A 56632-nucleotide genomic window follows, 5' to 3' on the forward strand; every position below is an offset into this window, starting at 1 on the left:
TCCGGTGCCCAAGGACGGGGTCGAAGTGCTGTGGAATCACATCACCCGCTATCGCGGCATCTACGTGGTCCGCCGCGCCTCCGAAGCACCTGTGCAGCGCAACGGCAGCTTCGCGCTGGTGACCTCGCAGCAAGAGGGCTTCTTCAATTACTACCGCCCGGGCGGCCAGTTCGCCGACCTGAAAAACATCCTGTTCTACTACCTCGCCTTCGTGAAAAGCCCGGCACGCCTCGCCGGTGGTGCAGCGTTGGTGCACGAGACACTGGACCAGCTCAAAGACGCCCGCCAGGCCTGGATCTATGACGCCGGCCAACGCCGCGTCCGCCGCGCACCGAACCTCGCCTACGACACGCCGATCGCCTCATCCGATGGCCTGCGCACCGCAGACGACACCGACCTGTTCAACGGCTCGCCGGACCGCTTCGACTGGAAGCTCAAGGGCAAGCAGGAAATCTACATCCCCTACAACAACTACAAAGTCGGCAGCCCCGACGTGAAATACGCCCAACTGCTCACCCCCGGCCACCTCAACCCGCAATACACCCGCTACGAGCTGCACCGGGTCTGGGTGGTGGAAGGCACACTCAAACCAGGTGCACGGCATATCTACTCCAAACGCGTGCTGTTCCTCGACGAAGACAGCTGGGGCGCCGCCCTGGTGGATCAATACGACGGGCGAGGGGAGCTGTGGCGCGTGTCGATGGCCTACCTGAAAAACTTCTACGACCTGCCCACCACCTGGAGCGCACTCGACGTGTTCCACGACTTGCAGGCCCGCCGTTACTACGTGCAGAACCTGGATAACGAAGAGGCCTCGACCGTCGACTTCTCGCAACCGGTGCCGGAGGATTCGTATTTCATGCCGTCGGCGTTGCGGCAGCGGGGGACGCGGTGAGTGGGCAAGACGCGATCTCCATCCCTTCGTTACAACCTGAAACCTTGCATCAAACGCTGCGTGCTAGCCTCGATGCTTCAGGGGCCAATACGTTGGAGGGATTGTGGCGAGTTTAATCATCAGGAATGTTGACTATCAGCTCTATAAAAAGCTGGAGGCCACGGCAAGATTCAATGGTCGTTCGATTGAGGAACAGGCGTGTGTGATGTTGCGCAATGCGCTGGAGCAGAATCAATCTACCGGTGGCTTGGGAACTCGAATCCACGAACGGTTTAGACGTTTTGACGGGGTTGAATTGGAGTTGCCTTTACGCTGATACGGCACGGTTTTTTTTGCAGGACCTATCTTCATAGGCAGTTACATCGCAATCGCGGGCAAGCCCGCTCCCACAGGTAAAGAGTCGAACACAGTATCTGTGCACGCCTCAGAACCTTGTGGGAGCGGGCTTGCCCGCGATTGAATTTCGCTTCAGCGCTGACTGTAGGTCAGACGCGGAAGTGGCTCACCATCTGCTGCAACTGCCCACCCAACCGCGCCAGTTCAACACTGGATTTAGCCGTCTCATCACTCGCCGCAGCAGTCTGTTCTGACACGTCGCGGACGTTGATGATGCTGCGGCTGATTTCTTCGGCCACGGCGCTTTGCTGTTCGGCGGCTGCGGCGATCTGCTGGTTCATCGACTGGATATTCGATACCGTGCGGGTGATGTTTTCCAGGGACGAACCGGCCTTGCGGGTCAGGGCGACGCTGCTGTCGGTCAGGGCGCGGCTGTTGTTCATCACGGCCGAAACTTGCTGAGTGCCGTTTTGCAGACCGGCTACCAGGCCTTCGATTTCCTCGGTGGATTTCTGTGTGCGCTGGGCCAGGCCACGGACTTCGTCGGCGACCACGGCAAAACCACGACCGGCTTCACCGGCACGGGCGGCTTCGATGGCGGCGTTGAGGGCCAGCAGGTTGGTCTGTTCGGCCACGGCCTTGATCACGTCCATGACGCTGCCGATCTTGTCGCTTTCCTGTTGCAGCACGCTCATGGCTTCGGTGGAACGCACCACTTCGCTGGCCAGACGCTCGATCTGGGCGATGGCTTCGTTCACCACCTTGTCGCCTTCGCGGGCTTCGCCGTCAGCGGCGGCTGCGGCTTGCGAAGCTTCTTCGGCGTTGCGCGCGACTTCCTGCACGGTGGCAGTCATCTCGTGCATGGCGGTGGCGACCTGATCGGTCTCGATCTTCTGGCTGTTGACGCCGGCGCTGGTTTGCTCGGTGACGGCCGACAGTTCTTCGGCGGCGCTGGCAATCTGGGTCACGCCGTCGCGGATGCCGCTGATCAGGTCGCGCAGGGTCACGCCCATGCGCGCGATGCCTTGTTGCAGCACGCCGAGTTCGTCGCGGCGGGTGACGATCACGTTGTGGCTCAGGTCGCCGCTGGCGATGCGCTCGACCACGGCCATGGTTTCCTGCAACGGACGGGTGATCTGACGGGTGATGATGAAGGCAGCGATGACGCCCACCAGCAACGCCAGCAGGGTACTGATCAGTTGCAGGGTGCGGGCCTGAGCGCTTTCCATGTCACGACGGTCGAGCTGGATCTGATACATCTGCTCGCTCAGGGTCACGATGGTAGCGCCCTGATCGGTCATTTCCTTGCGTGCCTGCACCGCATCGGTGTTGGCATTCTTGTAAGCCTGCAACGCGCTGCGGTAGTTGGTCAGTGCGGTTTCCAGCTGACGCAGGGCGTCTTGCTGGGTGTCGGCGAAATGCGCGTTCAGTTGCTTGAGGCTGGCGATGGCCACGTCCAGCTGACCGACGGCTTTCTGCTCGGTCTCGGCGTTGGTGGTGGCGGTGTAGCCGCGCACTTCGTAGCGCGCCAGGATGAAGGCTTCCTTGGCGGCGGTAATGGCCTGGAACTGCTCGAAACGCTGTTCGCTCATGGCCATCTGCTGGACGCGGGTGCTGATCGATTCGATCAGGTTGTACGCGGTCTCGGCATTGGCGCTCATGGTGTCGCGCGCCGTGTTGCCGGTGCGGTAGGCGTTGCGCATCTTGTTCAGGGACGTCTGGTATTCGGCGATGGTCGCCGCCTGCGCCTTGAGCAACTTGACGTTTTCCGGGCTCTTGAACTTGCCGATCAACGCTTGCTGTTGCGCAGCGAAACCGTCGAGGGTGGTCTGCACGTTCTGCGCGGCGGTTTCATCGCCGTTGGTCAGCATGTATTGCAGGCGCACCACGCGCAGCTTGGTCAGGCCAGAGTTGAGCTGGGTGATGTCGCTCATCCAGTTGCTGCGGTCAATCAGGCCGCCCAGGCTGGTCCAGCCCGTCAGGGCCAGAATGCAGGTCAGGGCCAGGACGAGACCGAATCCCAGCCCCAGTTTGAGGTTCACGCTGATGTTGCCGAACCAGCTATTCATCACAATTCCTCCAGAAACGTTGTGCTTCTTGATCGTCGGTTAGGCTGGAAGATTGTTGTTTTTTTGAGCCAGCAAGGGTGTTAGCAGGACTGTATCGGCCGCAAATCCTGGAGCTGAAAGGATTTTGTCCGACGGAATTTGTAACAAAGGATCCCAAGACTTTTTTCACATGACTTTCACTGGCTGCCCACGGGGGCGTCTGTACCTTCGCCGCATCAAATGACAGTGATATAGGCTGGCGAGGCGAATTTTTGTGGAATTGAGACTGAGTCTGTTCGGCGTCAAGCGCTCGATCGATCTGAGCGGTTTGGCCCGCTTTCGAAACGCCGGTGTTGTTCTGGCCGTGTCGGCACTGGTAATTCCGCTGACCCTGTGGCTGCTCGCCCCGGCGGCGGTGCCTGACCTCGCCCACGGCAATGTCGCTGGCGCCCAGGCGTTGGCGACCGGTTGGGCCAAGGGCGACATGATTGTGCTGGTGCGCCATGTCGAACGCTGCGATCACTCCCCGGCGCCGTGCCTGAGCGGCAATGACGGCATCACCGATCGCTCGCGCAGTGTTGCGGTCGCCGTCGGTGCGCAATTCGAGCAGTTGGGCCTGACCAATGCCGACATCTACAACAGCCCGATGACCCGCACCGTGCAGACCGCCGGTTACATGTTCAACCGGGCGACGACCGGTGAGGACTGGTTAATCAGCTGCAAGGGCCGCATGTTGCAGGACGCGCTGGCGCACAAGGTCCCGGGGCGTAACCTGATCCTGGTCACCCACAGCGAATGCATGGCGCAGCTGGAAAAAGACCTCAGGGTGCCGGCCTCGACCCTCGGTTATGGTTCTTCGCTGTTCGTTTCCGCTGCCAGCCTGGCGGCTCCAAAGATGCTCGGCTTCATCGAGGCCTCTGACTGGCGTACGGTGACCACCCGATGACTTCTCGCTTTTACGCTTACAACTTCGGCATCCCGCTGTTTTGTGCGGCGGTGGTGTTCCTGATGTTCGACATGACGAACATCGACATCGCCTTCAGCAACCTGCTGTTCGATCCGCTGACGAACACCTTCCCGCTCGACAAGATTCACTTCTTTGAAAAGCTGACCCACAAGTGGGCGCGGATCATCCCGAACTGGACCGCTGAAATCGCCCTGATCGGCGCGATGCTGTCGGTGGTTTGGCCGTTGGTCAATCCGCAGAAGCGCCCTGGCCTTGCCGGGTTTCTGGAGCGCAGCAAAGTGGCTCCGGTGCTGCGTTTTACCGCTGACCATCGCCGGGACTTTCTGTTTGTGGTGGTGGCTTTTGCGGTGTGTACCGGGGTGATTCACTTCCTCAAGGCCCACACCAGCGTTTACTGCCCGATCGAGACGACGCTGTACGGCGGCAAAATGGCTCACATCGAGTGGTACAGCAATTTCCAGCTGTTCCATGAGGCCGGTGACGGTCGTTGCTGGCCGGGCGGACATGCTTCCGGTGGGTTCACCATGCTGGCGCTGTATTTTGTCGCGCGTCGTTATCAGTGGCGCTTCTCCAGCGCCTTGTTGTGGGGATCGCTGTTGCTCGGTTTCGTCTACGGCACCACACGCGTCCTGCAAGGCTGGCACTACATGTCCCACACGTTCTGGGCCGGGATCTTCGTCTGGCTGGCGTGTATGCTGACGGCGCTGGCGTTTTATGGACGGGCTCGTCTGGAGTTGCCGGTGTTGAGCAAGCGTGAGCGACAGGCATTCAGTGTGCAGCCTGAGACTGCTCTCTGAAGCGTCGCCACTGAAATGAAAAACCCGCCATCACCGGCGGGTTTTTCGTTTGTGCGTCAGTGCATCAATAGCCGACGAAGTAGTACGCCTGGCGCCCGACCATCATGATCTTGAGCACTTTCAGCGGGGCGGCGGGCTCGCTGTCCCCTGACATCACCGCGATGTTAGAAGGCGAGGCGCTGAGGAAATCCTTCAATTGCGCATCGGTATCCAGCCCCTTGAGGACGCTCTGGGTGTAGAACACGCTGGCGCCGCCGACCCGTTCGTTGGCCTGGAACAGCGCGACCTGATGGCCGCTGGCTTGCAGGCTCTGGATATGTTCGGTCAGTGGCAGGAACGACAATTCCTTGTCCGCCTTCGGCAGTGCCCATTGCGCGGCACCGAGGTAGCTGGCAATCACCACGGTCAGGATACCGGCCGCCAATGCCTGACGATGACGGGCGATCCATCCGACGAACCCGCTGTCACGTTCCTTCAACCTCTCGAACAGAACGCCTGCATATTCCGCCGCAATCACTGCCGCTGCTGGCGTCATCGACATCAGGTACACCGTGCGCTTGCTCGACGCCAGGGTCAGCATGATGAACTGCGCAACGATCCACAGGCTGAAGAACAGCAGGTAACGATTGGCCTTCAATTGTTTACGGAAGTGCCACAGCCCCAGGTACACCAGAATGTTCCAGGGCAGGAACGCTTCGGGCAGTTTGGCGATGTAGTAGTAAAACGGCTCATAGTGCCCGGCTTCGACGAAGGAACCGCTGAAACGTCCAACGCTGTTGGTTAGCAAGACCTCTCTGACTGCCTGAACGCCGCCGTGCTGATAGAGCACCGCGAGCCAGATCAGCAGCGGAATCAGCCCGAGCGCTGTCAGCAAACCGGGACGCAACCACTCGGTCAGTTTGAAGCGCTTGTCCATCAGGTTGTCGGCCAGCAGATAAGCGAATATCACCACCCCCGGCATCGCCAGGCCGAGTACGCCTTTACTGAGCGTGGCGATGGCAATCCCGACGGCAAACAGCAACGAATTGCCTATCGTCGATGCTCGTTGCGCCTGGAAGAACGCCAGCAGCGCCGTGGTCACGCCGAGTGCGAGCAACGCATCCTCGCCGACCCCGCGCACGTTGCTCCAGTAACTGGCCATGGTCGCCAGCAGAATGCCCGCTGTCCACGCGATCGCTTTCGGCCGTTCGAAGCGCCGCAGCATGCCGTACAACAGCATCACGCTGAGCAGGCCAGCCACCGCCGATGCCAGTCGCACCGCCCACGGAGAAACACCGAACACGCGCATGGCGCCGGCGTCCAGCCACAGACTCAGCGGTGGTTTTTCCAGAAACGGTTCGCCGAACAGACGGGGCGTCACCCAGTCATCGTCGAGGTGCATCTCCATGGCGATGCCGGCGACGCGGGCCTCAGTGGAGCCTTGCAATTGATGGTTACCCAGCGCGAAGAAAAACAGCAGGGCGGCAAGCAGGAACAGTGAAATGGCGGCACGCGACGACATAGGTTTCAGATAACCGGAAGGGGCGAGAGGCGTGAGCATACTTCGCCAATGCTTAACAAATTGTGAAACTCACGCAAGACGCCGCGACCAGCGCTGATCCGGTGCTTCGAATGCCGGATTGACCAGCGCCGTCAGCACATGATCCTGCCAGCGCCCGGCAATGTTCAGGTAAGCCTTGGCATAACCCTCGCGCTCGAAACCCAGCCGTTCCAGCAACCGTGCACTGCGTTCGTTGCCGGGAATGTAATTGGCCATGATCCGGTGCAGGTTCTGGGCCTCGAACATGTAGGCAATGGCGGACTCCAGCGCTTCCTGCATCAGGCCCTGGCCTTGATGGGCTGCATCGATGTGATAACCCAGATAACACGCCTGGAACGCACCACGAATGATCCCGTTGAAATTGCACGCCCCGATCATTTGCTGGCCGTCCGGGGTCAGCAACGCCATATGCACCGCCAGCCCGGCTTCGAAGGCGCTGGCCTGTATCTCCAGGCGTCGGCGGATCTGTTCAGTGGAGAAATAGTCGGTGGTACGAATCGGTGACCACGGTGCGAGATGGCGCAGGTTGCGTTGGTAGAAATCGCTTTCCAGGGGCGCCTGATCCGGGTCGAGCACCGCGAGCGTCAGGCGTTGGCAGGGCAGGGTCAACAGCGGCATCGGACGCTCCGGGTCTCGGGATTGATCAACAGAATTGCGCGGTGGGCAGGAAAATACAAATCGCGGGTGGTTTGATTCGTTCTATAAATTTGCGCCGTTCGCCGCACAGTCAGGCATTGGCTTGTCTTGCGCGAAGGCGTTTTCAAGGAGGATGCGATGGAGTTTGCGTTAATGGTGGGGGGCGAGTCACTGCGTGTCAGATCCCCGGATCCGGCGTTGTACCTTGCGTTTCAGCGAGCGTTGAACGTCAGTTACCCGGAGCATTCAGAGTTTCTGTCCTGGGCCCGTGCGAACACGACCGAGGCGCAGGCGCTGGAGTTCTTGCACAAGGCCCGTGATGAGTTCAACAGTGAAACCGGCGAGCGTAGGTTTTTCATCGTTACCGGCGATGGGACGGCGATCATCGGTTGTATCGGCTTGAAACCGCGGGGGCGTAATCGTTACGTCGTTGGTTATTGGGCTAACAGCGAACATTCGGGTAAAGGTTATATGTCTGCCGCGCTCACTCAAGTGCTGGGGCGATTTCCCGATGCCACGTTTTACCTGACCACGTCTTCCGCCAACCTGCGTAGTCAGCATTTGGCAGTAGCGGCTGGCTTCGTGTTGATCAGGGTTCATTCTCAAGCCCGGCAATCGCTGCTACACGGCGTGCAAGACACGTATGTGTATCGCTTCGCCGCCAAATCCCGGGCAAAAAAAAGCCCGCAGGAGAGCGGGCGAACCGTAGTTTCTTGAATGAGCGAGCGGACTGTACAGCTTTGGTGGAAAGGGAGCTGTGAAGAAAAATTCATGTCCCGACTCACCCCCGGACAAGGCTGCAACAGAAAACGGCAGCAAGCGTTTATCGTGGGTTGATGCGCCCGCGTTGTGATGTCAGTGGCAGCGAATCTGATTCGTTTCGGCGGGCAAATACTGCGGGCCAAGCTTGCTCAAGGCGCTGTCGACCAGCATTTCCGCCAACCCGGCCAGCTGATGCATCGCGACGGCACGGGCGCGCTGTGCTTCATCCGGACGGTGGATGAAATCCTGGGCAATGGCGTTGAGCGAGGCAAGATTCTGGCTGGCGTGGGTCAACAGGGTGAGCAAGTCGACATCAGGACGAACGCTGAAGATCTGGTTGACCGGTACGAGCCGGGAACTGCGTCTGCTGGTGTTGTCCGTGCGAACGGCAGTGTCTGATCGATCGGTAATCGTCGGGCTCTCGACAGAATTCGGGGTGTCTTTTTTCATGACCGGGCTCCATGTGATGGGTGATCCTTGCGCTTCGGCGGGTCTGTGCCGTTCACCTGAGTGCAGCGAAGAGCGGAGGGTAACCGGGTGGAGCGGGGGGGACTAGTTCATGAAAGTCGACGCGTGTTGAGGGAAATTTCCTATGACGCCTGCAGGCAGGCGCGAAGTTCACTCGACGTCAGCGTGTGCTTGAAGTGATGTTCCCATAACTTCACGCCCAATCTACCCGAACGATCCAGTGATGAACCCACGGTGAGATCGGTCAGCAACGTCGGCTGCAACCCTGCATCGAACAAAGCGAATCCGGCAGCGAGGCAACAGGTCTCAGTCTGTAAACCACAAACCAGCACACGATCCAGATTCAAGCTTTTCAGATAATCGATCGTGTCCGGAGACGGCGCATAACCGTATTTGATGAAAATGCGATCCGCCTCGATCAGGCTGTCATCGTCCGGCGCAGGGTGCCAGCCGAGTTGTCGCTGGAAAGGGGTGCGGCTTTCGTCGTGACGTTCGACCGTGGCGACGCTGGGCAGCGTGCCGATGAGCGACCGGATGCCATCGACCAGCCATGGCGGCGGGGAAAAGCAGGGTTGTACGTCGATGATCAGCAGTGCCTGGCGCATGAGCTCTCCGGATAAAAATCCCCAGATGCAACAAGGCCCGCACTTGGCGGGCCTTGTCGTTGAGAGTTGGTGGAGCCGGGGGGATTTGAACCCCCGTCCGCCAGTACTCCGCTGTCGGTACTACATGCGTAGCCGTGTCTATTAAGTTAACCCTCAGCGACCCGACGGGCAGGGTGCTTTGGGCGAGTTGTGTAAGTTTTAGCCGCTTCGTCCACAACGTACTGCACGGCGATTCTGTTCTATATGACAATCATTTTGGGTTTACAGACATCCCCTGATGATTGCTGGACCCGAAGGTACCAGGAGTGCATGTCAGCTGCAATTAAGCAGCGAGAGCAGCACCGTATTGGTCGTCATTGGCAACTATAAGTAGTTGCAACAGTGGATTTACGACTTCTGTTACCAAGTCGGCATGCACCTAAAGTTTCGCAACCGGCGTCGAATCCTAAACGGCCCCGAGCCTGGTGCTCTGTACATCTCGAAGAGCAGCAAGCCTGTGCAGTGTACGCCAATCGACCGTCAAGGCCAACCCGAAGGTTGGCCGCGGCTTCGATCAATTGTTGGTGCCGGTGGATTTGCGCAGTTCCAGAATGGTTTGCTGGGTTTCTGCAACGCAATCGTCGATCTTGCCCTGGGCCTTGAGGGCCTGTGCCTTCTGCACACTGGCCTCGGCACGCTGACTCAATTCGGGTGACGATGACAGCTGCCCCTTGGCATTGTTGATGGTCTGGATATTGGTATCGCAAAGGCTGGCAGGCTTGTCAGCGGCAAACGAAGCAGACGCCATCATCGAGGCAGTAACGAACAGACCTAACAGTACAGAACGTTTCATATGAATCTCCTTGAACTGAGGATCCAGACTTCGCTGGCCGTCAGGACGGGCAACCGAATGGAGGAAAAGCCCCGTCAGCGGGGCTTGTTCTGTGGACTGCGGTCGCTCGCAAGGGTTCTATTTTTCTTCAGATGATGGTTTCTCGGGGTTTGGCCCGGGTCACTCGATCCACCAGATACACCAGGCCGTGGTAGTCGATGCCGCCATGTTGTGTCAGACCGATCTCACAGGTGCGGCTGGTGGAAATCCCTTCGCTGCAATGCTGCACCGCATCCTTGAGGGTGCGAAGGGAATGGCTGTTGAGTTCCGGTGTGGTGAAGCCCTTGTCGCCGGCAAAACCACAGCAATGAATGCCTTCCGGGATCACCACGTTCTTGCTGCACTTGCGCGCCAGATCGATCAGCGCCTGGCTTTCCCCCAGATGTTGCGTGCTGCACGTCACATGAACGGCAATCGGTGCTTCCTGCGGAGTGAAATCCAGACGATCCATCAGATGCGTACGGATGAATCGCACAGGGTCATACAGATCAAGGCGAACATTTCCCACATCCTGCACCAGTCGCAATGTGCAGGGGCTGGTGTCGCAATAGATCGGGTCGAGTCCGCCGCGGCTGGCGTGGAGCAAGGCGCCGATCAGTTCCTGACGCTTGTGCTCGGCCTGTTCGGCATAGCCTTTGGAAGCGAACGGCTGGCCACAGCAGAGGTTGTCCAGATTGTCCGGGAGCACCACCTGATAACCGGCCTTTTCCAGCAGGCCACGGGTTTTGTCGTACAGCGACATCTGCTCCTTGTCGCCCACTGCGGGGCCCATCACCCGCGACACGCAGGCCGCCAGATACACCACGCGCGGGCGTTCGTCCGACACCGTTGTACTGAGGCGAATGGCTTTTTCCGGTTGCGGCATCGCGTTGGTCCACTGCGGCACCTGGCCTTTGGACAAGCGTGTCAGCGTCGCTGAAAACTTCGCCAGACGCGGTGCTCCCAGCAACATCCGCGCACCGTTGGCCACGTGCAGGGTGAAGCGCGCTCCTTGCAGGGTGGTGGCGAAATTTCCTTCGATCCAGTTGGCCGTTTTCGTGTGCGTGGCGTGACGGCTGCGCAGCTTTTTCACCAGCTCACCGGTATTGATGCCTACAGGGCAACGCTGCGCACACAAACCGGTCGCAGCGCAGGTTTCGATGCCCTGGTACTCGTAGGCTTTTTCCAGTTCGGTGGTGTCGATCCCAGCGCGTTTTCGCGCCTGAATGTCGCGCCAGATCACGATGCGCTGGCGGGGGCTCAGGGTCAGGCCCTTCGATGGGCAAACCGGCTCACAGAAACCGCATTCGATGCACTTATCCACAATCTCATCGGCGGCAGGCAGCGGCTTCAGGTGCTTGAGGTGGATCTGTGGATCTTCGCTGAGCACTACGTCCGGGTTGAGAATGCCTTGGGGATCGAGCAGGCGCTTGAGCTGCCACATCAATTGATAGGCATCGCTGCCCCATTCCAGTTCGACAAACGGCGCCATGTTGCGCCCGGTGCCGTGTTCGGCCTTCAGCGAACCGCCGAACTCCACGGCCACCAGTTGCGCCACGTCGTCCATGAACGCCTGATAGCGTGCGACTTCTTCCGGGTTGTTGAAGCCTTGGGTGAAGACGAAGTGCAGATTGCCTTCCAGCGCGTGTCCGAAAAGGATCGCTTCGTCGTAGTGATGTTTGTCGAACAGCTCGATCAGGCGATTCACGCCGATGGCCAGTTGTTCCACCGGGAAGGTCACGTCTTCGATGATCACCGTGGTGCCGGTCTTGCGCACGGCGCCGACGGCGGGGAAGGTGTCCTTGCGAATTGCCCAGAGGCGGGCGTTTTCGACCGGGTCTTCGGTGAAGTCGACCTGTTTTTCCACCGGAAAGGCGCTGAGCGACGCCATGATTTGCGTCAGTTGCTCCTGCAGCAACGTGGAAGAGGCGGCGCGGGATTCGATCAACAGCGCGCAGGCATTGTTCGACAGCTGCTGTACGAAATCCGGCATGCCGGGTTTGTCCTGCACCGAGCGCAGACTGCGGCGGTCGAGCAGTTCCACGGCTGATACCGGTTGGCTTTTCAGTACGGTGACGGCGTTGCAGCAGGTTTCCACGTCGGGGAACACGATCAGCGCCGAGGCCTTGTTCGGGTGGTCGATCACTGTGTCGTACGTTACCGCGCTGATGAAGCCAAGTGTGCCTTCGGAGCCGACCAGCAAGTGGCTCAAGATATCCACAGGCTCATCGAAATCCACCAGGGCATTAAGCGACAGGCCGGTGGTATTTTTCAGACGGTATTTGTGGCGGATTCGCGCAGCCAGTTCGGCATTGGCGCGGGTCTCGCGGCCCAGTGTTGCCAAGCGTTCCAGCAATTCACCGTGGCTCGTTCGAAACGCCGCGACACTGGAAGCGTCCTCGGTGTCGAGTCGGGTTCCGTCGGCCAAAACCAGACGAATGCCCGCCAGCGTGTGATAGGTATTTTGTGCAGTGCCGCAGCACATGCCGCTGGCGTTGTTGGCGACGATGCCGCCGATCTTGCAGGCATTGATCGACGCCGGATCGGGGCCAATCTTGCGCCCGAATGGCGCGAGCCACGCGTTGGCCTGGGCGCCGATCACGCCCGGTTGCAGGTGGATCTGCATACCCTGGCCACGAATCTCCCGGGCATTCCAGTTATCCCCCAGCACGATCAGCACCGAATCACTGATCGCCTGGCCCGACAGACTGGTGCCGGCGGCGCGGAAGGTCACCGGGACCTGATCACGCTGGGCCAGTTTCAGCAGCGCCACCACTTCATCTTCGGATTCGACGCGGATCACCAGTTGCGGAATCAGTCGGTAGAAGCTGGCATCGGTGCCGAATGCCAGAGTCGACAATGGATCATCGAAGCGGCGCTCGGCAGGGATCAGTTGCTGCGCATCACGCAGGAAAGTCGCCGGTAAAGTCATTGGTCCTCCAGGATCAACACCACCAGGTCTTTCGGGCCGTGGGCACCGTAGGCCAGCACTTGTTCGATGTCGGCGGTTTTCGATGGGCCGGACACCAGCAACGCGTTGGTCGGCATGCCCTGTGCCCACTCGAATTCCTGTTGCACCTGATAGAAGTTGTCGCGGATCTGACTGGCCTTGAGCAGGGCGAAATGCACCGGCGGTACCAGGCTCATCAGCCGTGGCTCTTCGCGGGTCGGCCACAGAATCAGGCTGCCGGTAGCAGCGATGGCGCCGAGGGTGCCGGTGAGGCTGGCCGGGGTGTCGTTGAACAGCTCGGCTTTCCAGTCTTCCATTGGCCGGTCGTAGGATTTCAGAGTCGGTAGATCAGGATTGTTCGCCCAGTGCTGTGTGATGCGCTGCCCGTGAGGCGTAGTCGGCGCGATCAGCAGGCTCGGCAACTGACGGTCGCGCAGCAATTGCGCCAGCAGCGCCGGCCACGCTTCAGCAGACGTCAGGTGGATTTCGGTGTGCACCGCTTCCATCAGTTTGCGCAACTGCGGGATGCGTTGTTCGGTGCTGTAGGTGTAAGGCTGGGTCACCAGATCGACATCGAAGTTGTCGGCAATCGGTGTGGTGCCGGTCAGACTTTTGCGTAACTTGCCGAGGATGTTTTGCTTGGCGCTCATCAACGGTCTCCTTGTTTGGCCAGATGCTCGCGAGCCATGTCATGCAGTGAGCGGGCGGCGGGTTTCGGAGCGCTGTGATTCTGCGTCCACGGGCCGACGTTGTTCGGCGCCAGGGCGCGCAGGCGCGTGGCGAAAAACGCAAACAGCCGATACAAAGTCGGCGAACTGTTGAGCTTCGCCCAGGCGTTCCAGATGAAGCGTTCCTTGCGCGAATACTTGCTGCCCTGGCCGCGCATCACTTGGTGAGGACTGTCGGGGGCTTTGACGTTCTCTTCGCGCAGGCGGCGCAGCAGTGCGGGGATAGGGATTTTTACCGGACACACTTCACCGCAGGCGCCGCACAACGAAGACGCGCTCGGGTGATCCGGGACTTTCGCCAGGCCGACCATGTGCGGAGTGATGATTTTGCCGATCGGGCCGGGGTAAACCTCGCCGTAGGTATGGCCACCGACACGGGTGTAGACCGGGCAATGATTCATGCAGGCGCCGCAGCGGATGCAGTTCAGGGTCTGGCGCAGTTCGCTGTCGGCGAAGGCCTGGCTGCGGCCGTTGTCGAGCAACACCAGGTGCACTTCCTGCGGGCCGTCGAGTTCGTGTTCCTTGCGCGGGCCGGAGATCATGTTGACGTAGGTGGTGATCGGAATGCCCAGCGCCGAGCGGGTCAGCAATGACAGCAGCGGCACCACGTCGCGCAGGTTTTCCACGACCTTTTCGATGCCGGTGACGGCGATGTGCACCGGCGGCACAGTGGTGGTCATGCGCCCGTTGCCTTCGTTTTCCACCAGCAGCAAGGTGCCGGTTTCGGCCACGGCGAAGTTGACGCCGGAGACGCCGATGTCCGCTTCGAAGAATTTCTGCCGCAGGACCCTGCGACCGATCTGAATGAGTTGGTCAACGTCCTTGGTGTATTCCACGCCAAGTTTGTCGTGGAACAAGGACGCGACCTGACCGGCATTCTTGTGGATTGCCGGCATGATTATGTGTGAAGGCTTCTCGTGGTCGAGCTGGACGATGTACTCCCCCATGTCGGACTCCAGACATTCAATGTCCCGAGCCTCGAGGAAATGGTTCATCTCCATCTCTTCGCTGACCATCGATTTGCCCTTGATCACTTGCCGCGCCTCGTGAGCACGGATGATCGAAAGGACGATGCCATTGGCCTCGTCCACCGTTTCCGCCCAGTGCACTGTCACACCGTTGCGGGTCAGGTTCTGTTCCAGTTGCTCGAGCAGGTCGGGCAACTTGGAGAGTGCGCGGGCACGGATTGCATTGCCCAGTTCACGCAGGTGTTCTCTTTCGTGGGCATCGCTGAAAGCCGCGGCCCGCTTGGTCATCAGTGAATCCATCGCGGTGCGGAAGTTGTTCCGTAACTGCGAATCGCCCAGAGCGTTGTGTGCCCGGGTGCGGAAGTCTTCTTCTACGGCAACCGTAGGAATAATCGTGGAAGTGCTCATCGGGCACCTCCGGTTCGTTGCCAGAGGAAGCTCGCCAGGTGTTGCCCGCGCAGCGCTTCCTTCTGTTTTTCCAGCGAGCCGTTGATGTTCATCAAGCAGCCACAGTCGGCACTGAGTACCTGATGCGCGCCGGATTCCTTCAACGCTCGGGTCTTGTCAGCCACCATCGCGCCGGAAATGTCTGGCATACGGACGCTGAATGTCCCACCGAAGCCACAGCATTCGCTTTCGTGATCGTGATTGACCCGTTCCACGTTGCTCAACTGCGCCAACAACTCGCGGCCGTGCAGGTGGGTGTTCATTTCCCGTCGCGCCGAACACGAGGTATGCAGCGCCACTTTGACCGGCTCGCCGCTGTCCTTTAGCTGCACCTTGCAGACGAACAGCAGGAACTCGGCCAATTCATAGGTGCGGGCCGCGAGGGCCTGAACCTGTTTCAACGTTTCCGGCTCGTCCTTGAACAAGTCGGCGTAATGCTCGCGGATCATCCCGGCGCACGAACCCGACGGCACCACCACCGGATAATCGCCGGCAAACAGCGCCAGTTGCGAGCGCGCCACCGTCCGCGCCTGCTCGGTGTAACCCGAGGTGTAGGCCGGTTGTCCGCAGCAGCTCTGCCCTTGCGGGTAGTCGACCCGGATGCCCTCGCGCTCCAGCAAGTGGATCGCGTCCATCCCGGCTTCGGGATAAAACAGGTCCACCACGCAGGTGCCGAACAGGTAGACCCGCGACGGTTTCTTGCTCGGGTATTGCCGGGGCTCGGGCAGTGGCGGTGCAACGCGAGTGGCGTTGGGCACAGCGTTGTAAAAAAGCTCGCTCATCAGGCGTGTCTCCGGGTGGGCCCGGTTATCCGTCTATTGAGGCTGCCGAATATAAAGCGCGTTGCTTTCAGCAGCCTTACAGACCGGGTTGTGAATTGCTGACGCCGGAATCACGAACCGGCGTCGGTTATTTCCATGTCGCTTGTGGTCTTAATGCACCAGCATGCCGGTGAACCAGTAGGCCTGGGCCAGGGTGATCAGGCCGACAATCGTTGCAAAGAATAGGCTGTGCTTGAGGGTGAAGCGGAACAGATCGGATTCCTTGCCCACCAGCCCGGTCGCGGCGCAGGCCACGGCAATCGACTGTGGCGAAATCATCTTGCCGGTCACGCCGCCGCTGGTATTGGCCGCTACCAGCAAGGTGTCGTTGACCCCGATCTGGTGCGCGGTGGTCGCTTGCAGCGAACTGAACAGCGCGTTGGACGAGGTATCGGAACCGGTGAGGAACACGCCCAGCCAACCCAGGAACGGCGAGAAGAACGGGAACGCCGCGCCGGTCGCTGCCAGCACCAGGGCCATGGTCGAAGACATGCCGGAATAGTTGGTGACGAAGGCGAATGCCAGCACCATGCCGATCGACAGAATTGGCCAGCGCAGTTCGTAGAAAGTTTCTTTCAGAGTGGTAAGACCAATTTTGAAATTGATCTTCAGGATGATCATCGAGATCAGCGCCGAGAAGAAAATCGCCGTGCCGGTAGCGGAAATCGGGTCAAGTTTGAACACGGCCGGAATAGCTGTCGGCGTCGCGACGATCGGTGCGGTCTTGATCACCAGTTGATCCAGGTGCGGGATCGCGAAGTTGAACACCCAGGCGTACATCGAGCCGCCAGCGGCGAACATGGCCTTGAACGGTTTGAGCGTCCAGATGGTGACCAGCACGGTGAGGATCAGGAATGGCGACCAGGCCTTGAAAATTTCCCCGAGGCTGTAGGGCGAAGCGATGGTGGTGCGTTTCTGGCCGAAACCGCCGACGCTGGCAGTGACCGCCACGTTCGGGGTGGCACCGGCGATCTGTGCGCCCGCAGTGCGTTTTGGCTGCCAGACTTTCAGGAACAGGGTCAGCGAGATCAGGCTGGCCAGGGCCGAGGTGATGTCCGGCAGTTCCGGGCCGATGAAGTTCGAGGTGAAGTACTGGGTCACGGCAAAGCTCAGGCCGGCAACCAGCGCCGCTGGCCAGGTTTCACGCACGCCGCGCAGGCCGTCCATCATGAACACCAGCCAGAACGGCACGAACAGGGACAGCAGCGGCAGTTGGCGGCCGGTCATGGCGCCAATCTTGAACGCATCGATACCGGTGACCTGCCCGGCGACGATGATCGGAATCCCCAAGGCACCGAACGCGACCGGCGCGGTGTTGGCAATCAGGCACAGGCCAGCGGCGTACAGCGGGTTGAAGCCCAGTCCTACGAGCAGCGCAGCGGTAATCGCCACCGGCGCGCCGAAACCGGCTGCGCCTTCGAGGAAGGCACCGAAGCAGAAACCGATCAGCAGCACCTGCAAGCGCTGGTCATCGGTGATCGACAGCACCGAACTGCGGATGACTTCGAACTGACCGCTCTTGACCGTCAGTTTGTACAGGAACACCGCCGCGACAATGATCCAGGCAATTGGCCACAGACCATAGGCGAAACCATAACCAGCGGCGGCGAGCGCCATGTCGACCGGCATCTGGAACGCAAAGATCGCCACAAGGATCGCCAGGGCCAGCGTGATGCTGCCGGCGACATGACCTTTGAGGCGGAACACCGCCAGGGCGAGGAAGAAGAACACGATGGGGATGACGGCCGCGAGTGCGGACACACCGAGACTGCCGAGCGGGCTGTAGAGCTGTTGCCAGGTTTGCATATGGGGTGGCCCCTAATTGTTGTTGGTCAGGCACTGTCAGCGTTCTTGGTTAATTGGTAAGACCAATTTACAATCGCTGTTGGCTAGGGTAAAAGCCTTGATGTCGGTGTGTCAATTTGCCGCCCTAAAACTTTTGTCGAATGACCGGTGCAGGCTCGATCTGATCCGGTCCGGGGCGTTTCATCTGGCAGGTGTCGGCAAGGCGCCGATAGGCCAGAATAGAGAGCCCGGCGAGTGGTCGGGATCGTGGAGAATTGAGTGATGGGGTTTGATCAGATACGTCAGCGCCGTTTGTCTGACGATATTGTCGAGCGGCTTGAGGGGATGATCCTCGAGGGGACATTGAAGTCCGGCGAGCGCCTGCCGGCCGAGCGCACATTGGCCGAGCAGTTCGGTGTGTCCCGGCCTTCGTTGCGCGAAGCAATCCAGAAGCTGGCGGCCAAGGGGCTGCTGGTCAGCAAGCAGGGCGGCGGCAATTACGTGGTGGAAAGCCTGGGCTCGACCTTCAGCGACCCATTGCTGCAACTGCTGGAAAGTAATCCCGAGGCCCAGCGCGATCTGCTGGAATTTCGCCACACGCTGGAGGCATCGTGTGCCTATTACGCGGCATTGCGCGCCACCGATGTGGATCGCGAGCGGCTGACCGCGGCGTTCGAAGAACTACAGGATTGCTACTCGCGCCATGACGAAGTGAGTCGGGCGGAGGAGGGGGCGGCGGACGCGAAATTTCATCTGGCAATCGCCGAGGCCAGTCATAACGCGGTGTTGCTGCACACCATTCGCGGGCTGTTCGACCTGCTCAAGCGCAATGTGGTGACCAATATCGGCGGCATGTACAAGCAGCGCACGGAAACCCGCGACATGCTGATCACTCAGCACCGGGAACTGTACCAGGCGATTATCGAAGGACGTGCAGAGCAGGCGCGAGAGGTTTCCAGCCGACACATTCTGTATGTACAGGAAGTGCTGGAAGAGGTGCGCCAGGAAGTTCAGCGCGTGGCTCGGGCCGAGCGGCGCAAAGGGATGTAGGTTCAGGCATGACCATTCCCGCGCTGAGCGCGGGAATGGTCATTCAGGCAGAAGAATCAGTCTTCCTTGCCCTTGTTGCGCACCGCACGCTGCAACTCGCGACCGGCATCGCGTTCGCGCTCGGTATCACGCTTGTCGTATTCCTTCTTGCCCTTGCCCAGAGCGATCTCGCACTTGACCATGTGCTTGCTCCAGTACCAGGACAGGCATACGCAGGCGTAACCCTTCTGCTGCACGGCGGCGGCCAGCTTCTCCAGCTCGCGCCGGTTGAGCAGCAGCTTCCGGGTGCGGACCGGGTCAGCGATGACGTGGGTGCTGGCGGTCATCAGTGGCGTGATGTGGCTGCCAAGCAGCCAGGCTTCGCCATCCTTGAGCAGGACGTAACTGTCGACCAGTTGCAGCTTGCTTGCCCGCAGACTTTTTACTTCCCAGCCGGCCAGGACCAGACCAGCCTCGAACTTGTGCTCGATGAAGTAATCGTGTCGCGCCTTTTTGTTTTGCGCGATGGTCCCTGTTGGGTGTTTCTTCTGTTTAGCCATAGGGGCGGCATTATATGGAGATAAACGGCTGTCGGCTACGGTGATGCTGCGTGCTTGAGCAGGTTGAGTGAATCCCGGACAATGCGGCCTCTTTTTCTAACGCTTGGGCGTGATAAACGATGTCGACAGACAAGGTTTCTGTCCACGGCAGTTGGGCTAGCCGCTGGGTTTTCATATTCGCCGCGACCGGTTCGGCCGTGGGATTGGGCAGCATCTGGAAGTTCCCCTACATGGTCGGGGTCTACGGTGGCGGCGCCTTTGTGCTGATGTTTCTGGCCTGCATCGCGCTGATCGGCATTCCGGTGATGCTCGCGGAAACCCTGATCGGCCGGCGTGCGCGGCTGAGTCCGGCCAACGCCCTCAAGGTGCTGGCAATCGAAGCCGGGCATTCGGGTAGGTGGTCGTGGGGCGCGTTCGCCGGGATGATCACGGCGTTGCTGATCCTGTCTTTCTACAGTGTGGTCGGCGGCTGGTCGCTGGATTACATCATTGATATGGGGCGCGGGGATTTCCAGGGGGCGACGGCCGATCAGGTCGGTGCCTATTTCGGCAATGTCATCGCCGACCCTTGGCGCATCACGCTGTGGCACACGGTTTTCATGCTGTTGTCTGCCGTGGTGATCGCCAAAGGCGTGGTCGCCGGGCTTGAACGCAGCCTGCGGATCATGATGCCGCTGTTGTTTGTGATGGTCCTCGTCCTGCTGGGCTATAGCATGACCACCGGGCACTTCATGGAGGGCGTGCATTTCATGTTCGACTTCCACCCGGAGAAAGTCCTCGATGGCTTGCTGCCGGCCATGGGGCACGCGTTCTTCTCCCTGAGCGTGGGCGTGGGCTCGATCATGATCTACGGCGCCTACATGACGAAGGAAGCCTCGCTGTCAGGCACCGTTGTGGGTGTGGCGCTGCTCGATACCTTCGTTTCGCTGGTGGCCGGTCTGGCCTTGTTTCCGATTGTGTTCGCTGGCGGTTTGAACCCGAGCGAAGGCCCGGGGTTGATGTTCGTCAGCCTGCCATTTGCTTTCGGTAATGTGCTTTTCGGCCAGTTGATGGGCGTGGTGTTCTTCGTTCTGGTAGCCATTGCTGCCTGGAGTTCGGCAATTTCCCTGCTGGAGCCGATGGTCGCCTATCTGGTCGAGCGGACTAAAATCAGTCGTGCCTGGGTGACATTCTGGTTGGCGTTCATCTGCTGGTTTGTCGGTCTGGGTACGGTGTTTTCCTTCAATATCTGGAAGGAAGCGAAATTTTTCGTGAACGAAGGCGGAATGTTCCATCTCTACCAATGGGGTGCCGCAGGCGGTCTGGACTTCTTTGGTGTGATCGACTTCTTCACCTCACGGATCATGCTGCCGCTCGGCGGGCTGTGCTTTGTACTGTTTGCCGGATGGGTGATGGGGCGTGACGCGGTGCGCGACGAATTGTCGATTCGCAGCCCGGCGCTGTTCGCCTTGTCTCTGTTCTTGATGCGCTATGTGGCGCCCATCGGCATTCTTGTAGTGTTTGCCACCCAGCTCTGGAAGTGACGCTTACATGACGACACATATTCAACGATCAGCGCTGCTGCCTTACCCGGCGCAATTTCTCTATGACCTGGTCAATGACGTGGCGCGTTATCCGGAGTTCCTGCCGTGGTGCTCGTCAGCAGAGGTCCTGGAAAGCTCGCCTGAACACATGCGCGCCAGCGTCGGTGTGGCCAAGGGCGGCCTCAGTCAGCACTTCGTGACACGAAATACCCTGGTGCCGGGACAATCGATCGAAATGAATCTCGAGGAAGGTCCGTTCAATCAGTTGCACGGTGTCTGGGTGTTCAAGGCGTTGAACGAGAAAGCCTGCAAGATCAGCCTCGATCTGTCCTTCGATTATGCCGGCCCGTTGGTGCGCGCCACGCTCGGGCCGCTGTTCAATCAGGCTGCCAACACGCTGGTGGATGCATTCTGCCAGCGCGCCAAGCAGATGCATGGTTGAGCCGGTGATCGAAATAGAAGTGGTGTACGCGGCGGTTGATCGTCAGGTGTTGCGCACGATCAGCGTGGCAGAGGGGGCGACGGTGCGTACTGCGCTGTTGGCCAGTGGCATTGATGCCGAGTTTCCGGAACTGGATCTGGCCGGTTGCCCGGTCGGGATTTTCGGCAAAGTGGTTGCCGATCCGGATGTGCGGGTTGTTCAGGCGGGGGATCGCCTCGAAATCTACCGACCACTGCTGGCTGATCCGAAAGAGGTGCGCCGATTGCGGGCCGCCAAGGCTGCCGAGGCCAAAGCCAGAAATCAGTAATACGCCAATCTGCAGGCAATAAAAAACCCGGAATTTCCGGGTTTTTTATTGCGTCGCAAATTATTGCGGCGAGGTGTCCAGCGGCTCTGGTGTCGGAACCGGAACGGTTTCCACACCATCGACGTCCTTCTGGATCTGATCCAGCAAGGAACCTGGCTTGACCGGTTTTTCCGGTTTTGGCTTCTCGGCGTTTTCAGCAGGAGCGGTCACGTTAGTGCCACTTTCCTTGCCGAGAATGGCTTCGTCACGGCTCACGCCCGGCATGAAGTCACCGGACAGGCTGACAAGGCGGTCGTTAGAGTCGAAAATGACACTCATGCGTTCCTGCTGGCGTTCACCGCCACCAGGTTGCAGGCTGTACAGATAATCCCAGCGATTGGCATGGAACGTGTCGACAAGCAGAGGGTTGCCCATGATAAACCGTACTTGCGGCCGGGTCATTCCCGGGCGTAACTGGTCTATCATGTCCTGCGTGACGACATTGCCCTGCTGGATGTCGATTTTGTAAACCCCGGGGAATGAACAACCGGCGAGTGCGAGCAGTCCCACAAAGGTGAAACTGGTTAGCAAGAGCTTGGTGTTTTGCATCGGTGGGCGACTTCCACTATCTTGGCTGGGACAACGTAAACGCCGATCATACCCGCATTAAGAGAAGCTGCGAAGCAGCATCGCGAGAAAGCTGACCATGGTTGAAAATAGCGAACTACGCAAAGCCGGCCTCAAAGTGACCCTGCCACGGGTCAAGATCCTGCAAATGCTCGACTCCACCGAGCAGCGTCACATGAGTGCCGAGGACGTCTACAAGGCGTTGATGGAAGCTGGCGAGGACGTCGGTCTGGCCACGGTTTACCGTGTTCTGACCCAGTTCGAAGCGGCTGGCCTCGTGGTCCGTCATAACTTCGATGGCGGTCACGCGGTATTCGAATTGGCCGACGGTGGCCACCACGACCATATGGTCAACGTGGAAACCGGTGAGGTTGTCGAATTCGTCAGCATCGAAATCGAAAAGCTCCAGAAGGCAATTGCCGAGGAGCACGGTGTCGAGTTGGTAGATCACAACCTGGTGCTGTACGTCCGCAAGAAAAAGTAAGCATGTCGCGCGAATTTCAGGTTCGCGAAACGAACGAAGGCGACCCAAGGGTCGCCTTCGTGCTTTCTGTCGTGCTTAAGCCTTTGCGGTAACGACCATCTTCTTGGCGTGCGCCAGAGACTCTTTGGTCAGATCAATGCCGCCGAGCATCCTCGCGACTTCTTCTATACGGTCATTTTTACTCAGCTTCGAGACGGCGGTGTGCGTCGCCTGCTCGCCTCGCACCTTGTGCACGAATAAATGCTGATGACCCTGGGCGGCCACTTGCGGCAAGTGCGTAACGGTCAGTACTTGTCCGCGTTCGCCCAGGCGCCGCAATAGCTGGCCGACAATCTCGGCTGTCGGACCTCCGATGCCCACGTCCACTTCGTCGAATACCAGTGTCGGGACGCGCGAGGTCTGGGCGGTGATGACCTGAATCGCCAGACTGATCCGCGAGAGTTCGCCGCCGGATGCCACTTTGGCCAAGGCCTTCAAGGGTTGGCCGGGGTTGGCGCTGACCAGCAGTTCGACCTGTTCTAGGCCATTGGGCAGGAGTTCGCCGCTGGCGTTGGGACGCAGTTCGATGGTGAAGCGTCCGCCAGGCATGCCGAGGCGTTGAATCTCCTGTTCGACCGCGCTGGCCAGACTGCCTGCAGCCTGATGGCGCAGATCACTCAGTTCGCGGGCCTTTTCCTGATAATGACGGGCATACGAAGCAAGTTCTTCGCCCAGACGCTCAATGGATTCGTCGTTGGCGTTGAGGGTTTCGATTTCATCCAGCAGTTTTTGCTGCATCTCGGCGACTTCGGTCGGCTGGATCCGGTGCTTGCGTGCCAGGGTGTAAATGGCGTCCAGACGCTCTTCCAGATACTGCAGGCGCGCCGGATCGGCGTCGAAGTTGTCGAGGAAGCGGTTGAGTTCGCCGACGGCCTCTTCGACCTGGATCTGCGCGCTGGTCAGCAAGCTGCTGGCTTCGCCCAGAGCGCCGATCGAGTTGTTCACGCTCGACAGGCGATTGAGGCTGGCGGTCAGTGCATTCAGCACATTGCCGGAATCGCTTTCGCTGCACTGCTCGACCACTTGCCGGCAGATGCCCAGCAGGGTTTCGGCGTTGGTCAGGTTCTTGTGTTCCTGCTCCAGATCTTCCAGTTCGTTCTCGCCGAGACCGAGGTTCTCCAGTTCTTCGAGCTGATAGCTGAGCAGTTGATGACGGGCGCGTTGTTCGTCACCGGAGTTGGACAGGCGCTCCAGCTCCTGGCGGGTCTGGCGCCAGCGCTGGGCGGCCAGTTGTACCTGGCGGGCCAGATCGGTGGCGCCGGCGTATTCGTCGAGCAGGCGACGGTGGGTGTCCGTCTTGAGCAGGGATTGGTGTTCGTGCTGGCTGTGGATGTCGATCAGCAGCTCGCCGAGGGCCTTGAGGTCGCCGAGCGGGCAGGGCGTGCCGTTGATATAGCCACGGGAGCGGCCTTCCGAGGTGATGACCCGGCGCAGAATGCACGGGCCGTCGATTTCCAGGTCGCGCTCGGCCAGCCAGGCGCTGGCTTCGGGAATGTCGGCCAGGTCGAAGGTCGCCAGGATATCGGCCTTGTCGGCGCCCGGGCGAACCACGCCGCTGTCGGCGCGATCGCCAAGGGTCAGGCCCAGCGCGTCGAGCATGATCGACTTGCCGGCGCCGGTTTCCCCGGTAATCACGCTCATCCCGCGATCGAGTTCGAGATCGAGATGTTCAACGATGGCGTAGTTGTGTACGGACAGGTGCACCAGCATAAAGGCCGCTCCCAGGCTTTAGGTCTGGTTATTTATACAGTGTTTTGTTTCGGCCTGACAATGCCCTCGCTTAGCTCGATTGGCTTGATCCGATCAAATGCTTATCGCGCCCGGGAATGACAATGCAGCACTTTTTTGTAGGGTTAATCATTGTCAGCCCTTGAAGCCTGATTTTGCGGCCCCATATACCGGGGCAGAAGCGCGAGTCGAGCTCGCGGACGTTATTGAAAGGAGAATTCTATGGCTGACGAACAGACAGTAGATACGCAAAAAGCAGAAGCCAATCAGGCGCCCGAGACTGCGGGTGATGACCTGGCGACCCGTGTACAAGTGCTCGAAGAGCAATTGGCCGCCGCGCAGGATCAATCTCTGCGCGTAGCTGCCGATCTGCAGAACGTCCGCCGCCGTGCCGAGCAGGACGTCGAAAAGGCTCACAAGTTTGCGCTGGAAAAATTCGCCGGCGACCTGCTGCCGATCGTCGACAGCCTGGAACGCGGCCTCGAGCTGTCGAACCCGGACGACGAAAGCATCCGTCCGATGCGCGAAGGCATCGAGCTGACCCTGAAAATGTTCCACGACACCCTCGCGCGTTATCAGCTTGTAGCTGTCAGCCCGCAGGAAGGCGAGCCGTTCAACGCCGTGGAACATCAGGCAATGGCCATGCAGGAAAGTGCTGATCTGGAGCCTAACAGCATTCTGAAGGTGTTCCAGAAGGGCTACCAGCTCAACGGTCGCCTGCTGCGTCCGGCGATGGTCGTGGTCAGCAAGGCGCCAGCACCCGTTTCGCCTTCGATTGACGAGAAGGCTTGAAATTAGCCGCAAGGCCCCCATTTAGAAGTCAAGCGTTTAAGTGCTACCGCAGTTGGCCACAACCGCTGCGGCAACCAAATCCAAAGTTTCGGGAGAGTTAACATGGGCAAAATTATCGGTATCGACCTGGGGACTACCAACTCCTGCGTCTCCATTCTTGAAAACGGCCAGGCCAAAGTTATCGAGAACGCCGAAGGCGCGCGTACCACGCCTTCGATCATCGCTTACGCCAACGATGGCGAAATCCTGGTCGGCCAGTCCGCCAAGCGTCAGGCAGTGACCAACCCGCACAACACCCTGTACGCGGTAAAGCGTCTGATCGGTCGTCGCTTCGAAGAAGAAGTCGTACAGAAAGACATTCAGATGGTCCCTTACAAGATCGCCAAGGCTGACAACGGCGACGCGTGGGTTGAAGTGAACGGCCAGAAAATGGCGCCGCCACAAATCTCGGCTGAAATTCTGAAGAAGATGAAGAAGACCGCCGAAGACTACCTCGGCGAAGCTGTGACTGAAGCGGTGATCACCGTTCCGGCCTACTTCAACGACAGCCAGCGCCAGGCGACCAAAGACGCCGGCCGCATCGCCGGTCTGGACGTAAAACGTATCATCAACGAACCAACCGCAGCCGCTCTGGCTTACGGCATGGACAAGGCCAAGGGCGATCACACCGTGATCGTTTACGACCTGGGTGGCGGTACTTTCGACGTATCCGTGATCGAGATCGCTGAAGTTGACGGCGAGCACCAGTTCGAAGTGTTGGCCACCAACGGTGACACTTTCCTGGGCGGTGAAGACTTCGACATTCGTCTGATCGACTACCTCGTTGACGAATTCAAGAAAGAAAGCGGCATGAACCTCAAGGGTGACCCGCTGGCCATGCAGCGCCTGAAAGAAGCCGCTGAAAAAGCCAAGATCGAGCTGTCGTCCGCTCAGTCGACCGACGTGAACCTGCCGTACATCACTGCAGACGCCACCGGTCCTAAGCACCTGAACGTGAAAATCTCGCGTGCCAAGCTCGAAGCACTGGTTGAAGACCTGGTTCAGCGCACCATCGAGCCTTGCCGCATCGCCATGAAAGACGCCGGTATCGACGTTGGCGCGATCAACGACGTGATCCTGGTCGGCGGTCAGACTCGTATGCCGCTGGTACAGAAGCTGGTGACCGATTTCTTCGGTAAAGAAGCTCGTAAAGACGTCAACCCGGACGAAGCCGTTGCCATGGGTGCTGCGATCCAGGGCGCCGTTCTGGCCGGTGACGTGAAAGACGTTCTGCTGCTCGACGTCAGCCCGCTGACCCTGGGTATCGAAACCATGGGTGGCGTGATGACTGCGCTGATCGAGAAAAACACCACGATTCCTACCAAGAAATCGCAAGTGTTCTCGACTGCCGACGACAACCAGGGCGCCGTGACCATCCACGTCCTGCAAGGCGAGCGCAAGCAAGCCGCACAGAACAAGTCCCTGGGCAAGTTCGACCTGGCCGAGATTCCACCAGCGCCACGCGGTGTGCCACAGATCGAAGTGACCTTCGACATCGACGCCAACGGCATCCTGCACGTCGGCGCGAAAGACAAGGCGACCGGCAAAGAGCAGAAGATCACCATCAAGGCCAACTCCGGTCTGTCGGATGAAGAAATCCAGAAGATGGTCCGCGACGCCGAGCTGAACGCTGAGGAAGACCGCAAGTTCGAAGAGCTGGCCGGTGCCCGTAACCAGGGTGACGCGCTGGTTCACTCGACTCGCAAAATGGTCACCGACGCTGGCGACAAAGTGACTGCAGAAGAGAAAACTGCAATCGAAGCGGCCGTGGTTGCCCTGGAAGCTGCCGTCAAAGGCGACGACAAGGCTGCCATCGAAGCGAAGATCGAAGAGCTGTCGAAAGTCTCCGCGCCGGTTGCCCAGAAGATGTACGCCGAACAGGCTCAGCCTGCCGAAGGCGCGGCACCGCACGCAGAGAAAGCTGAAAAGGCTGACGATGTTGTCGATGCCGAGTTCGAAGAAGTCAAAGACCACAAGTAAGTTGTTGGTCGGCCGGTTGACTGCCTTTGGGCACTGACTGGTAGGATGTCGCCGCGCGGGAGCTTGCTCCCGCGTTGGCGTATCTGGAATACGCGAATTTTTACAGCATGCGACAAGCTGCGTGTGTTGGTGGCATGGCCGGAAATGCTCCTGCTTTTCGAGCTGAAAGTGCCACATGAATCAAAGACCAGGATCGTTGAATTGACGTGAGTTGGGTCCGGGCCTGTATTGGGGCTCAACGAGTTTGGCGAAGCTCAGGAGGGGTTTGCCGAACGTCCTTAAGAGTGCAAAGACTTATGGCAAAGCGTGACTATTACGAAGTGTTGGGTGTTGAGCGCGGCTCAAGCGAAGCAGACCTGAAAAAGGCCTATCGCCGTCTGGCGATGAAGCATCACCCGGACCGTAATCCCGATGACAAAGCGTCGGAAGAACTGTTTAAGGAGGCCAACGAGGCCTACGAGGTATTGTCCGATTCCAGCAAGCGTGCGGCGTACGATCAGTACGGCCATGCCGGCGTCGACCCCAGCATGGGCGGCGGCGGTGCAGGCTTTGGCGGTCAGAACTTCTCTGACATCTTCGGCGATGTCTTCAGTGACTTCTTCGGTGGCGGTCGCGGCGGTTCCCGTGGTGGCGCCCAGCGCGGTAGCGATTTGCGCTACACCCTGGAGCTGAACCTGGAAGAAGCGGTGCGCGGTACAACCGTGAATATCCGCGTTCCGACACTGGTCAACTGCAAGCCGTGCGACGGTTCGGGCGCCAAGAAAGGTTCTTCGCCATCGACGTGCCCGACGTGCGGCGGCATCGGCCAGGTGCGCATGCAGCAAGGTTTCTTCTCCGTACAGCAGACCTGCCCGCGCTGCCATGGCCAGGGCAAGATCATTTCCGATCCGTGCGACTCCTGCCACGGTGACGGTCGCGTCGAAGAGTACAAAACCCTCTCCGTCAAAGTGCCGGCCGGTGTTGATACCGGTGACCGCATTCGCCTGTCCGGCGAAGGCGAGGCGGGCACCCAGGGTGGCCCGACCGGCGACCTGTATGTGGTGATCAACGTGCGCGAGCACGCGATCTTCCAGCGTGACGGCAAGCATCTGTTCTGCGAAGTGCCGATCAGCTTTGTCGATGCGGCGCTGGGTGGCGAGCTGGAAATCCCGACCCTCGACGGTCGCGTCAAACTGAAGATCCCTGAGGGGACTCAGACCGGCAAGCAATTCCGCGTGCGTGGCAAAGGTGTGGCGCCGGTGCGTGGTGGCGGTGCAGGTGATCTGATGTGCCGTGTGGCGGTCGAGACCCCGGTCAACCTGAATCGTCGTCAGCGTGAGTTGCTCGAAGAATTCCGCAGCTCCCTGGCGGACGACAACAGCCACTCGCCGAAAACCACCGGTTGGTTCGATGGCGTGAAGCGCTTCTTCGGCGATCTGTAAGGAGTCGGCATGCGACGTATAGCTGTGATGGGCGCTGCTGGGCGCATGGGCAAGATTCTGGTCGAAGCCGTGCAGCAGCGCGCGCCGCTGACCGGTTTGACGGCCGCCATTGTTCGCCCGGGCAGTACGCTGATCGGGGTGGATGCCGGTGAACTGGCTTCGCTCGGGCGAATCGGTGTGCCGCTGTCCGGGAATCTGGAGTCGGTAGCGGAAGAGTTCGATGTGTTGATCGACTTCACGCTGCCGGAAGTCATGCTGAAAAACCTGGCGTTCTGCCGTAAGGCCGGTAAAGCCATGGTGATCGGCACCACCGGTCTGGATGCTGCCCAGAAGCAGTTGCTGGCCGAGGCGGGCAAGGATATTCCGATCGTGTTTGCTGCCAATTTCAGTGTTGGCGTCAACCTGTCGCTGAAACTGCTCGACATGGCAGCCCGTGTGCTGGGTGATGATGCGGACATCGAAATCATCGAAGCCCATCACCGTCACAAAATCGATGCGCCGTCGGGCACCGCCCTGCGCATGGGCGAGGTGATCGCCAATGCGCTGGATCGTGATCTGCAGAAGGTTGCGGTCTATGGTCGTGAAGGTCATACCGGTGTGCGTGAGCGTGAAACCATCGGTTTCGCCACCGTGCGCGGCGGTGATGTCGTGGGCGATCACACGGTGCTGTTCGCCTGTGAAGGCGAGCGTCTGGAGATCACCCACAAGGCTTCGAGCCGCATGACGTTCGCCAAGGGTGCCGTGCGTGCGGCGCTGTGGCTGGATGCTCGCGAGCCCGGTCTGTATGACATGCAGGACGTGCTCGACTTGCGTTGAGCCTTGCTTGAACCCGGCGCAAACGCCCTGTTTGTGCCGGTTTTACCCCGCCCGGCGACGCCCTGTCGCATTCTCCGGCCTTTCAGGCTCATTGGCGGTAGACCAAAAATCCCTTTTTCTGTAAGCTACAGCTTTAGTGTGTCCACTAAAAGCGCGCAGAATAATTCAGTGAAGAAGCGGGGTGACGTGTCCATACGTCACTCCGCTTTTTTACAACCTGCGATTGCCCTTTCATGCGTTATTTACGGGAGGTCTTCTTGACTAAGCCAGCCATACTCGCCCTTGCTGATGGCAGCATTTTTCGCGGCGAAGCCATTGGAGCCGACGGTCAGACCGTTGGTGAGGTGGTGTTCAACACCGCAATGACCGGCTATCAGGAAATCCTTACCGATCCTTCCTACGCCCAACAGATCGTTACCCTGACTTACCCGCACATCGGCAACACCGGCACCACGCCGGAAGACGCCGAGTCCGACCGCGTCTGGTCCGCTGGCCTGGTCATCCGTGACCTGCCGCTGGTAGCGAGCAACTGGCGTAACACGATGTCCCTGTCCGACTACCTGAAAGCCAACAATGTTGTGGCGATCGCTGGTATCGACACCCGTCGCCTGACTCGCATCCTGCGTGAAAAAGGCGCACAGAACGGCTGCATCATGGCCGGCGACAACATCTCCGAAGCCGCTGCCATTGCCGCCGCGCAAGGCTTCCCGGGCCTGAAGGGCATGGACCTGGCGAAAGTCGTCAGCACCAAGACCCAATACGAATGGCGCTCCACTGTCTGGGATCTGAAAACCGACAGTCACGCGACCATCGAAGCCTCCGAGTTGCCTTACCACGTGGTTGCCTACGACTACGGCGTCAAGGTCAACATCCTGCGCATGCTGGTCGAGCGCGGCTGCCGCGTCACCGTAGTGCCGGCGCAAACCCCGGCTGCCGACGTACTGGCCCTGAAGCCGGACGGCGTGTTCCTGTCCAACGGCCCTGGTGACCCGGAGCCTTGCGACTACGCGATCAAGGCAATCAAGGAAGTGCTGGAAACCGAAATTCCGGTCTTCGGTATCTGCCTCGGTCACCAGCTGCTGGCTCTGGCCTCTGGCGCCAAGACCCTGAAAATGGGCCACGGCCACCACGGTGCCAACCACCCGGTGCAGGATCTGGACACGGGCGTCGTGATGATCACCAGCCAGAACCACGGTTTTGCGGTTGATGAAGCGACCCTGCCAGCCAACGTCCGCGCGATCCACAAATCGCTGTTCGACGGCACCCTGCAAGGCATCGAGCGCACCGACAAGAGCGCGTTCAGCTTCCAGGGTCACCCTGAAGCGAGCCCGGGCCCGAACGATGTGGCGCCACTGTTTGACCGCTTCATCAACGAGATGGCCAAGCGACGCTAAGCGTTCGCCTTGAGACTGTAGCGAGAAGCCCCTCGAGGGCGGCCCCGAAACCGGCGGCCCCCTCGGGACTTCAGAAATCGATCAAGACGGCTTGCCGACTGACCTGCGGATTTGAGTGACAAACCCATGCCAAAACGTACAGACATTAAAAGCATCCTGATTCTCGGCGCTGGCCCGATCGTTATCGGCCAGGCCTGCGAATTCGACTACTCCGGCGCCCAGGCTTGCAAAGCCCTGCGCGAAGAGGGTTACCGCGTCATCCTGGTGAACTCCAACCCGGCCACCATCATGACCGACCCGGACATGGCCGACGCCACCTACATCGAGCCGATCAAGTGGCAGACCGTTGCCAAGATCATCGAAAAAGAGCGTCCGGATGCGGTGCTGCCAACCATGGGCGGCCAGACTGCTCTGAACTGCGCCCTGGACCTGGAGCGCGAAGGCGTTCTGGAGAAGTTCGGCGTAGAGATGATCGGCGCCAACGCCGACACCATCGACAAGGCTGAAGACCGTTCGCGTTTCGACAAGGCGATGAAGTCCATCGGCCTGGAATGCCCGCGTTCCGGTATCGCCCACAGCATGGAAGAAGCCAACGCGGTGCTCGAGCGCCTGGGCTTCCCGTGCATCATCCGTCCGTCCTTCACCATGGGCGGCACCGGTGGCGGTATCGCTTACAACCGTGAAGAGTTCGAAGAAATCTGCGCCCGTGGTCTGGACCTGTCGCCGACCAAGGAACTGCTGATCGACGAATCGCTGATCGGCTGGAAAGAATATGAAATGGAAGTTGTCCGCGACAAAAAGGACAACTGCATCATCGTCTGCTCGATCGAAAACTTCGACCCGATGGGCGTGCACACCGGTGACTCGATCACCGTGGCTCCAGCCCAGACCCTGACCGACAAGGAATACCAGATCCTGCGTAACGCCTCGCTGGCGGTATTGCGCGAGATCGGCGTCGAGACCGGCGGTTCCAACGTTCAGTTCGGTATCTGCCCGGACACTGGCCGCATGGTCGTGATCGAAATGAACCCGCGTGTATCGCGTTCGTCGGCCCTGGCTTCGAAAGCCACCGGTTTCCCGATCGCCAAGGTCGCAGCCAAACTGGCGGTCGGCTACACCCTCGATGAGCTGTCGAACGACATCACCGGCGGCAAGACTCCGGCGTCCTTCGAGCCGTCCATCGACTACGTCGTGACCAAGCTGCCGCGCTTCGCTTTCGAGAAGTTCGCCAACGCTGACGCTCGCCTGACCACTCAAATGAAGTCGGTAGGCGAAGTCATGGCCATCGGCCGTACCTTCCAGGAATCCCTGCAGAAAGCCCTGCGCGGTCTGGAAGTGGGCGTTTGCGGTCTGGACGAGAAAGTCGACCTGAGCAATCCGGAAAGCATGAGCGTGCTCAAGCGCGAGCTGACCGTGCCGGGCGCCGAGCGTATCTGGTACGTGGCGGACGCTTTCCGCGCCGGCATGACCGTCGAAGAAATCTTCGGCATGAACATGATCGACCCGTGGTTCCTGGTGCAGATCGAAGATCTGATCAAGGACGAAGAGAAGGTCAAGACCCTTGGTCTGTCCGCTATCGATCGCGATCTGATGTTCAAGCTCAAGCGCAAAGGCTTCTCCGACCAGCGTCTGGCCAAGCTGCTGGGCGTCACCGAGAAAAACCTGCGCACTCACCGTCAAAAACTGGAAGTGTTCCCGGTCTACAAGCGCGTCGACACCTGCGCCGCCGAGTTCGCCACCGACACCGCTTACCTGTACTCGACTTACGAGGAAGAGTGCGAAGCAGCGCCGTCCGGTCGCGACAAGATCATGATTCTGGGTGGCGGTCCGAACCGTATCGGCCAGGGCATCGAGTTTGACTACTGCTGCGTACACGCCGCTCTCGCACTGCGCGAAGACGGCTACGAAACCATCATGGTCAACTGCAACCCGGAAACCGTTTCCACTGACTACGACACTTCCGACCGTCTGTACTTCGAGCCGGTGACCCTGGAAGATGTGCTGGAAATCTGCCGCGTCGAGAAGCCGAAAGGCGTGATCGTCCAGTACGGCGGCCAGACCCCTCTGAAACTGGCTCGCGCACTTGAAGCGGCCGGCGTGCCGATCATCGGCACCAGCCCGGACGCCATCGACCGTGCCGAAGACCGTGAGCGCTTCCAGCAGATGGTTGAGCGCCTGAACCTGCGTCAGCCACCAAACGCTACCGTGCGCAGCGAAGACGAAGCCGTTCGCGCTGCCGCGAAGATCGGTTACCCGCTGGTGGTGCGCCCGTCCTACGTACTGGGCGGCCGGGCGATGGAAATCGTCTACAAGGAAGAAGAACTCAAGCGTTACCTGCGTGACGCGGTGCAAGTGTCGAACGACAGCCCTGTGCTGCTCGACCACTTCCTCAACTGCGCCATCGAGATGGACGTGGATGCGGTCTGCGACGGCAAGGATGTAGTGATCGGCGCGATCATGCAGCACATCGAACAGGCGGGCGTTCACTCCGGTGACTCCGCGTGCTCGCTGCCGCCGTACTCGCTGCCGGCGCACATCCAGGACGAGATGCGCGAACAGGTCAAGAAAATGGCCCTGGAACTGGGCGTGGTCGGCCTGATGAACGTTCAGTTGGCGCTGCAAGGCGAAGACATCTACGTCATCGAAGTCAACCCGCGTGCTTCCCGTACCGTGCCGTTCGTATCGAAGTGCATCGGTGTTTCCCTGGCGATGATTGCTGCCCGTGTAATGGCCGGCAAGACTCTGAAGGAAATCGGCTTCACCAAGGAAATCATCCCGAACTTCTACAGCGTGAAAGAGGCGGTGTTCCCGTTCGCCAAATTCCCTGGCGTGGACCCGATCCTCGGCCCAGAGATGAAGTCCACCGGTGAAGTGATGGGCGTCGGCGATACCTTCGGCGAAGCCTTTGCCAAAGCCCAGATGGGCGCGAGCGAAGTGCTGCCGACCGGCGGTACCGCATTCATCAGCGTACGTGATGACGACAAGCCGCTGGTTGCGGGCGTGGCCCGTGATCTGATCAACTTGGGCTTCGAAGTGGTCGCCACTGCCGGCACTGCCAAGCTGATCGAAGCCGCAGGTCTGAAAGTGCGTCGCGTGAACAAGGTGACCGAGGGTCGTCCGCACGTGGTCGACATGATCAAGAATGACGAAGTCACCCTGATCATCAACACCACCGAAGGTCGTCAGTCGATCGCCGACTCTTATTCCATTCGCCGCAACGCCCTGCAGCACAAGATTTACTGCACCACCACCATTGCTGCTGGCGAAGCTATCTGCGAAGCGCTGAAGTTCGGTCCCGAGAAGACCGTACGCCGCTTGCAGGATCTACACGCAGGATTGAAGGCATGAGCATAACCAAGTACCCGATGACTGTTCAGGGCGCTCGCGCCCTGGAAGAAGAACATACTCACCTGACCAAGGTCGTTCGTCCGAAGCTCAGCCAGGACATCGGTACGGCCCGCGAGTTGGGTGACTTGAAGGAAAACGCTGAATACCATGCTGCCCGCGAACAGCAGGGCATGGTCGAGGCGCGCATCCGTGACATCGAAGGCCGGATCCAGAATCAGGTCGTGATTGATGTCACGACCATTCCTCACACGGGCAAAGTGATTTTCGGCACCACCGTTGAAATCGCCAACGTCGAGACTGATGAGAGCGTCACTTACCACATCGTTGGTGAGGATGAAGCAGACTTCAAGCTCGGCAAGATTTCGGTCGGTTCGCCTCTGGCCCGTGCCCTGATCGGCAAGGAAGAGGGCGACGTCGTTGCCGTGAAAACGCCTGGTGGCGTTATCGAGTACGAGATTGTCGAAGTCCGTCACATCTGAAACAGGGCGCCCGCTGCATGCGGGCGCCATGCTCTGGCAGCTGACCCAGATGTTGTGGGTCGGCGGATTATGGCTGGTGCACCTTGGTCTGCGGCCGGTGCTGGGCAAGATTGGCCTGGCGCCGCTGCTGATCGACGAAGTCGCCAGTGCGTTTGAAGTGCTGGTGGTGGGTTTCGCTGCCGCGTGCGTGATTTTTCAGGCTTTGGTGCTGGTACAGGCCGAAGGCCTTGCCAGTCTATGGCGGGATTTTCGCGGGCAAGTGCTGCTGATGGCGTTGTATGCGAGTGCGATGTATATCGCAGTGCGTGTCGGCTGGCCGGATGCGCAGCGCTGGCAGGTGTTCAGCTATCTTGTTCTGGGTTTTTCCGGGCTGGTGCTGGTGTTGCAGCCGGTGCCGGGATGGAGTGGCAGGGTGCGCGAAGCACACCCTTGACCCTTGCCATCACTTGAAGCGATGGACGTTCGACAGCTGCTTGTTGACGCTGAAGTTCTTGCGGTAAATCAGTGCCATCTTGCCGATGACTTGAACCAGATCGGCCTTGCCGACCTTGCACAGCTCTGCAACGGACGCCAGGCGTGCTTCGCGATCGAGGATGTTGAGCTTGATCTTGATCAGCTCGTGATCCGCCAATGCGCGTTCGAGTTCGGCTAAAACACCCTCAGTCAAACCGTTGTCAGCCACCGTCAAAACTGGTTTCAGGTGGTGACCGATGGATTTGTACTGTTTCTTCTGCTCTGGAGTGAGCGGCATAATCTGACCCTTTCGTCTGGATTCTGTAAAATGGCGGCCATTTTACCCGAGGGCTCGTGGATCCGCCCAATTAATCACGACCCTAATCAACGAGGTGCCCAATGGCGCGTTCCAAGACAAGCCTTGGTTGGCTGAAACGACATGTCAACGATCCCTATGTGAAGCAAGCGCAGAAGGATGGCTACCGCTCGCGTGCGAGTTACAAACTTCTGGAGATCCAGGAGAAATACAAGCTGATCCGTCCGGGCATGAGCGTCGTCGACCTCGGCGCGGCGCCAGGTGGCTGGTCGCAGGTCACCAGTCGGCTGATCGGTGGTCAGGGGCGACTGATCGCCTCGGACATCCTGGAAATGGACAGCATTCCGGACGTGACCTTTATCCAGGGTGACTTCACCGAGGACGCAGTGCTCGCTCAGATCCTTGAGGCCGTGGGTAATTCGCAGGTGGACCTTGTGATTTCCGATATGGCCCCCAATATGAGTGGTACGCCTGAAGTGGATATGCCAAAAGCCATGTTTCTTTGCGAACTGGCGCTTGATCTGGCGGAGCGGATACTCAAGCCGGGTGGCAATTTCGTGATCAAGATTTTTCAGGGCGAAGGGTTTGATGTTTACCTGAAGGATGCTCGTCGGAAATTCGACAAGATCCAGATGATCAAGCCGGACTCTTCCCGTGGCAGCTCCCGAGAGCAATATATGCTCGCTTGGGGTTATCGCGGTCGTAGCGAGTAAAGCGAGGTTTTTTGGCGGGGTGATAGGTTTTTCGTATTTCGCCCCGCGCGCATAAGCGAATATTGTGTAGAAAGTGTTTCACAAAGGGTTACAGACGGCGCCTGCCAGAGCTGTAGGTAATGTAGTAAGTTAGGCCGGTGAATATCATGCGAAGCGCGCGCCAGTAGCGGAGCTTGCTTCAGAGGGTAGTTAATTGAACGATATGGCAAAGAATCTGATCCTGTGGTTGATCATCGCGGCTGTCCTGGTGACGGTGATGAACAACTTCTCCAGCCCTAACGAGCCGCAGACCCTCAACTATTCCGACTTCATCCAGCAGGTCAAGGATGGCAAGGTCGAGCGCGTGGCCGTCGACGGCTACGTGATTACCGGCAAGCGCAACGATGGCGACAGCTTCAAGACCATTCGTCCGGCAATTCAGGACAATGGCCTGATCGGCGATCTGGTCGACAACCACGTCGTGGTCGAAGGCAAGCAGCCTGAGCAGCAAAGCATCTGGACCCAGCTTCTGGTGGCCAGCTTCCCGATCCTGGTGATCATCGCGGTGTTCATGTTCTTCATGCGCCAGATGCAGGGCGGTGCCGGTGGCAAGGGCGGGCCGATGAGCTTTGGCAAAAGCAAGGCGCGCCTGCTGTCCGAAGACCAGGTGAAAACCACCCTGGCTGACGTTGCCGGTTGCGACGAAGCCAAGGAAGAGGTCGGCGAACTCGTCGAGTTCCTGCGTGATCCGGGCAAGTTCCAGCGTCTGGGGGGCCGTATTCCTCGCGGTGTACTGATGGTCGGTCCTCCGGGTACCGGTAAAACCTTGCTGGCCAAGGCGATCGCCGGCGAAGCCAAAGTGCCGTTCTTCACCATTTCCGGTTCCGACTTCGTCGAAATGTTCGTCGGTGTCGGTGCCAGCCGCGTTCGCGATATGTTCGAACAGGCCAAGAAACACGCACCTTGCATTATCTTCATCGACGAGATCGACGCCGTTGGTCGCCATCGTGGCGCTGGCATGGGCGGCGGTCACGACGAGCGTGAGCAGACTCTCAACCAGTTGCTGGTCGAGATGGACGGCTTCGAAATGAATGACGGCATCATCGTCATCGCGGCAACCAACCGTCCTGACGTACTGGACCCTGCTTTGCTGCGTCCGGGTCGTTTCGACCGTCAGGTGGTGGTCGGTCTGCCGGATATCCGTGGTCGCGAACAAATCCTCAAAGTGCACATGCGTAAAGTGCCAATGGGTGACGACGTTGCTCCAGCTGTTATCGCTCGTGGTACTCCAGGCTTCTCCGGTGCTGACCTTGCGAACCTGGTCAACGAGGCTTCGCTGTTCGCTGCCCGTGCTGGCAAGCGCATTGTCGAGATGAAGGAATTCGAACTGGCCAAAGACAAGATCATGATGGGTGCCGAGCGCAAATCCATGGTCATGTCCGAGAAAGAGAAGCAGAACACGGCTTATCACGAAGCCGGCCACGCCATTGTCGGTCGCGTCGTGCCTGAGCATGATCCGGTCTACAAGGTGTCGATCATCCCGCGCGGTCGTGCGCTGGGTGTGACCATGTTCCTGCCGGAAGAAGATCGCTACAGCCTGTCCAAGCGTGCGTTGATCAGTCAGATCTGCTCGCTGTACGGCGGTCGTATCGCTGAAGAAATGACCTTGGGCTTCGACGGTGTGACGACCGGCGCCTCCAACGACATCATGCGTGCCAGTCAGATTGCGCGGAACATGGTGACCAAGTGGGGTCTGTCTGAAAAGCTCGGTCCGTTGATGTATGCGGAAGAAGAGGGCGAGGTGTTCCTGGGTCGTGGTGGCGGTGGTCAGAACGCCAGCTTCTCGGGTGAAACCGCGAAGTTGATCGATTCGGAAGTGCGCAGCATCATCGATCAGTGCTACGGCACCGCCAAACAGATCCTTACGGACAACCGTGACAAGCTCGATGCCATGGCCGATGCCCTGATGAAGTACGAGACGATCGATGCCGAACAGATCGACGACATCATGGCGGGTCGCACGCCACGCGAACCTCGCGACTGGTCGGGTGGCACCGGCACTGGCACGCCTCCTCCGGTGGTTCAGGATGAGCGTCCGGAAACACCGATTGGCGGTCCGGCTGCTGACGTTTAAGGTTTGAAATGACTTCTGTACAGTCCCTGACCCGGTTGCCTTGCGGCAACCGGGTTCTTGATTTGGCCCGGACGCATGTCATGGGCATTCTCAATGTCACTCCCGATTCCTTCTCCGATGGCGGCCGATACAGCCAGCTTGATGCTGCCTTGCGTCATGCCGAGGCGATGGTGTTGGCCGGTGCGACGCTGATTGATGTCGGCGGAGAGTCAACGCGGCCTGGTGCGCGAGCGGTTTCACCGCTTGAGGAACTGGAGCGTGTGGCGCCAATCGTGGAGCTGATCAATCGCGAGCTGGATGTGATCATCTCTGTCGATACATCGACTCCAGCCGTCATGCGGGAAACTGCACGCCTGGGCGCCGGGTTGATCAACGACGTGCGATCACTGCGGCGTGACGGTGCGCTGGATGCCGCTGCGGCCACGGGGTTGCCGGTCTGTCTGATGCATATGCTGGGTGAGCCCGGTGACATGCAGGACAACCCGCAATATCAGGATGTCACTCGGGAAGTGGGTGAGTTTCTCGCCGAGCGTATGGAGCGATGCGCGTCGGCTGGCATACCTGCGGAGCGGATCATTCTCGATCCTGGCTTCGGTTTCGCCAAAACCCTGCAGCACAATCTAAGCTTGTTCAGGCATATGGATGCCCTTCATGCATTGGGGCGACCTCTGTTGGTCGGCGTCTCGCGTAAAAGCATGATCGGGCAGGCACTGAATCGCCCTGTGGGCGAGCGCCTGTATGGTGGTTTGGCCCTGGCTGCACTGGCGTCCGTCAAGGGCGCGCGTATATTGCGCGTCCATGATGTGGCAGAGACGGTGGATGTCGTGCGGATGATCACGGCCGTGGAATCAGCCGAATAAGAATGATGGAGCACTTATGAGCAAGAAATACTTTGGTACCGACGGTATTCGTGGTCGCGTCGGTGAGTACCCGATTACTCCGGATTTCATGCTCAAGCTTGGCTGGGCAGCAGGGATGGCATTCCGAAAAATGGGCGCCTGCAAGGTACTCGTTGGCAAGGACACACGAATTTCCGGTTATATGTTCGAGTCGGCTCTGGAAGCCGGCCTCACATCGGCAGGTGCCGACGTGATGCTGCTCGGGCCGATGCCGACGCCTGCTATCGCTTATCTGTCGCGCACATTCCAGGCTGAGGCCGGTATCGTGATCAGTGCTTCGCACAATCCTCACGACGATAACGGCATCAAGTTTTTCTCCGGTCGCGGCACCAAGTTGCCGGATGAGCTGGAGCTGATGATCGAAGAGCTGCTCGATACTCCAATGACAGTCGTCGAGTCGAGCAAGATCGGCAAGGTCTCGCGAATCAACGATGCATCCGGTCGATACATCGAGTTCTGCAAGAGCAGCGTGCCGACCAACACCAGTTTTGCCGGTCTCAAGATCGTGATCGACTGCGCGCACGGAGCAACCTACAAGGTCGCGCCGAGCGTCTTCCGTGAGTTGGGCGCCGAGGTTGTGGTGTTGTCCGCCCAGCCCAACGGCTTGAACATCAACGACAACTGTGGCTCGACGCACATGGGGCCGTTGCAGGCGGCGGTGCTTTCCGAACACGCCGACCTGGGTATCGCTTTCGATGGCGATGGTGATCGGGTCTTGATGGTTGATCACACCGGTGCGGTTGTTGATGGCGATGAGCTGATTTTCATCATCGCGCGCGATCTGCATGAGCGCGGCAAGTTGCAGGGCGGCGTGGTCGGTACGCTGATGAGCAACCTGGGTCTGGAGTTGGCCCTGGCGGATCTGGGTATTCCTTTTGTACGCGCAAATGTCGGCGACCGTTATGTGATTGCCGAGTTGCTGGAGCGTGATTGGCTGGTCGGGGGCGAGAACTCCGGGCATGTCGTCTGCTTCAATCACACCACAACGGGTGATGCGATCATCGCGGCGTTGCAGGTGTTGATGGCGCTGAAGACCCGCAACGAAGGTCTGGCGCAAACCCGCCAGGCGCTGCGCAAGTGCCCTCAGGTATTGATCAATGTGCGTTTTGGCGGCGGCGACAGTCCGCTTGACCACCCGGCTGTCAAGGAAGCCAGCAAGCGTGTAACCGAGGCGATGGCGGGTCGTGGCCGTGTGCTTCTGCGCAAGTCCGGGACAGAGCCTCTGGTGCGTGTCATGGTCGAAGGCGAGGATGAAGCACAGGTTCGCAGCTATGCCGAAGAACTGGCAAAACTGGTAACTGAAGTTTCTGCCTGATACGGCTTGCCAGCCATGATTGTGTTGGGTAACATCTGCGCCCACTTTGACCGACGAGGTACAGCATGCGTCGCCCTATGGTAGCTGGTAACTGGAAGATGCACGGTACCCGCGCCAGCGTCGCTGAGCTGATCAACGGCCTTCGTCATCTGGCCTTGCCAAGCGGTGTTGATGTCGCGGTATTCCCGCCTTGTCTGCATATCAATCAAGTGATTGATGGCTTGAAAGGAAAGTCGATTTCGGTCGGCGCGCAGAACTCTGCGGTGGAATCGATGCAAGGTGCATTGACCGGTGAAGTTGCACCGAGTCAGTTGGTGGATGCAGGTTGTTCCCTGGTGCTTGTCGGGCACTCCGAACGCCGCCAGATCATGGGCGAGCGAGACGGGATGCTGAATCGCAAGTTCGCAGCGGCACAGGCATGTGGCTTGATTCCGGTGTTGTGTGTAGGGGAGACCCTGGAGCAACGCGAAGCTGGAAAAACTCTTGAGGTTGTCGGGCGTCAGCTGGGCAGTATCATAGAGGAGCTGGGTGTCGGTGCTTTTGCCAATGCAGTGATCGCTTACGAGCCGGTCTGGGCCATTGGTACCGGGCTGACTGCAACGCCGCAACAGGCTCAGGATGTGCATAAAGCCATTCGCGAGCAGTTGGCGGCAGAGAATTCTGAAGTCGCACGAGGTGTGCGGCTTCTATACGGCGGCAGCGTGAAGGCGGCCAATGCGGTCGAACTGTTCGGCATGCCGGATATCGATGGGGGGCTCATTGGTGGAGCTTCCCTGAATGCAGATGAGTTCGGTGCGATCTGTCGCGCCGCGGGAAACTGAAAAAATGCTGGAAACAGTCGTAGTCGTTTTTCATCTGCTGGGTGCATTGGGCGTAGTTGCTCTGGTTTTGCTGCAGCAGGGTAAGGGTGCGGACGCTGGCGCGTCTTTCGGAGCAGGTGCTTCAAATACTGTGTTCGGAAGCCAAGGTTCCTCTACCTTTCTTAGTAAGTTTACTGCTATACTTGCCGCCGGTTTCTTCATAACCAGCTTGGGGTTAGGATACTTTGCTAAAGAGAAGGCTCATCAGCTGACTCAGGCAGGTTTGCCAAACCCGGCAGTGTTGGAAGTTCCAAAGCAACAACCGGCTTCTGATGATGTCCCGGTGCTTCAAGAGCAAAAGTCGGCTACTCCAGCGACTGACGTACCTCCAGCTCAAGAGCAGAAGTAAGAAGGGTTTCAAACGTAGTATTGCCGAGGTGGTGGAATTGGTAGACACGCAACCTTGAGGTGGTTGTGCCCATAGGGTGTAGGGGTTCGAGTCCCCTTCTCGGTACCAATTAGTCAGGAGAGCCCGCTGTTGCGGGCTTTCTTGCAGGTGGAAGGTTACATTGACCCTATTGGGGATCGGTCGTATACTTCCGCCCCAGCTTTGTCGCGGGGTGGAGCAGTCTGGTAGCTCGTCGGGCTCATAACCCGAAGGTCGTCGGTTCAAATCCGGCCCCCGCAACCAGTTTAAGGAGCCCCTTTTAAGGGGCTTTTTGTTAGCTGGACACTTTCAACGCCGCTGTTCGACGGCGTTTCAAGGATGGGCGTTTCGCCCATTTTTTTATTTTGCATAGCATGCACATACATGCACGAGGGGGTTCAGGTGTCGAGCAAGCTAGAAGAGTTGCAGGCCTTGCTGGCCCCGGTGGTCGTGGCCCTAGGCTATGAATGCTGGGGTATTGAGTTTTCGGCTCAAGGTCGCCACTCAATGTTGCGCGTTTATATCGATAAGGAAGGCGGCGTACTGGTGGACGATTGCGCCATCGTCAGCCGTCAGATCAGCGGTGTGCTGGATGTTGAAGATCCGATATCCGTTGAATACACCCTTGAAGTTTCCTCGCCAGGCATGGAACGCCCACTGTTCACTCTTGAGCAGTTTGCCAAATATGTCGGTGAACAAGTGAAGATCAAGCTGCGCTCGCCTTTTGAAGGACGACGCAACTTTCAGGGCCTTCTGCGCGGTGTAGAAGAACAGGATGTCGTGGTGCAGGTAGATGACCATGAATTCCTGTTGCCGATCGATATGATCGACAAGGCCAACATTATTCCCAGTTTTGACTGAGACGCGGATCCCGCGGATCCAATGGCTTGCGAAAGGCGAGGCGTACGATGAGCAAAGAAGTACTGCTGGTTGTTGAGTCGGTATCCAATGAAAAGGGCGTACCGGCAAGCGTAATTTTTGAAGCGCTGGAGCTGGCTCTGGCCACTGCTACCAAAAAGCGTTTTGAAGACGAAGTTGATCTGCGTGTGGAAATCAACCGCCACACCGGTTCTTACGAAACTTTCCGTCGCTGGACGGTCGTCGAAGAGAATGATCTCGATGATCCGGCCATCGAAACCTGGCCAAGCAAGGTTGCTGAAACGCATCCTGGTGCCAAGGTTGGTGACGTCGTCGAAGAAAAGATCGAATCCATCGAATTCGGCCGCATTGCTGCGCAGACCGCCAAGCAGGTCATCGTGCAGAAAGTGCGCGAAGCCGAGCGCGCTCAAGTGGTTGACGCTTATCGCGAGCGCCTGGGAGAAATCATCTCCGGCACCGTGAAAAAAGTGACCCGCGACAACGTGATCGTCGACCTGGGTAATAACGCTGAGGCGTTGCTGGCCCGTGAAGACATCATCTCTCGCGAAACCTTCCGTGTTGGCGTGCGTCTGCGTGCGCTGCTCAAGGAAATCCGCACCGAGAACCGTGGCCCTCAGTTGATCCTGTCGCGTACCGCGCCGGAAATGCTGATCGAGCTGTTCCGTATCGAAGTGCCGGAAATTGCTGAAGGCCTCATCGAAGTCATGGCCGCTTCCCGTGATCCGGGTTCGCGCGCCAAGATCGCTGTCCGCTCCAAGGACAAACGCATCGACCCGCAGGGCGCGTGCATCGGTATGCGCGGTTCGCGCGTCCAGGCCGTGTCGGGCGAGTTGGGTGGCGAGCGTGTCGATATCGTCCTGTGGGACGATAACCCGGCGCAGTTCGTGATCAATGCCATGTCGCCGGCAGAAGTGGCGGCCATCATCGTTGATGAAGATGCCCACGCCATGGACATCGCCGTTGGCGCAGACAATCTGGCTCAGGCCATCGGTCGTGGTGGTCAGAACGTGCGTCTGGCGAGCCAGCTGACTGGCTGGACCCTGAACGTGATGACCGAATCGGACATCCAGGCTAAGCAACAAGCGGAAACCGGCGACATCCTGCGCAACTTCATCGACGAGCTGGAAGTCGACGAAGAGCTGGCTCAGGTGCTGGTTGACGAAGGCTTCACCAGCCTGGAAGAGATTGCCTACGTACCGTTGGAAGAAATGCTCAACATCGACGGCTTTGACGAAGACATCGTCAACGAGCTTCGTGCTCGTGCCAAGGATCGCTTGTTGACCAAAGCCATCGCTACTGAGGAAAAGCTGGCAGACGCCCATCCGGCCGAAGACCTGCTCTCGCTTGAGGGTATGGACAAGGATTTGGCGATGGAACTGGCGGTGCGCGGCGTAATTACCCGCGAAGACCTGGCCGAGCAGTCTATTGACGACCTGCTCGACATCGACGGCATTGACGATGATCGTGCCGGCAAGTTGATCATGGCCGCCCGAGCCCACTGGTTCGAGTAATTAGGCGCGGCCTGAGGAGAGAAATGCATGACGCAAGTCACGGTGAAACAACTGGCCGATGAGGTCAAAACACCGGTAGAGCGCCTGTTGCAGCAGATGCGTGAGGCAGGTCTGCCGCACACCGCCGCCGAAGAACATGTGACTGACAGTGAGAAGCAATCCCTGCTGACTCACTTGAAGAGCAGTCACAAGGCGAAAGTGGAAGAACCACGCAAGATCACGCTGCAGCGTAAAACCACCAGCACCCTGCGTGTGGCTGGCAGCAAAAGCATCAGCGTTGAAGTCCGCAAGAAGAAAGTTTTCGTACAGCGTAGCCCGGAAGAAATCGAAGCCGAGCGCAAGCGTGAACTGGATGAGCGTCGCGCAGTAGAAAATGCTGCCCGTCAAAAGGCTGAAGAAGAAGCCCGTGTTCGCGCCGAAGAAGAAGCGCGTCGCCAGCCTGCTGCTGCATCGACCGCCACTTCCGAGCCTGTTGCAGCACCTGCGCCAGCCGCTGAACCTGTGCGCGAAGCTGCGCCGGTTGTGGCTGCAGCGCCAGCTGCCGACGCTCGCAAGCGCGACGAACAGCGCCGTCCGGACAAACCACGTGCCGACGACAACAACCGTCGCGGCAGTGGCGATGGCGAGCGCAAAAATGCTCCGCATCGCGCTTCGGTCAAGGAAAAGGCACCGGCTCCACGTGTGGCGCCACGCACTACCGACGAAGAAAGCGATGGCTTCCGTCGCGGCGGTCGCGGCAAGGCCAAGCTGAAGAAACGCAACGCCCACGGTTTCCAGAACCCTACCGGTCCTGTCGTGCGTGAAGTGAAGATCGGCGAAACCATCACTGTTGGCGATCTCGCTCAGCAGATGTCGGTGAAGGCTGCTGAAATCATCAAGTTCATGTTCAAACTGGGTACTCCAGCGACCATCAACCAGGTGCTTGATCAGGAAACTGCTCAGCTGGTAGCCGAAGAACTGGGCCACAAAGTGACCCTGGTCAGCGACACCGCTCTGGAAGATTCCCTGGCCGAGTCCCTGAAGTTTGAAGGTGAAGCCGTTTCCCGTGCTCCAGTCGTGACCGTAATGGGCCACGTTGACCACGGTAAGACTTCCCTGCTCGACTACATCCGTCGTGCCAAGGTAGCTGCAGGCGAAGCCGGCGGCATCACCCAGCACATCGGTGCGTACCACGTTGAAACCGACCGTGGCATGGTGACGTTCCTCGACACCCCTGGTCACGCCGCGTTTACCGCAATGCGTGCCCGTGGTGCCAAGGCGACCGACATCGTGATCCTGGTGGTTGCGGCGGACGACGGCGTGATGCCGCAAACCATCGAAGCCGTTCAGCACGCTGTTGCTGCTGGCGTTCCGCTGGTAGTTGCGGTGAACAAGATCGACAAGCCGGGCGCTGATCTCGATCGCATCCGTAGCGAACTGTCGGCCCACGGCGTGACCTCCGAAGAGTGGGGTGGCGACACTCCATTCGTTCCGGTCTCCGCGAAGATGGGTACCGGCGTCGACGAACTGCTTGAAGCTGTATTGTTGCAAGCCGAAGTTCTCGAACTGACTGCAACCCCATCGGCTCCTGGCCGTGGTGTCGTGGTTGAATCGCGTCTGGACAAGGGCCGTGGCCCGGTGGCGACTGTTCTGGTTCAGGACGGTACTCTGCGTCAAGGCGACATGGTGCTGGTCGGCTCGAACTACGGCCGCGTGCGCGCCATGCTCGACGAGAACGGCAAGCCGATCAAGGAAGCAGGTCCGGCCATTCCGGTCGAGATCCTCGGCCTGGACGGTACGCCTGATGCTGGCGACGAGATGAGCGTGGTTGCCGACGAGAAGAAAGCCCGTGAAGTGGCTCTGTTCCGTCAAGGCAAGTTCCGCGAAGTCAAACTGGCTCGCGCTCACGCCGGCAAGCTGGAAAACATCTTCGAAAGCATGGGTCAGGAAGAGAAGAAGACGCTCAACATCGTCCTCAAATCCGACGTCCGTGGTTCGCTGGAAGCATTGCAGGGCGCTCTGAACGGTCTGGGCAACGACGAAGTGCAAGTGCGCGTGGTCGGTGGCGGTGTCGGTGGTATCACCGAATCCGACGCCAACCTGGCACTGGCTTCCAACGCTGTACTGTTCGGCTTCAACGTGCGTGCCGATGCCGGCGCACGGAAGATCGTCGAGCAGGAAGGTCTGGATATGCGTTACTACAACGTAATCTACGACATCATCGAAGACGTCAAGAAAGCCCTGACCGGTATGCTTGGCAGCGATGTTCGCGAGAACATCCTCGGTGTGGCCGAAGTACGTGACGTGTTCCGTTCGCCTAAGTTCGGCGCTATCGCCGGCTGCATGGTGATCGAGGGTACTGTTCACCGTAACCGTCCGATCCGTGTACTGCGTGAAGACATCGTGATCTTCGAAGGCGAGCTGGAATCCCTGCGCCGCTTCAAGGATGACGCTTCCGAAGTGCGTGCCGGCATGGAATGCGGTATCGGCGTGAAGAGCTACAACGACGTCAAAGTCGGTGACAAGATCGAAGTCTTCGAGAAGGTTCAGGTTGCTCGCAGCCTCTGACTCGCGCACTTCAAGGGCCACGTCGGGCCGTCGCATGAAAATGCGCGGCACGGCGTCAGGACTCTAAACGCAACGCCCGGTCTGGCTTTTGTCAGGCCGGGCGTTTGCCGCTTTCAGACCTTGCGGGTTTCACCGCGGGGCAGTAACAGGTAACAAATCATGGCAAAAGAATACAGCCGTACCCAACGTATCGGCGATCAGATGCAGCGTGAGCTGGCCCAACTGATCCGTCGTGAAGTCAAAGACCCGCGCGTCGGCCTGGTCACCATTACCGCTGTTGAAGTCAGCCGTGACGTCGGTCACGCCAAGATTTTCATCACCGTGATGGGGCAGGACAACGCTGAAGACATCGCGCAAAGCATCAAGGTGCTCAATGCTGCCGCCGGTTTCCTGCGCATGCAGTTGGCCCGTGAGATGAAGCTGCGCAGCGTGCCGCAATTGCACTTCCACTACGACGAAAGCGTCGTGCGTGGCGCGCACCTGTCGGCCCTGATCGAGCGCGCCGTGGCTGAGGACAATCAGCACGTGGTTGCGGCAGAACCCGAAGACACCAAGGAGTAACTCGGTGGCTCAGGTCAAACGTATCCGTCGTAACGTCAGCGGCATCATCCTGCTCGACAAGCCGCTGGGGTTCACCTCCAACGCCGCGTTGCAGAAGGTTCGCTGGCTGCTCAATGCCGAGAAGGCCGGGCACACCGGCAGTCTCGACCCACTGGCCACCGGTGTGCTGCCGCTGTGCTTTGGCGAGGCGACCAAGTTCTCGCAATACCTGCTCGATTCCGACAAGGGTTACGAAACCCTGGCGCAACTGGGCAAGACCACCACCACGGCAGACGCCGAAGGCGAGGTTTTGCAGGAGCGTCCGGTGACCGTTGGTCAGGCCGACATTGAGGCGGTCCTGCCGAAATTTCGCGGGCAAATCAGTCAGATACCGCCGATGTACTCGGCCCTCAAGCGTGATGGCCAGCCGCTGTACAAGTTGGCCCGTGCAGGCGAAGTAGTGGAGCGTGAACCGCGTTCTGTTACTATTGCGCGCTTGGAATTGCTGGCCTTCGAAGGCGATACTGCGCGTCTTGCGGTGGATTGCAGCAAGGGCACCTATATTCGTACCCTGGTGGAGGATATCGGTGAGCAACTCGGTTGTGGTGCGTACGTCGCTGAATTGCGCCGTACCCAGGCCGGGCCTTTCACCCTGGCGCAGACCGTGACCCTCGAAGAGCTTGAAGCGGTACATGCCGAAGGCGGCAACGAAGCGGTCGACCGCTTCCTGATGCCATCGGACAGCGGCCTGCAGGATTGGCCACTGCTGCACTTCTCGGAACACAGTGCGTTCTACTGGCTCAACGGCCAGCCGGTACGTGCTCCGGATGCTCCGAAGTTCGGCATGGTGCGGGTACAGGATCACAACGGTCGCTTCATCGGTATCGGTGAAGTGAGCGAAGACGGGCGTATCGCGCCGCGTCGACTGATTCGGTCAGAATGACCGGAAACCAGCCTGTGTAACAGCAGGCTGGCGAGTGTGGCTGTTAACAGGCACGGTCACTACTCATTTATAGATACAGGGATTTGTCCCTGGCCTGTTGAAACTGTTTTTGAAACAGTTTCCTGATAAAAGGATTGCCTCATGGCTCTCGACGTTCAAGAAAAAGCTCAAATCGTAGCTGACTACCAGCAAGCTGTTGGTGACACTGGTTCGCCAGAAGTGCAAGTTGCACTGCTGACCGCCAACATCAACAAACTGCAAGGTCACTTCAAGGCCAACGGTAAAGACCACCACTCCCGTCGTGGTCTGATCCGCATGGTAAACCAGCGTCGCAAGCTGCTGGACTACCTGAAAGGCAAGGACGTGAGCCGTTACAGCGCTCTGATCGCTCGCCTGGGTCTGCGTCGCTAATCAGCGATTGCGCTAGAGGTTGGTTGTCTGTCGTGCGTCAGTGGGATTCCCGCTGGCGCATGGCAGGCTCCCAGCCTCAAGTTTTATCTGGATACACGTTTTACCCCGGACAGACGTCGGGCCGATTCCCGGCATTGCCCAAGAATTTCGCAAGAAACCAGTTCCCCCAAGAGCCACAAAGAAGGTAGGACACCGTGAACCCGGTAATCAAAAAATTCCAGTTCGGTCAGTCGACCGTTACCCTCGAGACTGGCCGTATCGCCCGTCAGGCCTCCGGCGCAGTATTGGTCACCGTTGACGATGACGTCAGCGTATTGGTGACTGTAGTCGGTGCAAAACAAGCCGATCCGGGCAAGGGTTTCTTCCCTCTGTCCGTTCACTACCAGGAAAAGACTTACGCTGCCGGTAAGATCCCTGGCGGTTTCTTCAAGCGTGAAGGCCGCCCTTCCGAGAAAGAAACCCTGACTTCCCGACTGATCGACCGTCCGATCCGTCCGCTGTTCCCAGAAGGTTTCATGAACGAAGTGCAGGTTGTCTGCACCGTCGTTTCCACCAGCAAGAAGACCGATCCGGACATCGCTGCGATGATCGGTACCTCGGCTGCCCTGGCGATCTCGGGCATTCCGTTCGACGGCCCGATCGGCGCCGCTCGCGTTGCTTTCCACGAAAGCACCGGCTACCTGCTGAACCCGACTTACGAGCAGCAAGCTGCTTCGAGCCTGGACATGGTCGTTGCCGGTACTTCGGACGCCGTGCTGATGGTTGAATCGGAAGCCAAAGAGCTGACCGAAGACCAGATGCTGGGCGCGGTACTGTTTGCTCACGACGAGTTCCAGGTTGTGATCAACGCAGTCAAAGAACTGGCCGCTGAAGCCGCCAAGCCAACCTGGACCTGGGCACCTGCTCCAGAAGCCACCGAACTGCTGGGCGCTATCCGTGCCGAGTTCGGCGAAGCGATCTCCCAGGCTTACACCATCACCATCAAGGCCGACCGTTACGCTCGCCTGGGTGAGTTGAAGGATCAGGTTGTTGCCAAGCTGTCCGGCGAAGAAGGCCAGCCTTCGGCTTCCGACGTTAAAGCCGCTTTCGGCGAAATCGAATACCGCACCGTTCGCGAGAACATCGTAAACGGCAAGCCACGTATCGACGGTCGCGACACCCGCACCGTGCGTCCGCTGAACATCGAAGTCGGCGTTCTGCCGAAGACCCACGGTTCGGCGCTGTTCACCCGTGGCGAAACCCAGGCTCTGGTAGTCGCGACTCTGGGCACCGCCCGTGACGCACAGCTGCTGGACACCCTGGAAGGCGAGAAAAAAGACCCGTTCATGCTGCACTACAACTTCCCTCCGTTCTCGGTGGGCGAGTGTGGTCGCATGGGTGGTGCCGGTCGTCGTGAAATCGGTCACGGCCGTCTGGCCCGTCGTTCGGTTTCGGCGATGCTGCCTGCCGCTGACGTGTTCCCGTACACCATCCGTGTGGTTTCGGAAATCACCGAATCCAACGGTTCGAGCTCGATGGCTTCCGTTTGCGGCGCTTCCCTGGCCCTGATGGACGCTGGTGTTCCGATGAAGGCACCGGTTGCCGGTATCGCCATGGGTCTGGTTAAAGAAGGCGAGAAATTCGCTGTTCTGACCGACATCCTGGGTGACGAAGACCACCTGGGCGACATGGACTTCAAAGTAGCCGGTACCGCCAAAGGCGTCACCGCGCTGCAGATGGACATCAAGATCAAGGGCATCACCGAAGAGATCATGGAAATCGCTCTGGGCCAAGCCCTGGAAGCGCGCCTGAACATCCTCGGCCAGATGAACCAGATCATCGGCCAGTCGCGTACCGAACTGTCGGCCAACGCTCCGACCATGATCGCGATGAAGATCGACACCGACAAGATCCGTGACGTTATCGGTAAAGGTGGCGCGACCATCCGTGCGATCTGCGAAGAAACCAAGGCTTCGATTGACATCGAAGACGACGGTTCGATCAAGATCTTCGGCGAAACCAAGGAAGCGGCTGAAGCTGCACGTCAGCGCGTTCTGGGTATCACCGCAGAAGCCGAGATCGGCAAGATCTACGTCGGCAAGGTTGAGCGCATCGTCGACTTCGGCGCATTCGTCAACATCCTGCCAGGCAAGGATGGTCTGGTTCACATCTCGATGCTGAGCGACGCTCGCGTAGAGAAAGTGACCGACATCCTGAAAGAAGGCCAGGAAGTGGAAGTGCTGGTACTGGACGTGGACAACCGCGGCCGTATCAAACTGTCCATCAAAGACGTGGCAGCGGCCAAGGCTTCGGGCGTTTAATCACCCCGTCGCTTTAGCGCAATAAAAATGCCCCGCCGTGAAAACGGCGGGGCATTTTTTTGTCTGCGAAATATCGAGATATCCCGCGAAGTTGCCGACCTTCAAGACCAGTGCTAGGTTTAGCCCACCGCCCGTGTAGCTCAGCCGGTAGAGCAGCGCACTCGTAACGCGAAGGTCGCAGGTTCGATTCCTGTCTCGGGCACCACTTCTCTTATTTCACCTTGCGGCTCAACTCCTCGACGGTACGTTTGAGCTGATCCATCGCGCGATCCTGATCATTGAGCTTCTGCTTCAGGCTGGAGATCTCGCTGTTGCTCGAACTGGAGCTGGAGCCGCTGTTGCGCTTGAGGTCTTCGACCTGACGGCTCAGCGTATCGAGCTGGCGGTCCTGTTCCTTGACCTTGTTCTTCAGATCGTCGATTTCTCTGCCGCTGGAGCTTGAGCTGGAACCGCTGCTGCGCTTGAACTCTTCGATCTGACGCGACTGCTCATTGACGGTGTCGCGCATCTTTTTCAGTTCCTCGACACCGATGCCGCTCTTGATCACTACGTCTTTGCCGAAATCGTTGTGAATGGCGGAGATCTGGTCGCCATAGGAAGGGCTGCTGCTACTCAGTTCAACTGCCATTGCGCTGGCCGGCAGGGCCAGGGTGCCCAGCAGGGCGGTCAGAGCGGTGGCGGACACAACAGAAGTAATCTTCGAAAAGCTGCGCATCACTGGGTTTCCTTGTGAACAGCGAAGGTAAGTGCCGATATGGCACATCGCTATGACTTGGAATTCCGGTTTATGTTCCCCAGGTCAACTTTTTGTGGGAGAGATGTAAAGACCCGTGTAATTCGCTCGCCAAACGTCCTATATTCGTTGTCTGCATGAGCATCGCCCAGCAGTTTTCAGATGATCCCGAATGGTTCCGAAGGCCGGACAATCCGCGTCAGAGAGATCCTTGATGATCCAGATCCATCTTCCATTCCCATGATCAGCGAGAACGACATGACTGTGAAAGAATTGACCCAAGAGCAAAGGCACGAACAGGCGCTGGAAAAGTACAAACTTGATGCGTCGGAGCTGATGGACGAGATCAAGGATCTGAGTCCCGATGAGCAGAAAGACCAGATCCAATGGGCGTTCGAAGATGAAGCCGAAGCCCAGGGATTGCAGCCGTGGGAACTGACGCTCAAATACACCAGCACCCCTGAAGAGTTCGAGGCCAAGCGCCTGGAGCTGCACAGGGAGGCGGCTGAAGTGTTGGGCGTCGAGTGGGAAGAATACTGCGAGATGAACAATCTGGTGGTCTGAAACAAAAACGCCAGCCTCGAAAGGGCTGGCGTTTTTTATTGCGCGTTCGATTCAGAGGCTGAGTCGCATCGACAGGTCTACGGCCTTCACATCCTTGGTCATCGCACCGATCGAGATGTAATCCACCCCGGTCTGTGCAATCGGCAGCAACGTGCTTTCGTTGATGCCGCCACTGGCCTCCAGTTTCGCCTTGCCGCCGTTCAGGCGCACGGCTTCGCGCATGTCATCGAGGCTCAGTTCGTCGAGCATGATGATGTCGGCGCCGGCGGCCAGCGCTTCCTTCAGTTCATCCAGGCTTTCCACTTCGATTTCCACCGGTTTGCCCGGCGCGATCTTGTGCGCGGCGGCAATGGCCTGCGGGATTCCGCCGCTGGCGGCGATGTGGTTTTCCTTGATCAGGAACGCGTCGTACAGGCCGATGCGATGGTTATGGCAACCACCGCAGGTGACCGCGTACTTCTGCGCCAGACGCAGGCCCGGCAGGGTCTTGCGGGTGTCGAGCAGTTTCACGTCGGTTTCTGCGACGAAGTCCGCAAGGTATTGCGCGCGGGTGGCCACGCCGGACAGCAACTGCAGAAAATTCAGGGCGCTGCGTTCGCCGGTCAGCAGCGAACGGGCCGGGCCTTCCAGGTGAAACAACGGCTGGTTCGGCGAAACCCGTTCGCCATCGCGTACCTGCCAGTGCACCGCCACCCGAGGATCGAGCTGACGGAACACCGTGTCGACCCAGGCTGTGCCGCAGATCACGGCAGCGTCACGGGTGATGATGGTGGCTTTGGCCAGGCGTTCGGCCGGGATCAGTTGCGCGGTGATGTCGCCGCTGCCGATGTCTTCGAGCAACGCACGGCGCACGTTGGCTTCGATTTCGGCGGTCAAATCGGCGAGACGTAGATTCGGCATAACGGGCTCCACAAACTAAGTGGCCCGATTATAGGGGCATGGCATCGACCAACCCAAGGCGAGAACTTCCCCGTTGGCTTGCATCCGGTCGAATTTCTTTGAGCAAACCCGATTCCCTGGTGGTCACTTGAAGGTGTTGGCGCCTAGGGGAAACCCTGACGCCTCTGGCGCCGGAGACAACTTTTGCAAGATAATCCGCCTTGCATTTGACGCCATAGCTTTGACGTCGGCAAATCACCGTTTCAGGAGGCTTGGATGCACAACGACGGGAATGTAGTGCCTTTGCACAAGGCTGCTACCGATCAGGCGACTCACTCGCCGCTCGCCCGCCTGCCTGTGATTCTGCTTCAGGTTCGCGACAAGGCTGCACAGCGCCTGCGCAACGGTTTGCAGGAGCTGTTCGATAATGCCGACGACACGCTGTTCGAAATGGCCGACCGGGCGCGCAACGACGTCGAACAGAACATCTTTTTCGAAGCCATGCGCGACCTGCGCCTCAAGCGCAAGAACATCGAGCGCGGCTTTCTCGAGCAATTCTTCGAGGCCTTTGTCGGCCTCACTCAATATGATCCCGCCCAGAATGTCGTGTCTCATGCATTGCAGTACGAAGACACCACGGCGCGCACCGACGACATGGAGCGCAGCGTAGCGATCGAGACCATGGTCGGCCGTGTGCTGAATCGCGACGGTTTCGCCCTCGATCAATTGACCGCGCGGCTGAGCGCGCTGCTGGGCAAATCCCTCGATGATCAACACAACCCGCTGGGCCCGGCGATGCTGTGTGAGTATTTCCTGCAGGCCGGGCGCAATCTGGGCGTGGAGATCAAGGTCAAGCTGATCCTGCTCAAACTGTTCGAGCGCTACGTGTTGGCCGATACCGACCAGCTCTTCGCGGAGGCCAATCAACTGTTGGTCGCTACAGGCGTGTTGCCCGAGCTGAAACCGGCACCGGCCCGTCGCGCCAGGGATCATGCTTCGGCCAGTGCACACAGCGAATTCGACGATCTCGATCAATCCCCGGCGGACGCGGGTGTGCAGGAGGTTTTCGCCGCACTCCAGGAGCTGTTGATGCACGTGCGCGGCAGCGTCGCGCCGACCCTTGAGCCAAGCGCGGCGACTCAGCCGATTTCCACCCGCGACCTGTTGCGCCTGCTCTCGCATTTACAGCAGTACGTGCCGGCGCTGGCGGGGCAGGAGGACTTCGATCTGCGCAATCAGCTAGAGCAATTGCTGACCCGGGTCAGCGTGAAAAGCGGTAAATCACGGATCGTCGGTGGCGCCGACGAGGATGTGATCAACCTGGTCGCCATGGTTTTCGACTGCATTCTGGATGACCGCAACCTGCCGGATTCGCTCAAGGCGCTGATCGCCCGGTTGCAGATCCCGATGTTGAAAGTCGCGGTGATCGACAAGAGCTTTTTCAGCCGCAGCAGCCACCCGGCGCGACGCCTGCTCAACGAAATCGCCGAAGCGGCCATGGGCTGGGGCGAGTGCGACGGCGATGCACGTGACAGCCTCTATCTGCGCATCGAACAAGTGGTGCAGCGTCTGCTGACGGACTTCGTCGATGACCCGGCGATTTTCTCCGAGCTGCTGGCGGATTTTCTCACCTTCACCAGCGACGAGCGCCGCCGCAGTGAATTGCTTGAACAGCGTCTGCGCGATGCCGAGGAGGGCCGCGCGAAAACCGAACTGGCCCGCCTGCGTGTCGAACAGGCCTTGAACCAGGCGATGCTGGGCAAAGTCCTGCCGCCGTCGGTGGTGACCTTCGTCCAGACGGCCTGGGGCAAGGTGTTGCTGCTGACGTGCCTCAAGCACGGCGATCAGTCCGCCGAATGGCAAGCCGACGTGCAGACCATGGAGCAGTTGATCTGGAGCGTGCAGCGTCACGATGATGCCGAGTCAGGCTTGCGCTTGCTGTCGCTGGTGCCGGGCTTGCTCAAGTCGCTGCGTGACGGGCTGAGCAGTTCCGCCTTCGACCCGTTCGCCACCAGCGAGTTTTTCAGTGCGCTGGAAGCATTGCACGTTCGTTTGCTGCAGCCCTCCGTCGAGCCGGATCAGGTTGAATCGCCGCCGATGATCCAGGTGTCGCAAGCCATCGTTCTGCAGACCGCCGACGAAGGCAATCTGACCTTGGGCGCGGGGCGTTTGCCGGCCGATGAGGCGAGCCTGCGCCAGGTCGATCAATTGCGTCTGGGCAGTTGGGTGGCGTTCGAAGAAGATGAAGAACACACGTTGCGCTGCAAACTGGCGGCAATTATCGAGGCGACCGGCAAGTATGTGTTTGTCGACCGCACCGGGATGAAAGTGCAGGAGCGCAATCGCATCGCCCTGGCCATGGAGTTCCGTCGCGGGACGGTGCGGGCGCTGGATGACACCTTGTTGTTCGACCGCGCGCTGGAGTCGGTGCTCGGTAACTTGCGACGGCTCAATCGCGGCAAGTGATCGCGCGCCAGGGGCCGATCACGGCATACTGGGCGCCAACACAGTCGGCGTTGAAGGAATCGGTATGCAGTTGGATCCCGCAAGCGGGTGGTGTCACGGGGTGCAGGTCTGCCCGTCGCCCAACTTCAATGAACGCCCGGCGGGCGAAGTGTCCCTGTTGGTCATCCACAACATCAGCCTGCCGCCGGCGCAGTTCGCCACCGGCAAGGTGCAGGAATTTTTCCAGAATCGTCTGGATGTCACGGAGCATCCCTATTTTGCAGGGATCGCCGACCTGCGCGTCTCCGCGCATTTCCTGATCGAACGTGACGGCAAGGTCACCCAGTTTGTCTCCTGTCTTGAGCGTGCCTGGCATGCCGGCGTTTCGGTGTTCGAAGGGCGGGAAACCTGTAACGATTTTTCTGTGGGCATCGAACTCGAAGGTACCGATGATCTGCCGTTCACCGATGCGCAGTATCAGGCGTTGATCGTGCTGACCCGCCATTTGCAAAAAGCGTTTCCGGCGATCACTGTCGAACGTATCTGCGGGCACAGCGATATCGCACCCGGACGCAAGACCGACCCTGGACCCGCATTCGACTGGGCACGCTACCGCGCCGCCCTGGCACAAGAGGAAGGACAATGAGTTTTCTGGTGTTACTGCTGGCGGTCTGGATCGAGAAGTTCTCGGCTCTGCGCCATCGGGTTCAACGCGATGGCGGATGGATCCGCGAACTGCACAAGCTTGAAAGTGGCCAATTGGCAAAACGGCCGTGGCTGGTGCTGGTCATTCTGGTTCTCCTGCCGGTGGCGTTGCTGGGGTTACTGCTGGTGGTGCTGGATCCGGTCGCCTACGGCTTGCTGGCCCTGCCGGTGCATCTGCTGGTTGTAATTTACAGCCTGGGTCGCGGCGATCTGCTCGGCGGCCTCGGCCCGTTCCGCGATGCCTGGCGCCGGGAAGACTTGCAGGCCGCCGCCCATGTGGCCAAACGCGATCTGGATATCTGTGCCGAAAGTGGCGAGCAATTGCTGGAGCAAGTGCAGCGCCATCTGTTGTGGCAGGCCTACCAGAGCTTCTTTGCAGTGATTTTCTGGTACTTCCTGCTCGGTCCGGTTGCCGCGCTGAGCTATCGCCTGCTGGCGCTGGCTGAAGAAAACGCACAGAACCCGGCACTGGCCGAGCGGGCAGGGCAACTGCGGCACGCGTTCGACTGGGTGCCAGTGCGCCTGCTGGCGGCGAGTTTCGCCCTGGTC

Annotated in this window: 52 protein-coding genes, 3 tRNA genes, 1 other RNA gene and 1 pseudogene (2 of these 57 only partly in view); 38 read left to right on the plus strand and 19 right to left on the minus strand. The window is 59.1% G+C overall.

The window, feature by feature from the left end; genetic code table 11:
* Both AC3WRD_RS05155 and AC3WRD_RS05160 read left to right on the plus strand, forming a co-directional pair.
* A protein-coding gene (locus tag AC3WRD_RS05155) for a DUF1329 domain-containing protein (RefSeq protein ID WP_102619378.1) crosses the window boundary here: on the plus strand, window positions 1–895 show its 3' portion. 479 nt of this gene lie to the left of the window's left edge; the window shows 895 of its 1374 coding nt (coding positions 480–1374); the start codon falls outside the window, past its left edge; it ends in the stop codon at window positions 893–895.
* A 103-nt stretch (window positions 896–998) separates the two neighbouring features.
* Window positions 999–1211 (plus strand): FitA-like ribbon-helix-helix domain-containing protein, encoded by a 213-nt coding sequence (locus AC3WRD_RS05160; protein WP_096818767.1) that lies wholly within the window; start codon window positions 999–1001, stop codon window positions 1209–1211.
* A gap of 169 nt (window positions 1212–1380) precedes the next feature.
* On the opposite strand, the gene AC3WRD_RS05165 is transcribed toward AC3WRD_RS05160, so the two are convergent.
* Both AC3WRD_RS05165 and AC3WRD_RS05170 read right to left on the minus strand, forming a co-directional pair.
* On the minus strand, window positions 1381–2244 hold the full coding sequence (locus AC3WRD_RS05165; RefSeq protein WP_371858302.1) for a methyl-accepting chemotaxis protein: 864 nt from the start codon (window positions 2242–2244) through the stop codon (window positions 1381–1383).
* A 42-nt stretch (window positions 2245–2286) separates the two neighbouring features.
* Window positions 2287–3300: pseudogene (locus tag AC3WRD_RS05170) on the minus strand (methyl-accepting chemotaxis protein); the annotation flags it as partial.
* 253 nt (window positions 3301–3553) lie between these two features.
* Here AC3WRD_RS05170 and pmrG point away from each other — a divergent pair.
* Together pmrG and AC3WRD_RS05180 are read left to right on the plus strand one after the other, a co-directional pair.
* Window positions 3554–4225, plus strand: a complete 672-nt coding sequence (gene pmrG, locus AC3WRD_RS05175) for a lipopolysaccharide core heptose(II)-phosphate phosphatase PmrG (protein WP_102619380.1) — start codon at window positions 3554–3556, stop codon at window positions 4223–4225.
* Window positions 4222–5043 carry a phosphatase PAP2 family protein gene (locus AC3WRD_RS05180; protein WP_102619381.1) on the plus strand — a complete coding sequence of 274 codons (822 nt, stop codon included), beginning with the start codon at window positions 4222–4224 and terminating at the stop codon, window positions 5041–5043. Before pmrG ends, AC3WRD_RS05180 begins: the two co-directional genes overlap by 4 nt.
* A 64-nt stretch (window positions 5044–5107) precedes the next feature.
* Here AC3WRD_RS05180 and AC3WRD_RS05185 read toward each other — a convergent pair whose 3' ends face one another.
* Entirely contained in the window at window positions 5108–6583 is a 1476-nt protein-coding gene (locus AC3WRD_RS05185; RefSeq protein ID WP_371858300.1) for an ArnT family glycosyltransferase, read from the minus strand.
* A 30-nt stretch (window positions 6584–6613) separates the two neighbouring features.
* Entirely contained in the window at window positions 6614–7201 is a 588-nt protein-coding gene (rimJ, locus tag AC3WRD_RS05190; RefSeq protein ID WP_102619383.1) for a ribosomal protein S5-alanine N-acetyltransferase, read from the minus strand.
* 156 nt (window positions 7202–7357) lie between these two features.
* On the opposite strand from rimJ, the gene AC3WRD_RS05195 reads away from it, so the two are divergent.
* The gene (locus AC3WRD_RS05195; protein ID WP_102619384.1) at window positions 7358–7936 is read left to right on the plus strand and encodes a GNAT family N-acetyltransferase; all 579 of its coding nucleotides are present in this window, start codon (window positions 7358–7360) and stop codon (window positions 7934–7936) included.
* 138 nt (window positions 7937–8074) lie between these two features.
* Here the strand turns inward: AC3WRD_RS05195 and AC3WRD_RS05200 are convergent, their stop codons facing one another.
* From AC3WRD_RS05200 to AC3WRD_RS05240, 9 genes are all read right to left on the minus strand, one after another.
* Entirely contained in the window at window positions 8075–8431 is a 357-nt protein-coding gene (locus tag AC3WRD_RS05200) for a DUF6124 family protein (protein ID WP_102619385.1), read from the minus strand.
* A gap of 140 nt (window positions 8432–8571) precedes the next feature.
* Window positions 8572–9054: an isochorismatase family protein gene (locus AC3WRD_RS05205; protein WP_102619386.1), complete on the minus strand. Its 483-nt coding sequence runs from the start codon at window positions 9052–9054 to the stop codon at window positions 8572–8574.
* 67 nt (window positions 9055–9121) lie between these two features.
* Window positions 9122–9511: a transfer-messenger RNA gene (ssrA, locus tag AC3WRD_RS05210) on the minus strand.
* Window positions 9512–9607: 96 nt separating this feature from the next.
* Entirely contained in the window at window positions 9608–9886 is a 279-nt protein-coding gene (locus AC3WRD_RS05215; RefSeq protein WP_102619387.1) for a PA2433 domain-containing protein, read from the minus strand.
* A gap of 127 nt (window positions 9887–10013) precedes the next feature.
* Entirely contained in the window at window positions 10014–12836 is a 2823-nt protein-coding gene (locus tag AC3WRD_RS05220; protein WP_102619388.1) for an FAD-binding and (Fe-S)-binding domain-containing protein, read from the minus strand.
* Window positions 12833–13504, minus strand: coding sequence for a LutC/YkgG family protein (locus AC3WRD_RS05225; RefSeq protein WP_102619389.1), 672 nt, complete (start codon window positions 13502–13504; stop codon window positions 12833–12835). Before AC3WRD_RS05225 ends, AC3WRD_RS05220 begins: the two co-directional genes overlap by 4 nt.
* On the minus strand, window positions 13504–14958 hold the full coding sequence (locus AC3WRD_RS05230) for a LutB/LldF family L-lactate oxidation iron-sulfur protein (RefSeq protein WP_085711865.1): 1455 nt from the start codon (window positions 14956–14958) through the stop codon (window positions 13504–13506). The genes AC3WRD_RS05225 and AC3WRD_RS05230 overlap by 1 nt, the downstream gene beginning before the upstream one ends.
* Complete coding sequence (locus AC3WRD_RS05235; protein WP_102619390.1) at window positions 14955–15779, minus strand: (Fe-S)-binding protein; 825 nt, start codon at window positions 15777–15779, stop codon at window positions 14955–14957. The genes AC3WRD_RS05230 and AC3WRD_RS05235 overlap by 4 nt, the downstream gene beginning before the upstream one ends.
* 150 nt (window positions 15780–15929) lie before the next feature.
* Window positions 15930–17624: a lactate permease LctP family transporter gene (locus AC3WRD_RS05240; protein WP_102619391.1), complete on the minus strand. Its 1695-nt coding sequence runs from the start codon at window positions 17622–17624 to the stop codon at window positions 15930–15932.
* Between the two features lie 261 nt (window positions 17625–17885).
* On the opposite strand from AC3WRD_RS05240, the gene AC3WRD_RS05245 reads away from it, so the two are divergent.
* Complete coding sequence (locus tag AC3WRD_RS05245; protein ID WP_096818803.1) at window positions 17886–18653, plus strand: FCD domain-containing protein; 768 nt, start codon at window positions 17886–17888, stop codon at window positions 18651–18653.
* A gap of 56 nt (window positions 18654–18709) precedes the next feature.
* Here AC3WRD_RS05245 and smpB read toward each other — a convergent pair whose 3' ends face one another.
* On the minus strand, window positions 18710–19192 hold the full coding sequence (gene smpB / locus AC3WRD_RS05250; RefSeq protein ID WP_007915208.1) for an SsrA-binding protein SmpB: 483 nt from the start codon (window positions 19190–19192) through the stop codon (window positions 18710–18712).
* 119 nt (window positions 19193–19311) lie between these two features.
* On the opposite strand from smpB, the gene AC3WRD_RS05255 reads away from it, so the two are divergent.
* The 3 genes from AC3WRD_RS05255 to AC3WRD_RS05265 are packed head-to-tail and all read left to right on the plus strand — an operon-like array spanning window position 19312 to window position 21464.
* Window positions 19312–20715 (plus strand): sodium-dependent transporter, encoded by a 1404-nt coding sequence (locus tag AC3WRD_RS05255; RefSeq protein ID WP_102619392.1) that lies wholly within the window; start codon window positions 19312–19314, stop codon window positions 20713–20715.
* A gap of 7 nt (window positions 20716–20722) precedes the next feature.
* The gene (locus tag AC3WRD_RS05260) at window positions 20723–21157 is read left to right on the plus strand and encodes a type II toxin-antitoxin system RatA family toxin (RefSeq protein ID WP_003221509.1); all 435 of its coding nucleotides are present in this window, start codon (window positions 20723–20725) and stop codon (window positions 21155–21157) included.
* Window positions 21150–21464, plus strand: coding sequence for an RnfH family protein (locus AC3WRD_RS05265; RefSeq protein WP_102619393.1), 315 nt, complete (start codon window positions 21150–21152; stop codon window positions 21462–21464). Before AC3WRD_RS05260 ends, AC3WRD_RS05265 begins: the two co-directional genes overlap by 8 nt.
* Window positions 21465–21524: 60 nt before the next feature.
* On the opposite strand, the gene AC3WRD_RS05270 is transcribed toward AC3WRD_RS05265, so the two are convergent.
* Window positions 21525–22052, minus strand: coding sequence for an outer membrane protein assembly factor BamE (locus AC3WRD_RS05270; RefSeq protein WP_096818809.1), 528 nt, complete (start codon window positions 22050–22052; stop codon window positions 21525–21527).
* A 97-nt stretch (window positions 22053–22149) separates the two neighbouring features.
* Between AC3WRD_RS05270 and fur the strand changes: the two genes are divergently transcribed.
* Window positions 22150–22554 (plus strand): ferric iron uptake transcriptional regulator, encoded by a 405-nt coding sequence (fur, locus tag AC3WRD_RS05275; protein ID WP_064119476.1) that lies wholly within the window; start codon window positions 22150–22152, stop codon window positions 22552–22554.
* Between the two features lie 75 nt (window positions 22555–22629).
* Here fur and recN read toward each other — a convergent pair whose 3' ends face one another.
* The gene (gene recN, locus AC3WRD_RS05280; RefSeq protein WP_102619394.1) at window positions 22630–24303 is read right to left on the minus strand and encodes a DNA repair protein RecN; all 1674 of its coding nucleotides are present in this window, start codon (window positions 24301–24303) and stop codon (window positions 22630–22632) included.
* 240 nt (window positions 24304–24543) lie between these two features.
* Here recN and grpE point away from each other — a divergent pair, with 240 nt between their 5' ends.
* The 8 genes from grpE to AC3WRD_RS05320 all read left to right on the plus strand — a co-directional run bounded on the left by grpE (window position 24544) and on the right by AC3WRD_RS05320 (window position 35023).
* Window positions 24544–25113 carry a nucleotide exchange factor GrpE gene (gene grpE, locus AC3WRD_RS05285; RefSeq protein WP_096818814.1) on the plus strand — a complete coding sequence of 190 codons (570 nt, stop codon included), beginning with the start codon at window positions 24544–24546 and terminating at the stop codon, window positions 25111–25113.
* Window positions 25114–25215: 102 nt separating this feature from the next.
* Complete coding sequence (gene dnaK / locus AC3WRD_RS05290) at window positions 25216–27132, plus strand: molecular chaperone DnaK (protein WP_096818817.1); 1917 nt, start codon at window positions 25216–25218, stop codon at window positions 27130–27132.
* Window positions 27133–27428: 296 nt separating this feature from the next.
* The gene (gene dnaJ / locus AC3WRD_RS05295; RefSeq protein WP_085711856.1) at window positions 27429–28553 is read left to right on the plus strand and encodes a molecular chaperone DnaJ; all 1125 of its coding nucleotides are present in this window, start codon (window positions 27429–27431) and stop codon (window positions 28551–28553) included.
* A gap of 9 nt (window positions 28554–28562) precedes the next feature.
* Window positions 28563–29369 carry a 4-hydroxy-tetrahydrodipicolinate reductase gene (gene dapB / locus AC3WRD_RS05300; protein WP_102619395.1) on the plus strand — a complete coding sequence of 269 codons (807 nt, stop codon included), beginning with the start codon at window positions 28563–28565 and terminating at the stop codon, window positions 29367–29369.
* Between the two features lie 257 nt (window positions 29370–29626).
* Window positions 29627–30763, plus strand: coding sequence for a glutamine-hydrolyzing carbamoyl-phosphate synthase small subunit (gene carA, locus AC3WRD_RS05305; protein ID WP_096818820.1), 1137 nt, complete (start codon window positions 29627–29629; stop codon window positions 30761–30763).
* A gap of 126 nt (window positions 30764–30889) precedes the next feature.
* Window positions 30890–34111 carry a carbamoyl-phosphate synthase large subunit gene (carB, locus tag AC3WRD_RS05310; protein WP_096818824.1) on the plus strand — a complete coding sequence of 1074 codons (3222 nt, stop codon included), beginning with the start codon at window positions 30890–30892 and terminating at the stop codon, window positions 34109–34111.
* A gap of 2 nt (window positions 34112–34113) precedes the next feature.
* Window positions 34114–34590, plus strand: a complete 477-nt coding sequence (gene greA / locus AC3WRD_RS05315) for a transcription elongation factor GreA (protein ID WP_096819323.1) — start codon at window positions 34114–34116, stop codon at window positions 34588–34590.
* A 28-nt stretch (window positions 34591–34618) separates the two neighbouring features.
* The gene (locus AC3WRD_RS05320) at window positions 34619–35023 is read left to right on the plus strand and encodes an MFS transporter (RefSeq protein ID WP_102619396.1); all 405 of its coding nucleotides are present in this window, start codon (window positions 34619–34621) and stop codon (window positions 35021–35023) included.
* Between the two features lie 9 nt (window positions 35024–35032).
* Here the strand turns inward: AC3WRD_RS05320 and AC3WRD_RS05325 are convergent, their stop codons facing one another.
* Window positions 35033–35341: a YhbY family RNA-binding protein gene (locus AC3WRD_RS05325; RefSeq protein ID WP_011332401.1), complete on the minus strand. Its 309-nt coding sequence runs from the start codon at window positions 35339–35341 to the stop codon at window positions 35033–35035.
* A 101-nt stretch (window positions 35342–35442) separates the two neighbouring features.
* Between AC3WRD_RS05325 and rlmE the strand changes: the two genes are divergently transcribed.
* The 16 genes from rlmE to AC3WRD_RS05405 all read left to right on the plus strand — a co-directional run bounded on the left by rlmE (window position 35443) and on the right by AC3WRD_RS05405 (window position 50962).
* Entirely contained in the window at window positions 35443–36072 is a 630-nt protein-coding gene (gene rlmE, locus AC3WRD_RS05330; protein WP_102619397.1) for a 23S rRNA (uridine(2552)-2'-O)-methyltransferase RlmE, read from the plus strand.
* Between the two features lie 202 nt (window positions 36073–36274).
* Window positions 36275–38185, plus strand: coding sequence for an ATP-dependent zinc metalloprotease FtsH (gene ftsH, locus AC3WRD_RS05335; protein WP_085711849.1), 1911 nt, complete (start codon window positions 36275–36277; stop codon window positions 38183–38185).
* Between the two features lie 8 nt (window positions 38186–38193).
* Complete coding sequence (folP, locus tag AC3WRD_RS05340; RefSeq protein WP_102619398.1) at window positions 38194–39045, plus strand: dihydropteroate synthase; 852 nt, start codon at window positions 38194–38196, stop codon at window positions 39043–39045.
* A gap of 16 nt (window positions 39046–39061) precedes the next feature.
* Window positions 39062–40399, plus strand: coding sequence for a phosphoglucosamine mutase (gene glmM, locus AC3WRD_RS05345; RefSeq protein WP_102619399.1), 1338 nt, complete (start codon window positions 39062–39064; stop codon window positions 40397–40399).
* 65 nt (window positions 40400–40464) lie between these two features.
* Window positions 40465–41220 (plus strand): triose-phosphate isomerase, encoded by a 756-nt coding sequence (gene tpiA / locus AC3WRD_RS05350; RefSeq protein ID WP_096818836.1) that lies wholly within the window; start codon window positions 40465–40467, stop codon window positions 41218–41220.
* A 4-nt stretch (window positions 41221–41224) separates the two neighbouring features.
* Window positions 41225–41608 (plus strand): preprotein translocase subunit SecG, encoded by a 384-nt coding sequence (gene secG, locus AC3WRD_RS05355; RefSeq protein WP_011332406.1) that lies wholly within the window; start codon window positions 41225–41227, stop codon window positions 41606–41608.
* A gap of 22 nt (window positions 41609–41630) precedes the next feature.
* Window positions 41631–41716: transfer RNA gene (locus AC3WRD_RS05360), tRNA-Leu, on the plus strand.
* A gap of 97 nt (window positions 41717–41813) precedes the next feature.
* Window positions 41814–41890 (plus strand) — tRNA-Met (locus AC3WRD_RS05365).
* A gap of 138 nt (window positions 41891–42028) precedes the next feature.
* Complete coding sequence (gene rimP / locus AC3WRD_RS05370; RefSeq protein ID WP_039769696.1) at window positions 42029–42487, plus strand: ribosome maturation factor RimP; 459 nt, start codon at window positions 42029–42031, stop codon at window positions 42485–42487.
* A 47-nt stretch (window positions 42488–42534) separates the two neighbouring features.
* A complete protein-coding gene (gene nusA, locus AC3WRD_RS05375) occupies window positions 42535–44016 on the plus strand; it encodes a transcription termination factor NusA (RefSeq protein ID WP_003221546.1) in 1482 nt (493 codons plus the stop codon).
* 27 nt (window positions 44017–44043) lie between these two features.
* Window positions 44044–46563, plus strand: a complete 2520-nt coding sequence (gene infB, locus AC3WRD_RS05380; protein WP_102619400.1) for a translation initiation factor IF-2 — start codon at window positions 44044–44046, stop codon at window positions 46561–46563.
* A 159-nt stretch (window positions 46564–46722) separates the two neighbouring features.
* A complete protein-coding gene (rbfA, locus tag AC3WRD_RS05385; RefSeq protein WP_096818842.1) occupies window positions 46723–47124 on the plus strand; it encodes a 30S ribosome-binding factor RbfA in 402 nt (133 codons plus the stop codon).
* A gap of 4 nt (window positions 47125–47128) precedes the next feature.
* Window positions 47129–48046 carry a tRNA pseudouridine(55) synthase TruB gene (truB, locus tag AC3WRD_RS05390; protein ID WP_096818844.1) on the plus strand — a complete coding sequence of 306 codons (918 nt, stop codon included), beginning with the start codon at window positions 47129–47131 and terminating at the stop codon, window positions 48044–48046.
* A gap of 141 nt (window positions 48047–48187) precedes the next feature.
* Window positions 48188–48457, plus strand: coding sequence for a 30S ribosomal protein S15 (rpsO, locus tag AC3WRD_RS05395; RefSeq protein ID WP_011332409.1), 270 nt, complete (start codon window positions 48188–48190; stop codon window positions 48455–48457).
* Between the two features lie 194 nt (window positions 48458–48651).
* The gene (gene pnp, locus AC3WRD_RS05400; RefSeq protein WP_096818846.1) at window positions 48652–50757 is read left to right on the plus strand and encodes a polyribonucleotide nucleotidyltransferase; all 2106 of its coding nucleotides are present in this window, start codon (window positions 48652–48654) and stop codon (window positions 50755–50757) included.
* A gap of 129 nt (window positions 50758–50886) precedes the next feature.
* Window positions 50887–50962, plus strand: a tRNA-Thr gene (locus AC3WRD_RS05405).
* Window positions 50963–50968: 6 nt separating this feature from the next.
* On the opposite strand, the gene AC3WRD_RS05410 is transcribed toward AC3WRD_RS05405, so the two are convergent.
* Window positions 50969–51472: a hypothetical protein gene (locus tag AC3WRD_RS05410; protein ID WP_102619401.1), complete on the minus strand. Its 504-nt coding sequence runs from the start codon at window positions 51470–51472 to the stop codon at window positions 50969–50971.
* 276 nt (window positions 51473–51748) lie between these two features.
* On the opposite strand from AC3WRD_RS05410, the gene AC3WRD_RS05415 reads away from it, so the two are divergent.
* Window positions 51749–52054, plus strand: coding sequence for a DUF6388 family protein (locus tag AC3WRD_RS05415; RefSeq protein WP_102619614.1), 306 nt, complete (start codon window positions 51749–51751; stop codon window positions 52052–52054).
* A gap of 51 nt (window positions 52055–52105) precedes the next feature.
* Here the strand turns inward: AC3WRD_RS05415 and nadC are convergent, their stop codons facing one another.
* Window positions 52106–52954: a carboxylating nicotinate-nucleotide diphosphorylase gene (gene nadC / locus AC3WRD_RS05420; protein ID WP_085711842.1), complete on the minus strand. Its 849-nt coding sequence runs from the start codon at window positions 52952–52954 to the stop codon at window positions 52106–52108.
* A 255-nt stretch (window positions 52955–53209) separates the two neighbouring features.
* Between nadC and AC3WRD_RS05425 the strand changes: the two genes are divergently transcribed.
* From AC3WRD_RS05425 to ampE, 3 genes are all read left to right on the plus strand, one after another.
* Entirely contained in the window at window positions 53210–55399 is a 2190-nt protein-coding gene (locus AC3WRD_RS05425) for a DUF1631 domain-containing protein (RefSeq protein ID WP_102619402.1), read from the plus strand.
* 64 nt (window positions 55400–55463) lie between these two features.
* On the plus strand, window positions 55464–56024 hold the full coding sequence (gene ampD, locus AC3WRD_RS05430) for a 1,6-anhydro-N-acetylmuramyl-L-alanine amidase AmpD (RefSeq protein ID WP_096818851.1): 561 nt from the start codon (window positions 55464–55466) through the stop codon (window positions 56022–56024).
* Window positions 56021–56632 carry the 5' portion of a regulatory signaling modulator protein AmpE gene (gene ampE / locus AC3WRD_RS05435; protein ID WP_096818853.1) on the plus strand. Its footprint extends 222 nt past the window's final position, so only the first 612 of its 834 coding nucleotides appear in the window; the start codon lies at window positions 56021–56023; the stop codon falls past the right edge of the window. The genes ampD and ampE overlap by 4 nt, the downstream gene beginning before the upstream one ends.

Source organism: Pseudomonas sp. FW215-R2, from assembly GCF_058789255.1.

What these genes read in the sequence shown, in the direction of transcription:
- AC3WRD_RS05165 (WP_371858302.1), bottom strand. Translation starts at nt 2,244, where the DNA reads ATGGGCGTGACCCTGCGCGACCTGATCAGCGGCATCCGCGACGGCGTG.
- AC3WRD_RS05180 (WP_102619381.1), top strand. Translation starts at nt 4,222, where the DNA reads ATGACTTCTCGCTTTTACGCTTACAACTTCGGCATCCCGCTGTTTTGT.
- AC3WRD_RS05185 (WP_371858300.1), bottom strand. Translation starts at nt 6,583, where the DNA reads ATGCTCACGCCTCTCGCCCCTTCCGGTTATCTGAAACCTATGTCGTCG.
- rimJ (WP_102619383.1), bottom strand. Translation starts at nt 7,201, where the DNA reads ATGCCGCTGTTGACCCTGCCCTGCCAACGCCTGACGCTCGCGGTGCTC.
- AC3WRD_RS05195 (WP_102619384.1), top strand. Translation starts at nt 7,358, where the DNA reads ATGGAGTTTGCGTTAATGGTGGGGGGCGAGTCACTGCGTGTCAGATCC.
- AC3WRD_RS05200 (WP_102619385.1), bottom strand. Translation starts at nt 8,431, where the DNA reads ATGAAAAAAGACACCCCGAATTCTGTCGAGAGCCCGACGATTACCGAT.
- AC3WRD_RS05205 (WP_102619386.1), bottom strand. Translation starts at nt 9,054, where the DNA reads ATGCGCCAGGCACTGCTGATCATCGACGTACAACCCTGCTTTTCCCCG.
- AC3WRD_RS05215 (WP_102619387.1), bottom strand. Translation starts at nt 9,886, where the DNA reads ATGAAACGTTCTGTACTGTTAGGTCTGTTCGTTACTGCCTCGATGATG.
- AC3WRD_RS05220 (WP_102619388.1), bottom strand. Translation starts at nt 12,836, where the DNA reads ATGACTTTACCGGCGACTTTCCTGCGTGATGCGCAGCAACTGATCCCT.
- AC3WRD_RS05225 (WP_102619389.1), bottom strand. Translation starts at nt 13,504, where the DNA reads ATGAGCGCCAAGCAAAACATCCTCGGCAAGTTACGCAAAAGTCTGACC.
- AC3WRD_RS05230 (WP_085711865.1), bottom strand. Translation starts at nt 14,958, where the DNA reads ATGAGCACTTCCACGATTATTCCTACGGTTGCCGTAGAAGAAGACTTC.
- AC3WRD_RS05235 (WP_102619390.1), bottom strand. Translation starts at nt 15,779, where the DNA reads ATGAGCGAGCTTTTTTACAACGCTGTGCCCAACGCCACTCGCGTTGCA.
- AC3WRD_RS05240 (WP_102619391.1), bottom strand. Translation starts at nt 17,624, where the DNA reads ATGCAAACCTGGCAACAGCTCTACAGCCCGCTCGGCAGTCTCGGTGTG.
- AC3WRD_RS05245 (WP_096818803.1), top strand. Translation starts at nt 17,886, where the DNA reads ATGGGGTTTGATCAGATACGTCAGCGCCGTTTGTCTGACGATATTGTC.
- smpB (WP_007915208.1), bottom strand. Translation starts at nt 19,192, where the DNA reads ATGGCTAAACAGAAGAAACACCCAACAGGGACCATCGCGCAAAACAAA.
- AC3WRD_RS05255 (WP_102619392.1), top strand. Translation starts at nt 19,312, where the DNA reads ATGTCGACAGACAAGGTTTCTGTCCACGGCAGTTGGGCTAGCCGCTGG.
- AC3WRD_RS05260 (WP_003221509.1), top strand. Translation starts at nt 20,723, where the DNA reads ATGACGACACATATTCAACGATCAGCGCTGCTGCCTTACCCGGCGCAA.
- AC3WRD_RS05265 (WP_102619393.1), top strand. Translation starts at nt 21,150, where the DNA reads ATGGTTGAGCCGGTGATCGAAATAGAAGTGGTGTACGCGGCGGTTGAT.
- AC3WRD_RS05270 (WP_096818809.1), bottom strand. Translation starts at nt 22,052, where the DNA reads ATGCAAAACACCAAGCTCTTGCTAACCAGTTTCACCTTTGTGGGACTG.
- fur (WP_064119476.1), top strand. Translation starts at nt 22,150, where the DNA reads ATGGTTGAAAATAGCGAACTACGCAAAGCCGGCCTCAAAGTGACCCTG.
- recN (WP_102619394.1), bottom strand. Translation starts at nt 24,303, where the DNA reads ATGCTGGTGCACCTGTCCGTACACAACTACGCCATCGTTGAACATCTC.
- grpE (WP_096818814.1), top strand. Translation starts at nt 24,544, where the DNA reads ATGGCTGACGAACAGACAGTAGATACGCAAAAAGCAGAAGCCAATCAG.
- dnaK (WP_096818817.1), top strand. Translation starts at nt 25,216, where the DNA reads ATGGGCAAAATTATCGGTATCGACCTGGGGACTACCAACTCCTGCGTC.
- dnaJ (WP_085711856.1), top strand. Translation starts at nt 27,429, where the DNA reads ATGGCAAAGCGTGACTATTACGAAGTGTTGGGTGTTGAGCGCGGCTCA.
- dapB (WP_102619395.1), top strand. Translation starts at nt 28,563, where the DNA reads ATGCGACGTATAGCTGTGATGGGCGCTGCTGGGCGCATGGGCAAGATT.
- carB (WP_096818824.1), top strand. Translation starts at nt 30,890, where the DNA reads ATGCCAAAACGTACAGACATTAAAAGCATCCTGATTCTCGGCGCTGGC.
- AC3WRD_RS05320 (WP_102619396.1), top strand. Translation starts at nt 34,619, where the DNA reads ATGCTCTGGCAGCTGACCCAGATGTTGTGGGTCGGCGGATTATGGCTG.
- AC3WRD_RS05325 (WP_011332401.1), bottom strand. Translation starts at nt 35,341, where the DNA reads ATGCCGCTCACTCCAGAGCAGAAGAAACAGTACAAATCCATCGGTCAC.
- rlmE (WP_102619397.1), top strand. Translation starts at nt 35,443, where the DNA reads ATGGCGCGTTCCAAGACAAGCCTTGGTTGGCTGAAACGACATGTCAAC.
- ftsH (WP_085711849.1), top strand. Translation starts at nt 36,275, where the DNA reads ATGGCAAAGAATCTGATCCTGTGGTTGATCATCGCGGCTGTCCTGGTG.
- folP (WP_102619398.1), top strand. Translation starts at nt 38,194, where the DNA reads ATGACTTCTGTACAGTCCCTGACCCGGTTGCCTTGCGGCAACCGGGTT.
- glmM (WP_102619399.1), top strand. Translation starts at nt 39,062, where the DNA reads ATGAGCAAGAAATACTTTGGTACCGACGGTATTCGTGGTCGCGTCGGT.
- tpiA (WP_096818836.1), top strand. Translation starts at nt 40,465, where the DNA reads ATGCGTCGCCCTATGGTAGCTGGTAACTGGAAGATGCACGGTACCCGC.
- secG (WP_011332406.1), top strand. Translation starts at nt 41,225, where the DNA reads ATGCTGGAAACAGTCGTAGTCGTTTTTCATCTGCTGGGTGCATTGGGC.
- nusA (WP_003221546.1), top strand. Translation starts at nt 42,535, where the DNA reads ATGAGCAAAGAAGTACTGCTGGTTGTTGAGTCGGTATCCAATGAAAAG.
- infB (WP_102619400.1), top strand. Translation starts at nt 44,044, where the DNA reads ATGACGCAAGTCACGGTGAAACAACTGGCCGATGAGGTCAAAACACCG.
- rbfA (WP_096818842.1), top strand. Translation starts at nt 46,723, where the DNA reads ATGGCAAAAGAATACAGCCGTACCCAACGTATCGGCGATCAGATGCAG.
- rpsO (WP_011332409.1), top strand. Translation starts at nt 48,188, where the DNA reads ATGGCTCTCGACGTTCAAGAAAAAGCTCAAATCGTAGCTGACTACCAG.
- AC3WRD_RS05410 (WP_102619401.1), bottom strand. Translation starts at nt 51,472, where the DNA reads ATGCGCAGCTTTTCGAAGATTACTTCTGTTGTGTCCGCCACCGCTCTG.
- AC3WRD_RS05415 (WP_102619614.1), top strand. Translation starts at nt 51,749, where the DNA reads ATGACTGTGAAAGAATTGACCCAAGAGCAAAGGCACGAACAGGCGCTG.
- nadC (WP_085711842.1), bottom strand. Translation starts at nt 52,954, where the DNA reads ATGCCGAATCTACGTCTCGCCGATTTGACCGCCGAAATCGAAGCCAAC.
- AC3WRD_RS05425 (WP_102619402.1), top strand. Translation starts at nt 53,210, where the DNA reads ATGCACAACGACGGGAATGTAGTGCCTTTGCACAAGGCTGCTACCGAT.
- ampD (WP_096818851.1), top strand. Translation starts at nt 55,464, where the DNA reads ATGCAGTTGGATCCCGCAAGCGGGTGGTGTCACGGGGTGCAGGTCTGC.